This window comes from Brevundimonas sp. FV1ye4L, from assembly GCF_058681255.1.
The window spans coordinates 3246564-3303850 of the sequence record NZ_CM178734.1; the positions used below are offsets into that span (position 1 = coordinate 3246564).

Annotated in this window: 48 protein-coding genes, 1 tRNA gene and 1 other RNA gene (2 of these 50 cut by a window edge); 29 read left to right on the forward strand and 21 right to left on the reverse strand. The window is 67.0% G+C overall.

Features of this window, described 5'->3' with window-relative positions; genetic code table 11:
• The 4 genes from ACW17X_RS15745 to ACW17X_RS15760 form a co-directional block, all read left to right on the forward strand.
• Window positions 1-1334, forward strand: the 3' portion of a protein-coding gene (locus tag ACW17X_RS15745) for a glycoside hydrolase family 30 protein (protein ID WP_492098795.1). Its footprint begins 82 nt before the window's first position; the window shows 1334 of its 1416 coding nt (coding positions 83-1416); its start codon lies beyond the left edge, outside the window; it ends in the stop codon at window positions 1332-1334.
• Between the two features lie 121 nt (window positions 1335-1455).
• Window positions 1456-4347: a TonB-dependent receptor gene (locus ACW17X_RS15750; RefSeq protein ID WP_492098796.1), complete on the forward strand. Its 2892-nt coding sequence runs from the start codon at window positions 1456-1458 to the stop codon at window positions 4345-4347.
• Window positions 4348-4439: 92 nt separating this feature from the next.
• Window positions 4440-6395, forward strand: coding sequence for a glycoside hydrolase family 3 protein (locus tag ACW17X_RS15755; RefSeq protein WP_492098797.1), 1956 nt, complete (start codon window positions 4440-4442; stop codon window positions 6393-6395).
• A gap of 18 nt (window positions 6396-6413) precedes the next feature.
• On the forward strand, window positions 6414-7913 hold the full coding sequence (locus ACW17X_RS15760) for a tryptophan halogenase family protein (RefSeq protein ID WP_492098798.1): 1500 nt from the start codon (window positions 6414-6416) through the stop codon (window positions 7911-7913).
• Window positions 7914-8022: 109 nt separating this feature from the next.
• Here ACW17X_RS15760 and ACW17X_RS15765 read toward each other — a convergent pair whose 3' ends face one another.
• Together ACW17X_RS15765 and ACW17X_RS15770 are read right to left on the reverse strand one after the other, a co-directional pair.
• Window positions 8023-8409, reverse strand: a complete 387-nt coding sequence (locus ACW17X_RS15765) for a HipA domain-containing protein (RefSeq protein ID WP_492098799.1) — start codon at window positions 8407-8409, stop codon at window positions 8023-8025.
• A gap of 292 nt (window positions 8410-8701) precedes the next feature.
• Window positions 8702-9676, reverse strand: a complete 975-nt coding sequence (locus ACW17X_RS15770) for a sodium-dependent bicarbonate transport family permease (RefSeq protein WP_492098800.1) — start codon at window positions 9674-9676, stop codon at window positions 8702-8704.
• Here ACW17X_RS15770 and ACW17X_RS15775 point away from each other — a divergent pair.
• Entirely contained in the window at window positions 9675-10643 is a 969-nt protein-coding gene (locus tag ACW17X_RS15775; protein WP_492098801.1) for a LysR substrate-binding domain-containing protein, read from the forward strand. The genes ACW17X_RS15770 and ACW17X_RS15775 overlap by 2 nt on opposite strands.
• A 52-nt stretch (window positions 10644-10695) precedes the next feature.
• On the opposite strand, the gene ACW17X_RS15780 is transcribed toward ACW17X_RS15775, so the two are convergent.
• Window positions 10696-11754 (reverse strand): TerC family protein, encoded by a 1059-nt coding sequence (locus ACW17X_RS15780; RefSeq protein ID WP_492098802.1) that lies wholly within the window; start codon window positions 11752-11754, stop codon window positions 10696-10698.
• Window positions 11755-12165: 411 nt separating this feature from the next.
• Between ACW17X_RS15780 and ACW17X_RS15785 the strand changes: the two genes are divergently transcribed.
• A complete protein-coding gene (locus tag ACW17X_RS15785) occupies window positions 12166-12309 on the forward strand; it encodes a hypothetical protein (RefSeq protein WP_492098803.1) in 144 nt (47 codons plus the stop codon).
• Window positions 12310-12935: 626 nt separating this feature from the next.
• Here the strand turns inward: ACW17X_RS15785 and rnpB are convergent.
• An RNA gene (gene rnpB / locus ACW17X_RS15790) (RNase P RNA component class A) lies at window positions 12936-13315 on the reverse strand.
• Between the two features lie 120 nt (window positions 13316-13435).
• On the opposite strand from rnpB, the gene ACW17X_RS15795 reads away from it, so the two are divergent.
• Window positions 13436-14314, forward strand: a complete 879-nt coding sequence (locus tag ACW17X_RS15795) for a hypothetical protein (protein WP_492098804.1) — start codon at window positions 13436-13438, stop codon at window positions 14312-14314.
• On the opposite strand, the gene ACW17X_RS15800 is transcribed toward ACW17X_RS15795, so the two are convergent.
• From ACW17X_RS15800 to sppA, 3 genes are all read right to left on the reverse strand, one after another.
• Window positions 14283-15047 (reverse strand): peptidoglycan recognition protein family protein, encoded by a 765-nt coding sequence (locus tag ACW17X_RS15800; RefSeq protein WP_492098805.1) that lies wholly within the window; start codon window positions 15045-15047, stop codon window positions 14283-14285. The two genes, ACW17X_RS15795 and ACW17X_RS15800, sit on opposite strands and share 32 nt — an antisense overlap.
• Window positions 15048-15072: 25 nt before the next feature.
• Window positions 15073-15396 (reverse strand): hypothetical protein, encoded by a 324-nt coding sequence (locus tag ACW17X_RS15805; protein ID WP_492098806.1) that lies wholly within the window; start codon window positions 15394-15396, stop codon window positions 15073-15075.
• Between the two features lie 116 nt (window positions 15397-15512).
• Window positions 15513-17291: a signal peptide peptidase SppA gene (sppA, locus tag ACW17X_RS15810; RefSeq protein WP_492098807.1), complete on the reverse strand. Its 1779-nt coding sequence runs from the start codon at window positions 17289-17291 to the stop codon at window positions 15513-15515.
• 193 nt (window positions 17292-17484) lie between these two features.
• On the opposite strand from sppA, the gene panD reads away from it, so the two are divergent.
• Window positions 17485-17841 (forward strand): aspartate 1-decarboxylase, encoded by a 357-nt coding sequence (gene panD, locus ACW17X_RS15815; RefSeq protein ID WP_267515709.1) that lies wholly within the window; start codon window positions 17485-17487, stop codon window positions 17839-17841.
• 62 nt (window positions 17842-17903) lie between these two features.
• Window positions 17904-18659, forward strand: coding sequence for an SIMPL domain-containing protein (locus ACW17X_RS15820; RefSeq protein WP_492098808.1), 756 nt, complete (start codon window positions 17904-17906; stop codon window positions 18657-18659).
• Here ACW17X_RS15820 and ACW17X_RS15825 read toward each other — a convergent pair whose 3' ends face one another.
• Complete coding sequence (locus ACW17X_RS15825) at window positions 18660-19406, reverse strand: SIMPL domain-containing protein (RefSeq protein ID WP_492098809.1); 747 nt, start codon at window positions 19404-19406, stop codon at window positions 18660-18662.
• A 223-nt stretch (window positions 19407-19629) separates the two neighbouring features.
• Between ACW17X_RS15825 and ACW17X_RS15830 the strand changes: the two genes are divergently transcribed.
• Window positions 19630-19705, forward strand: a tRNA-Ile gene (locus ACW17X_RS15830).
• A 294-nt stretch (window positions 19706-19999) separates the two neighbouring features.
• On the opposite strand, the gene ACW17X_RS15835 is transcribed toward ACW17X_RS15830, so the two are convergent.
• The 3 genes from ACW17X_RS15835 to ACW17X_RS15845 form a co-directional block, all read right to left on the reverse strand.
• Window positions 20000-20380: a COG4315 family predicted lipoprotein gene (locus tag ACW17X_RS15835; protein ID WP_492098810.1), complete on the reverse strand. Its 381-nt coding sequence runs from the start codon at window positions 20378-20380 to the stop codon at window positions 20000-20002.
• Between the two features lie 135 nt (window positions 20381-20515).
• Window positions 20516-20662 (reverse strand): hypothetical protein, encoded by a 147-nt coding sequence (locus tag ACW17X_RS15840; protein ID WP_492098811.1) that lies wholly within the window; start codon window positions 20660-20662, stop codon window positions 20516-20518.
• A 55-nt stretch (window positions 20663-20717) separates the two neighbouring features.
• On the reverse strand, window positions 20718-21005 hold the full coding sequence (locus ACW17X_RS15845) for a hypothetical protein (protein WP_492098812.1): 288 nt from the start codon (window positions 21003-21005) through the stop codon (window positions 20718-20720).
• Between the two features lie 413 nt (window positions 21006-21418).
• Here ACW17X_RS15845 and ACW17X_RS15850 point away from each other — a divergent pair, with 413 nt between their 5' ends.
• From ACW17X_RS15850 to ACW17X_RS15900, 11 genes are all read left to right on the forward strand, one after another.
• Complete coding sequence (locus tag ACW17X_RS15850; protein WP_008263595.1) at window positions 21419-21895, forward strand: division/cell wall cluster transcriptional repressor MraZ; 477 nt, start codon at window positions 21419-21421, stop codon at window positions 21893-21895.
• Window positions 21892-22860: a 16S rRNA (cytosine(1402)-N(4))-methyltransferase RsmH gene (gene rsmH, locus ACW17X_RS15855; RefSeq protein WP_492098813.1), complete on the forward strand. Its 969-nt coding sequence runs from the start codon at window positions 21892-21894 to the stop codon at window positions 22858-22860. The genes ACW17X_RS15850 and rsmH overlap by 4 nt, the downstream gene beginning before the upstream one ends.
• Window positions 22857-23300 carry a cell division protein FtsL gene (ftsL, locus tag ACW17X_RS15860; protein WP_492098814.1) on the forward strand — a complete coding sequence of 148 codons (444 nt, stop codon included), beginning with the start codon at window positions 22857-22859 and terminating at the stop codon, window positions 23298-23300. Before rsmH ends, ftsL begins: the two co-directional genes overlap by 4 nt.
• Window positions 23301-23338: 38 nt before the next feature.
• On the forward strand, window positions 23339-25069 hold the full coding sequence (locus tag ACW17X_RS15865) for a peptidoglycan D,D-transpeptidase FtsI family protein (protein WP_492100483.1): 1731 nt from the start codon (window positions 23339-23341) through the stop codon (window positions 25067-25069).
• Entirely contained in the window at window positions 25066-26523 is a 1458-nt protein-coding gene (locus ACW17X_RS15870; RefSeq protein WP_492098815.1) for a UDP-N-acetylmuramoyl-L-alanyl-D-glutamate--2,6-diaminopimelate ligase, read from the forward strand. Before ACW17X_RS15865 ends, ACW17X_RS15870 begins: the two co-directional genes overlap by 4 nt.
• Window positions 26516-27946, forward strand: a complete 1431-nt coding sequence (locus ACW17X_RS15875) for a UDP-N-acetylmuramoyl-tripeptide--D-alanyl-D-alanine ligase (RefSeq protein WP_492098816.1) — start codon at window positions 26516-26518, stop codon at window positions 27944-27946. The genes ACW17X_RS15870 and ACW17X_RS15875 overlap by 8 nt, the downstream gene beginning before the upstream one ends.
• A gap of 11 nt (window positions 27947-27957) precedes the next feature.
• Complete coding sequence (gene mraY, locus ACW17X_RS15880; RefSeq protein ID WP_267515732.1) at window positions 27958-29067, forward strand: phospho-N-acetylmuramoyl-pentapeptide-transferase; 1110 nt, start codon at window positions 27958-27960, stop codon at window positions 29065-29067.
• A gap of 142 nt (window positions 29068-29209) precedes the next feature.
• On the forward strand, window positions 29210-30619 hold the full coding sequence (gene murD / locus ACW17X_RS15885; RefSeq protein ID WP_492098817.1) for a UDP-N-acetylmuramoyl-L-alanine--D-glutamate ligase: 1410 nt from the start codon (window positions 29210-29212) through the stop codon (window positions 30617-30619).
• A complete protein-coding gene (locus tag ACW17X_RS15890) occupies window positions 30616-31794 on the forward strand; it encodes an FtsW/RodA/SpoVE family cell cycle protein (RefSeq protein WP_492098818.1) in 1179 nt (392 codons plus the stop codon). The genes murD and ACW17X_RS15890 overlap by 4 nt, the downstream gene beginning before the upstream one ends.
• Window positions 31795-32200: 406 nt before the next feature.
• The gene (gene murG, locus ACW17X_RS15895; protein WP_492098819.1) at window positions 32201-33292 is read left to right on the forward strand and encodes an undecaprenyldiphospho-muramoylpentapeptide beta-N-acetylglucosaminyltransferase; all 1092 of its coding nucleotides are present in this window, start codon (window positions 32201-32203) and stop codon (window positions 33290-33292) included.
• A gap of 192 nt (window positions 33293-33484) precedes the next feature.
• Window positions 33485-34636 carry a mechanosensitive ion channel family protein gene (locus ACW17X_RS15900; protein ID WP_492098820.1) on the forward strand — a complete coding sequence of 384 codons (1152 nt, stop codon included), beginning with the start codon at window positions 33485-33487 and terminating at the stop codon, window positions 34634-34636.
• On the opposite strand, the gene ACW17X_RS15905 is transcribed toward ACW17X_RS15900, so the two are convergent.
• The 6 genes from ACW17X_RS15905 to ACW17X_RS15930 all read right to left on the reverse strand — a co-directional run bounded on the left by ACW17X_RS15905 (window position 34587) and on the right by ACW17X_RS15930 (window position 40673).
• Window positions 34587-35000, reverse strand: a complete 414-nt coding sequence (locus tag ACW17X_RS15905; RefSeq protein ID WP_492098821.1) for a surface-adhesin E family protein — start codon at window positions 34998-35000, stop codon at window positions 34587-34589. The genes ACW17X_RS15900 and ACW17X_RS15905 overlap by 50 nt on opposite strands.
• On the reverse strand, window positions 34997-38434 hold the full coding sequence (locus ACW17X_RS15910) for an AAA family ATPase (RefSeq protein WP_492098822.1): 3438 nt from the start codon (window positions 38432-38434) through the stop codon (window positions 34997-34999). The genes ACW17X_RS15905 and ACW17X_RS15910 overlap by 4 nt, the downstream gene beginning before the upstream one ends.
• Before the next feature lie 12 nt (window positions 38435-38446).
• Complete coding sequence (locus ACW17X_RS15915) at window positions 38447-39049, reverse strand: thioredoxin domain-containing protein (protein ID WP_492098823.1); 603 nt, start codon at window positions 39047-39049, stop codon at window positions 38447-38449.
• A 3-nt stretch (window positions 39050-39052) separates the two neighbouring features.
• Entirely contained in the window at window positions 39053-39697 is a 645-nt protein-coding gene (locus ACW17X_RS15920) for a DsbA family protein (RefSeq protein WP_492098824.1), read from the reverse strand.
• A gap of 131 nt (window positions 39698-39828) precedes the next feature.
• A complete protein-coding gene (locus ACW17X_RS15925; RefSeq protein WP_492072926.1) occupies window positions 39829-40071 on the reverse strand; it encodes a hypothetical protein in 243 nt (80 codons plus the stop codon).
• 50 nt (window positions 40072-40121) lie between these two features.
• On the reverse strand, window positions 40122-40673 hold the full coding sequence (locus tag ACW17X_RS15930) for a DUF721 domain-containing protein (RefSeq protein ID WP_492073965.1): 552 nt from the start codon (window positions 40671-40673) through the stop codon (window positions 40122-40124).
• A 21-nt stretch (window positions 40674-40694) separates the two neighbouring features.
• On the opposite strand from ACW17X_RS15930, the gene mutY reads away from it, so the two are divergent.
• On the forward strand, window positions 40695-41741 hold the full coding sequence (gene mutY / locus ACW17X_RS15935) for an A/G-specific adenine glycosylase (protein ID WP_492098825.1): 1047 nt from the start codon (window positions 40695-40697) through the stop codon (window positions 41739-41741).
• A gap of 9 nt (window positions 41742-41750) precedes the next feature.
• Here mutY and ACW17X_RS15940 read toward each other — a convergent pair whose 3' ends face one another.
• Window positions 41751-42845 carry a site-specific DNA-methyltransferase gene (locus tag ACW17X_RS15940; RefSeq protein WP_492098826.1) on the reverse strand — a complete coding sequence of 365 codons (1095 nt, stop codon included), beginning with the start codon at window positions 42843-42845 and terminating at the stop codon, window positions 41751-41753.
• Window positions 42846-43612: 767 nt separating this feature from the next.
• On the reverse strand, window positions 43613-46600 hold the full coding sequence (gene ileS, locus ACW17X_RS15945; RefSeq protein WP_492098827.1) for an isoleucine--tRNA ligase: 2988 nt from the start codon (window positions 46598-46600) through the stop codon (window positions 43613-43615).
• Window positions 46601-46936: 336 nt separating this feature from the next.
• Between ileS and ACW17X_RS15950 the strand changes: the two genes are divergently transcribed.
• A complete protein-coding gene (locus tag ACW17X_RS15950; RefSeq protein WP_492098828.1) occupies window positions 46937-47818 on the forward strand; it encodes a hypothetical protein in 882 nt (293 codons plus the stop codon).
• 139 nt (window positions 47819-47957) lie between these two features.
• Here ACW17X_RS15950 and ACW17X_RS15955 read toward each other — a convergent pair whose 3' ends face one another.
• Both ACW17X_RS15955 and ACW17X_RS15960 read right to left on the reverse strand, forming a co-directional pair.
• A complete protein-coding gene (locus ACW17X_RS15955; RefSeq protein ID WP_492098829.1) occupies window positions 47958-50837 on the reverse strand; it encodes a M16 family metallopeptidase in 2880 nt (959 codons plus the stop codon).
• Window positions 50838-51505: 668 nt separating this feature from the next.
• Window positions 51506-52471: a sterol desaturase family protein gene (locus ACW17X_RS15960; protein WP_492098830.1), complete on the reverse strand. Its 966-nt coding sequence runs from the start codon at window positions 52469-52471 to the stop codon at window positions 51506-51508.
• 147 nt (window positions 52472-52618) lie between these two features.
• Between ACW17X_RS15960 and ACW17X_RS15965 the strand changes: the two genes are divergently transcribed.
• The 6 genes from ACW17X_RS15965 to ACW17X_RS15990 all read left to right on the forward strand — a co-directional run.
• On the forward strand, window positions 52619-53344 hold the full coding sequence (locus ACW17X_RS15965) for a response regulator (RefSeq protein WP_492098831.1): 726 nt from the start codon (window positions 52619-52621) through the stop codon (window positions 53342-53344).
• Window positions 53344-54717 (forward strand): ATP-binding protein, encoded by a 1374-nt coding sequence (locus ACW17X_RS15970; RefSeq protein WP_492098832.1) that lies wholly within the window; start codon window positions 53344-53346, stop codon window positions 54715-54717. The genes ACW17X_RS15965 and ACW17X_RS15970 overlap by 1 nt, the downstream gene beginning before the upstream one ends.
• A gap of 113 nt (window positions 54718-54830) precedes the next feature.
• Window positions 54831-55244, forward strand: coding sequence for an EF-hand domain-containing protein (locus ACW17X_RS15975; RefSeq protein WP_492098833.1), 414 nt, complete (start codon window positions 54831-54833; stop codon window positions 55242-55244).
• 30 nt (window positions 55245-55274) lie between these two features.
• Entirely contained in the window at window positions 55275-55829 is a 555-nt protein-coding gene (locus ACW17X_RS15980) for a hypothetical protein (protein WP_492098834.1), read from the forward strand.
• A gap of 144 nt (window positions 55830-55973) precedes the next feature.
• Window positions 55974-56708 carry a hypothetical protein gene (locus tag ACW17X_RS15985; RefSeq protein ID WP_492098835.1) on the forward strand — a complete coding sequence of 245 codons (735 nt, stop codon included), beginning with the start codon at window positions 55974-55976 and terminating at the stop codon, window positions 56706-56708.
• Window positions 56656-57287, forward strand: a protein-coding gene (locus ACW17X_RS15990; protein WP_492098836.1) for an IS3 family transposase whose coding sequence is annotated in 2 segments (ribosomal slippage) — window positions 56656-56929 and window positions 56929-57287 — 1173 coding nt in all (it continues 540 nt past the right edge of the window). Because the reading frame shifts where the segments join, the coding sequence is not laid out codon by codon here. The genes ACW17X_RS15985 and ACW17X_RS15990 overlap by 53 nt, the downstream gene beginning before the upstream one ends.

Consider the following 57287-nt stretch of genomic DNA (forward strand, 5'->3'; position numbering starts at 1 on the left):
CGGACCGCGCCTGGGTGACGTCGGGCGACCAGTCGCGACTGCTTTCGCCGGAGCGGCTGGTGATGAAAGCCAAGGTCGCGGGCGCGGCTTCGCCGACGGTTCTGCTTGATCCGGATGCGCCGCTTCAAACCATGGTTGGATTCGGCGCCGCCGTGACGGATGCGACGGCGCATCTGATCCAGGCCCGGATGACGAGGCAGCAGCGCGACGGCCTGCTCCGCGATCTGTTCGGACGGGAGAACGGCGGCCTCGGCTTTGATTTCACGCGGGTGACGATCGGGGCGTCGGATTTCTCGTTGAGCCATTACAGTCTGGCGGACGCCGAAGATCCGTCGCTGGCCGGCTTTTCGGTTGAGCCCATGGCGGCCGAGGTCTTTCCGACGGTGCGCCAGGCGCTGGCGATCAATCCCGAGCTCAAGGTGATGGCCACGCCCTGGAGTGCGCCGGGCTGGATGAAGACCACGGGGTCGATGATCCAGGGCGAACTGAAGCCGGAACACTATTCCACCTACGCCGACTATCTGACCCGCTATATCTCGGCAGCCGCAGCCGAGGGCGTCCCCACCGACTATATCAGCATCCAGAACGAGCCGGACTTCGAGCCGGATTCCTATCCAGGTATGCGCTGGGGCGCCGAGGGCAGGGCGCGCTTTATCGGCCGCGACCTGGGACCCCGACTGCAGCAGCACGGTCTGGAAACGAAGATCCTCGACTGGGATCACAATTGGGACAAGCCGCAAGAGCCTCTGGGCGTGCTGAACGACGCCACTGCGCGGCCCTATGTGTCTGGCGTGGCCTGGCACTGCTACACCGGGGACGTGGCCGCCCAGTCCCAGGTGTTCAACGCCTATCCTGACAAGGGTGTCTTCTTCACCGAATGCTCGGGGGGCGACTGGGCGCCCGGCTTTAAGGACAGCTTCGTCTGGACGATGAAGACCCTGATCATCGGTTCGGTCGAGAACCATGCGCGCGGCGTGCTGATGTGGAACATCGCCCTGGACGAGAACCATGGCCCCCATGCCGGGGGATGCGGTGATTGCCGCGGCGTGGTGACGATCAACAGCCGCACGGGGGCGGTTCAAAAGAACCAGGAATACTACGCCTTCGGCCACGCTAGCCGGTTTGTGCGCCAAGGGGCGCGCCGCGTCGCGGTGGCCAAGTCTGCTGATCTGGAGGCGGTCGGGTTCGTCAATCCGGACGGCCGTCGGGTGCTTGTGGTCCTCAATCCATCCGACGCCGAAGCCCGGTTCGAGATTGGCGAAGACCGGTTGCGCGCTGAGGTCGTTTTGCCGCCCGCAAGCGCAGCGACCTATATCTGGAGCGGTCCTCGCTAAAGAGCGTGTTGCCAAAAACGAATATGGCGGTATTGTATTGGAAGCGCTTCCAATGTGGCGCCAAGAAGATGGACGCGCGGCTCAAAGGGCCCGCGCCAAGGGAAACGTGAGGGGAGATCACATGCGCAGCGCATTTGCTGGGTTTCATTCAATTCGTCCGCGCGCAGGCGCGCTTCACCTGACGGCGTCGGCCCTGGCGCTGGCCATGGCGCTGCCGGCGGTCGCCGTCGCCCAGACGGCGCCGCAGACCGAAGATGGCGCGGCGGAGGTCGAGGAGATCGTCGTCACGGGGCTGCGCCGCGGCCTGGCGGACTCCATCGCCACCAAGCGCCGGGAGACCTCCATCGTCGAGGCGGTCTCGGCCGAGGACATTGGCAAGCTGCCGGACGTGTCGATCGCAGAGTCCATCGCCCGCCTGCCGGGTCTGGCGGCGCAGCGCGTCAACGGTCGGGCCCAGGTCATCTCGATCCGCGGCTTGGCGCCGGACTTCACCACCACCTTGCTGAACGGCCGCCAGCAGGCCAGCTCGGGCGACAACCGGGCGGTGGAATTCGACCAGTATCCGTCGGAGCTGCTGTCCGGCGTGGTCATATACAAGACCCCCGACGCTGAAGTTTCCGGCATGGGTCTGTCGGGTACGGCCGACCTGCAGACGGTGCGGCCGCTGGCGTTCGGTCAGCGCGCCCTCGCCGTGAACATGCGCGGCGAGATGACCGAGGGCGACAAGCTGAACGACGACGTCCGCAACTACGGCGGCCGGTTCTCGATCAGCTATATCGATCAACTAGCCGACGGCACGCTGGGGGTGGCCCTAGGTTACGCCCACCTGGATTCGCCGTCTCAGAACAAGCACTACAAGGCCTACGGCTATGAGGCTTTCGGTGGCGCGTGCGAACCGAGCGCGCCCGGCGCGACCTGCACCGTGGACTCGGTCCAGCCTGACAGCGCCGACACCGCGCTTCTGCTCAACGGCCAGGAGGTGTTCGCCACGTCACGACTGAACCAGCGGGACGCCGTCATCGGCATCGTGGAATGGCGTCCGAATGATCGGCTGCACTCGACCCTCGATGTCTATTATTCCAAGTTCGAGCAGGAAGAGACGACGCGGGGCGCCCAGTGGTTCTCCAACCCCTATGCCGACGGCGCCTTCTTCACCGACGTCGTGACCGAGGAGCGGGGCGGTTCGCTGTTTGGCCGCAGCGGCACGATCAACAACGCCGTGCCGATCCTGCGCAACGACTACAATACCCGCGAGGACGAGATCTTCTCGATCGGTCTCAACACCGAATATGAGATCAACGACCGTACACGAGTCGTTGCCGATCTGTCCTATTCGAACAATCGTCGCCGTGAGACCATACTCGAGACCTACGCCGGATATGGCCGGGGCGTAGGCGGCGTGACGCCGGCGACACCGGATGTCGGGCGCACTTTGGACAGCATCGGCTTCACGGTGAATGACGACGGCTATCCCTCCTATTCGGAAGGGCTGGATTACGCCGATGCGTCTCAGGTGACGCTGGGTGATCGCGCGCCCTGGGGCGGCTGGGGTCATGACGGCGCCATCCGCTTCCCGGATGTGGAGGAGAGCATCACCTCGACGGATCTGAAGATCCAGCGCGACATGGACGGCTTCTTCAACACCTTCACCGCCGGCGTCAACTACGCCAAGCGCGAGAAGTCCAAGCGCGTCGACGACTATGATCTCTTCCTCAAGAACGGCCGCCAGCAGGTCTATGTCGACGCCCAATATCTGGAAACCCCGGTCTCCTTGGCTTGGGCAGGCTTTGGAGACGTCCTCGCGGTCGACATGAGCCGGGCGCTCGATGTCTATTACGACCGCGCCCCGATCCTCGACGCCAACTATTTCGACAAGAACTGGGACATCGAGGAAGAGGTCACCACGGCCTTCGTTAAACTCGACTTCGAGGGCGGAAACTGGCGCGGCAATGTGGGCATGCAGGCCGTGGTCCAGAACCAGGAATCGACCGGCGTCGTCATCAACGGCACGGAGCCCGGCGCACCCATCGATCCGATTTCGGTGACGAAGGGCGCCGAATATCTGGATATCCTGCCGAGCTTCAATCTGATCTACGACCTGGGCAGCGGCCATCGGCTTCGCTTCGCGGCGTCTCGCACCATGGCGCGGCCGCGGATGGACGAGATGCGCGCCAATGTGACGCCGGGCTTCAACTCGCTGGTCTGTTCGGGTCAGCCCTGTCCGCCGGGGTCGACCGTCAATCCGTGGTCGGCGTCGGGCGGCAATCCGGAACTCGAGCCGTGGCGCGCCAACGCCTTCGACCTTGCCTACGAATGGTACGTAGACTCGACGACCTATCTGTCGATCGCCGGATTTTACAAGGATCTGGAGACCTACATCTATGTCCAGAACGGCACGTTCGACTTCACCGGGATCCCACTGCCATCTACAGCGTCTTCGATCCCTTCCGACGTCATCGTCAGCCCCATCGGCCAGATCAGCCTGCCGGCGAATGGCGACGGCGGCACGGTGCAAGGGTTGGAGGTCAGCGGGGCCCTGAACTTCGGCACCGTCTGGGAGCCGCTGGACGGTCTGGGCGTGCTGGGCAGCATCTCCTTTACGGAATCGGATCTGAATCCGGCGCCCGACGGCCAGACTGTTCGCATCGCGGGCCTGTCGGGCACGGTCTATAATATGACCGCCTATTATGAGCGCGGCGGTTTCCAGGCGCGGATCAGCAAGCGGTTCCGCGAAGCCTTCAAGGGCGAGGTCGTGCAGTTGTTCGCCACGCGCGGCTACACCGAGATCCTAGACGACGAGCAGATCGACGCCCAGGTCGGCTACACCTTCGAACAGGGGCCGCTGGAAGGTCTGGGCGTGCTGTTCCAGGTCAACAATCTGACCAACTCGCCCTACCGGACCCGCCTGGGTCTGGACAGCGGCGGCACGACCACGGCGGACGGCGGTTCGCTGCCGGAAACCTATGAAGAGTACGGCCGGCAGTTCCTGTTCGGCGTCAACTACCGGTTCTAGGGCGTCCCTCTCCGAGCCCTTAGCCTCCGGGGCGAGGCGGCCATGCCGTCTCGCCCTCTTTTTTGATCGATATCTGTAACCGAGAGACGGCCATGACCTTCCGCAAGACCAAGCTTCTCCCGCTGCTGCTGCTGGCCGGATGCGCCCTGGCGCCGATGAGCGCCGCCGCTCAGCAGGAGCGGACGGATTGGCCGGCCCTGACTGCGGCCTATGCCCCAGACGCCGCGATGGAGGCGCGGATCGCCCGGATCGTCGCCGGCATGACCCTGGCGCAGAAGGTCGGCCAGATGACCCAGCCGGACGTCCGATACATCACGCCTGAAGAGGTGACGCAGTATTATATCGGCTCGGTCCTAAATGGCGGCGGCGCCTGGCCCGCCATGAACAAGCACGCGACGGTGGCCGAGTGGGCGGCTCTGTCCGACCGGTATCACGATGCAACCCTGCGGACCGACATGGCGGTGAAGATCCCGTTGATCTGGGGCACCGACGCTGTCCACGGCCACAACAACGTCTCCGGGGCCACGCTCTTTCCGCACAACATCGGTCTGGGCGCCGCCCATGATCCCCAACTGATCGAGCGGATCGGCCGGGCCACCGCGCGGCAGGTGCGGGCCACCGGCATCACCTGGGTCTTTGCCCCGACCCTGGCGGTGGGCGAAAACCGCCGCTGGGGCCGCACCTATGAGAGCTATTCCAGCGACCCGCAGCAGGTCGCTGAATACGGCGAGGCCCTGGTGCGCGGGCTGCAAGGCGACTTGACCGGCGACGGCGACGTGGTCGCCACGGCCAAACACTATATGGGCGACGGCGGCACCTTCAACGGTCAGGATCAGGGCGAGGCTCGTGCGACCCGCAGCGAAATGATCAACCGCCACGGCGCCGGCTATTACTCGACCATCGAGGCCGGCGTGCAGACGGTAATGGCCTCCTACAGCAGCTGGAACGACGTCGCCGCCGGCCACGACTACGGCAAGATGCACGGCAGCCGCGAGATGCTGACCGACGTGCTGAAGGACCGACTAGGCTTCGACGGTCTGGTCGTGTCCGATTGGAACGGGATCGAGCAGGTCCCCGGCTGCACCAAGGCCGAATGCGCCCAGGCGATCAACGCCGGCATCGACATGATCATGGTCCCCGAGGACTGGAAGGCCTTCATCGGCAATACCATCGCCGACGTCGAGGCCGGGCGCATCCCGATGTCCCGCATCGACGACGCCGTGACGCGGATTCTGCGGGTCAAGATGCGGTCGGGCCTGTTCGATCATGCGCCGTCGGAAAGCCGCTACAACGGGCAGGCCTCGGCCGTGGCCGCGACCGATCTGGCGCGCGAGGCGGTGCGCAAGTCGGTCGTCCTGCTGAAGAACAACGACCGCGCCCTGCCGCTGGTCCAGGGCGAGAAGATCCTGGTCGTGGGCGACAGCGCCGACAGCCTGTCCAATCAGACCGGCGGCTGGTCTCTGACCTGGCAGGGGACCGAGAACGTCAACGGCGACTTCGCCACCGGCGCCACCCTGTTGCAGGCCCTGACGGCGCAGTTCGGCGCTGACAACATCGTCTATTCCAGAGACGCCGTCGGCGTGGACGTGACCCAGTTCGCCAAGGTCGTGGTCGTCCTGGGCGAGGCCCCCTATGCTGAATATCATGGCGATGTCCGCTTCCCCGCCCCGGTCCAGTACAGCCATCGCCGCCCGAACGACCTGGCGCTTCTGCACGCGGTCTCGGGCAAGGGCGTGCCCGTGGTATCGGTGCTGTATTCGGGCCGTCCCGCCTACACCAACGACCTGATCAATCTGTCAGACGCCTTCGTCGCGGCCTTCCTGCCCGGCACCGAGGGCGCGGGTCTGGCCGATGTCCTGTCGGGTGGTCGCTATGACTTCACGGGTCGCCTGTCCTTCGCCTGGCCGGGGTCGGCCTGCAGCACCGGCGAACATGCGGGCGACGTGGTGCAGTTTGCACGGGGCTTCGGCCTCAGCTACGCGCGGCCCGCGACGACGGGTGAACTGCCCTTGCCGACCACCCCCGGCGCCTGCGACGCTATCGACTGACGGTTCTTGGGGGCGGATGTGCGGCAGCTGAAGACAATCCTGATCGTCGGCGGCGGATCCGCCGGCTGGATGGCCGCCGCCCTGTTCTCCAAACTGTTCAAGGGTCTGTACGAGATCACCCTGATCGAGTCCGAGGCCATCGGCACGATCGGGGTGGGGGAGGCGACGATCCCGGCGATCAAGACGTTCAACGACTTGATCGGTCTGGACGAAAACGACTTCATGCGCCGTACCCAGGCCAGCTTCAAACTGGGCATCCAGTTCGTCGACTGGGACCGGATCGGATCAAGCTATATCCATGGCTTCGGCGTGATCGGCCGGGATCTGGAATGGCTGCGCTGCCATCAGTACTGGCTGAAGATGCGGGCTGCGGGGAAGGCGTCCGACCTCGCCGCCTATTCGATCAATACGGCGGCGGCCCTGCAGAACCGCTTCATGCGCGCCGACCCGAAACGGCCGGGCTCGCCGCTGGGCCATATCGCCCACGCCTTCCATTTCGACGCCGGCCTCTACGCCAGATATCTGCGCGGCATGTCCGAGGCGGCGGGCGTGCGACGTCGCGAGGGCAAGGTCGTCTCGGTGCAGCTCAGGCCCGAGGACGGGTTTGTGGACTCCGTCACTCTGGAGGACGGAGAGGTCGTATCGGCCGATCTGTTCATCGACTGCTCGGGGTTTCGCGGTCTGATCATCGAACAGGCGATGAAGACCGGGTACGAGGACTGGTCCCATTGGCTGCCGTGCGACCGGGCCATGGCCGTGCCCTGCGCGCGGACCGAACCCTTTACACCCTACACCCGCTCAACGGCGCGCCCGGCAGGCTGGCAGTGGCGTATTCCGCTTCAGCACCGCACAGGCAACGGGCATGTCTATTCCAGTCGCCATATGGACGACGGGGAGGCTGAGGGGATCCTGCTGTCGAACCTGGACGGCGCGCAGATGGCCGAGCCGAACCGCATTCGCTTCCTCGCCGGCAAGCGTCGGCAGATCTGGAACCGCAACTGTGTTGCGGCGGGCCTGGCCTCCGGTTTTCTTGAACCGTTGGAATCGACCAGCCTGCACCTGATCCAGTCCGTGCTGATCCGGCTGGTGCGCATGATGCCGGACGCCGGTTTCGATCCCGCCACCATCGCCGAATACAACCGACAGACCGATTTCGAATACGAGCGGATCCGCGACTTCATCATCCTGCACTACAAGGCGACGGAACGCGAAGACACGCCGTTCTGGCGCTATTGCCGCGATATGGATGTCCCTGTGACGCTGGAGCGGAAGATCGACCTGTTCCGCGCCAACGGTCGGATTTTCCGCGAGGACGACGAACTGTTCGCTGAAGAAAGCTGGATCCAGGTGCTGCTGGGGCAGGGGATGATCCCGACCGGCTATGACCCGCTGGTCGATGTGACACCGGAGGCGGACATCGGGCGGTTCCTGACGGACGTGGAAACCGTCATCGGCAAGTGCGTCGCCGTGATGCCCTCTCATGCGGATTATGTCGCCAAGGTGTGTTCGGCGGCGTGAAGGGCTCGCTGTCGTTCGCCTCGTACTGGGAACTGCCTTGATCCCTTGAGAACAGGCTCGGCGCCACAGCAGGTGTGGCGCGAGCAGGGCGATCTACGAGTGAGTCGGGTTAGAGCATATCGAGAGCCGTCGCCAGCCTGGGCAGGCGCGATCGGATCGCACCACGGATCGACGCGTGGATAGGTTCGTGGAAATCGGCGGGCATTTGGGCGAGCGCCGCGCCCGTCGCTCTGTCGGCCAGCTCCAGGATTTCAGTCAGGGCCTGACGGACTAGCGTCGGTCCGAGATCCGCCGCTTCCGCCATTTCGATGAAATCCCGCCCCATAACGTCGAGGATCTTGTAGTGCGGCTGCGCTCCGGCCGACATGGCAAGGGTGTAGCTCTTGTGGGGGATGCGCTTGGCGTCGAAGGCTGGTTGGGCGCTCAGGACGTCATAAAGAGGTGTCATTTGGAAACGGCCGCCGGGGCGTAAGAACAGGCTGAAGTTCTTGGACACGCCTCTCATTGCGAGCGGACGGCCGACGAGGTCCTTCAGTCGGGCGAAGGCTGTCTGGCTGGTGCAGAGGATTCGCCGTTCATCGGGCTCCCATCTGGCGTGATCCAGGTAGCTTATCCGCCGCTGGCGTGTCCCATGCCGTCCATCTGGGCCCAGACGTGATGGGCCTCCAACATGGCCACCGGTCTGTCGCCTTACCTGTCCTGGTAGGGATCGAAGATCGCCACCCGCTATGATCGCCGGATCCTCGCTTTGCGCGGCGTCATCCGCCTCGGGCCGCTTCCGCGTGTTTTCACCGCCAGATCCAAACCGTCGCGGCGGTGTAGAGGGCGATGCCGATCGTGAGATTGAAGGGAAAGGTGATGGCCAGAGCGGCTGTGACGAACACCCCGTTGTCGGCCTCGGGCGCAGCCAGGCGCATGGCCGCGGGTACGGCGATGTAGGATGCCGAGCCGGCAAGGAGCGTCAGCAAGACGGCGTTGCCAACGTCTAGGCCGGCCAGCCGCGACAGGCCGAGGGCGAGAGCCGCCGAAACCAGAGGAAAGCCAATCGCGAAAGCAATCACGCCGGGGCTCATTCGCCGGCCGCCCTCCATTAGCCTGCGCGCCGCGATCAAGCCGATGTCCAGCAGGAAGAAACAGAGAGCGCCCTGGAACAGCGGGCCGACAAACATCTCCAGCCTGGCGAGTCCGGGCGACCCCGAGATCAGTCCGACAACGAAACTCCCGAGGAGCATGACCGTCGCAGCCCCCACGAAGACCTCCTTCAGAACCGCGCCACGTTGTCCCGGCTGGCCGCGCCCTGCGCCATTCAGCAGAAGCAGGGCCGTGAGGATCGCAGGCGTTTCCATGAGGGCTAGGACGGCCGCCATATAGCCGCCCGAAGGGATGCCGAGTGCTGCAAGATGCTGCTGTCCGGCGGCAAAAGTCACAACCGAGACCGATCCATAGGTCGCCGCCAGGGCGCAGGCCGTCGCACGGTCGAGCCTCTGGAACCGCTTCAGAATGACGAAGGCGAAAAGCGGCATCAGCGCGCTGAGCGCAATTCCGATCGCGCCCGCGGATAGAAAGTCGTCGTTGAAGCCGGCGATGCGCGCCTCTACCCCGCCCTTAAACCCGATGCAGAGCATCAGGTAGAGCGACAGAGCCTTGGCGATCGGTTCCGGGATCGACAAATCAGAGCGTGCGAAGGCTGCAGCCGCGCCCAGGAAGAAGAACAGGATTGCCGGGGAGGTGAGCAGGGCGAGGCTGGAGGAGGGGTCGGGCATGCGTTTCTGGCCTTTCGATGAGGCGCTCTCTCTGGCCTCGACCAATCCAGCACTCCAGTTTATAGAATTGATGAAACTCATAACGGAGTCGAATGCGGTGGCCTACCGTCTCGTTAATCTGGACCTCGACCTGCTGCGCGCATTTGTGACGGTCGTGGAAACGGGCAGCTTTACCCGGGCCGCCCTGCTTCTCGGCCGAACCCAGCCGGCCGTCAGTCTGCAGATCCGCAGACTGGAGGATCAGTTGAGATCTCCACTTCTGGATCGCGCCGGCAAGGGCGTCGCCTTGACGACGGAGGGCGCGGCCCTGCTGTCACGGGCGCGCCATCTGCTGAGGGTGAACGACGAGATCGTCGCAAACCTTGGTGACGGCGATCTGGAAGGGGAGGTCCGGTTTGGCGCTCCAGAGGATGTCGCCACCATGCATCTCCCTGGTATTCTGGGGGCTTTCGCGCGCAGTCATCCTCGCATCAAGCTGTCGGTGACGTGCGACTACACGGCAAACCTGCTCGACCAGATGTCGCGCGGGATGCTCGACCTCGCGCTCATCAAGCGCGAACCGGTCGGGCCGGAACTGGGCGTCAGGGTTTGGAGCGAACCCCTGGTCTGGGTTGCGCTCGATCCCTCGATCGTGGAACTGTCGCCGCTGCCCCTGATCATCGCCCCAGCCCCGGACATCTATCGCAAGCGCGCCTTGAACGCGCTCGAGGCGGCAGGCCTGCCGTTTCGCGCGTCCTTCACATCGCCCAGCCTCGCCGGCCAGATGGCCGCATTGCGCGCCGGTCTCGGGGTGGGCGTCCTTCCCGCCGCCATGGCCCCCCGCGACCTCACCGTCCTTCATCATCCCTTGCCGCCGCTCAGCGACAGCGAAATCGCTCTGGTGTCGACCCGCGGCGCAGGGGGACCGGCCGGACTTCTGGCGAAGGAGGTTCTTCGCGCGCTGGAACGCGGGCCCCTTCTGTCCTGACGGGCCGCGCGTCCTCCGACCGGTCGCCGCCGCGATGGCGCAACCGCTGTGCTCAGGCCTGAACTGTGCGCGTCCGCAGCCAAGAATACAGCATCGAGCCGCCGATCAAGGCCAAGGTCGCGATCAACGACCATTGCGGCTCCAGATAGGGCACCAGCGGCGCGCCCGTCACGTCCTGCCATCCTTTGTAGAGCCCGAAGTTCCAGATGATCTTGACCCCGATCAAGACCAGCACCAGCGACAGCCCATATTTGAGGTATTTGAACCGCGCCACGGCCTCCGCGAGCATGAAGTACATCGACCTGAGGCCCAGGATCGCGAAGATGTTGGACGTGTAGACGATGAACGGGTCTTTGGTGACCGCGAAGATCGCCGGCACGGAATCGACCGCGAAGATCACATCCACCACCTCGACCATCACCAGCGCCAGGAACAGAGGTGTCGCGAACAGGACCAGACGGCCCGAGCCTTGGGGGTCCGGCTTTTTGACGAAGAAGTTGTGATTGTCGATCGTGTCGGTGATCCGCATCCGCTTGCGAAGAAACTTCAGCACCGGGTTCTTGTTCAGATCCATTTCGTGGCTGCCGCCGAAGATCATCTTCCAGCCGGTGAAGATCAGGAAGGCCGCGAAGATGAACAGGACCCAGGTGAACTCGTTGACGATCGCCGCCCCGAGCGAAATGAAGATGGCCCGGAATACGATCGCCCCCATGATGCCCCAAAACAGCACCCTGTGCTGATATTGGCGTGGCACGGCGAAGAAGGTGAAGATCATGCCGATGACGAAGATGTTGTCGAACGCCAGCGCGGTCTCGAGCAGGTAGCCGGTGAAATACTGAAGGACGGCCTGCTGATTGAGGTTCTCGGCGCTCATATAATAGCGCGGGTTGGGCTCGTAGACGAAGTAGATATAGGCTCCGAAGGCGATGGCGATCGAGGCGAAGGACGCCCACATGCCTGCGGATTTCTTGGCGGAGACGACGCCGTCCTTGTTGTTCACGACCCCTAGGTCGAGCCACAGGAGCAGTCCGATAAAGGCTAGAAATGCGATCCAGAGCCAGACGGGCTGCCCGACATAGGTCAATGCAAGAAACGGAAGGGACTCAAGCATCCCGTACCTCCAAGTTTTGAAAGATGGCGCTGCGTTGCGCCGATCCAGGTGGGAATCCGACATCGCAGCCGACGCCTCGGCTGCCAGAGGGGCCCGGACCCTTGGAGTTTGTTATGGTGGCGAATGAATACGGGTCCGTCAATCAATCTCAGTGATTCTAGTCTGTCCTTAAGATCACCATGACTGTGGTCATGAGTCATAATCATTTTTCATGGGGCGAATGCTCTTTTCTTATTGGCGCTTTTGGGCGAGGCGGTGCAGCCTGTCTTTGCGGCCCGGGCCCCTCTGGCGATCATGGTGATCGTGATGTCGGACCGCATCGGGTGCGCTCGATGCCGGGGTCCGATTGTCTCGTCCCCACAAGCCTAAGGCGTCGACATCGAGCGTCCCGACCAAGAAGGGAGAGGCTCCGTGTCTATCGAAACAGCGCGTTTGATCGCTGAAGTCGATGGCGGCTTGGATACGAAAGGGCGCGCCGCGACCTTGCGCCCGTGCGAGATCCTCAACGTCGATCTGTCGGCTTATGGCCTGACCTGCGGTGACGGAGAAGGATGATGAGGGTCGGCGCATTCAATCCCGTCGCCCAGGCCTGGGCCAGCCAACTCGCTCAGACGACCGGCCGTGTGGCGTCGCACCAGAGCTCCCCCACGGACCGGCCCGTCGATCGCCCCCACGCCATTCAGGACGATACGAGCACCCGGCGGCCCAGCCGGCATACGTTTGACATTCGCGTCTGAGGACTGCGCTTGCGAGGAAGCCGATCCGCCTGCGGCGGGCCCGGACTACGGCGATCTAGCATGACAATCGCGAAGACCAGGTGTGATGTCAGCGCTTCTGACGACGCCCTCCCGCGGGCTCGAAGCTGTGCGGTGCGCCTTGAGATAGAGGTCGCGTTGATCATGACGGAGGGGCGTTCGCTCTCCCGTGTCTCGACGATGAAGGTCTCGCGATCGAGGCGGCGGCTGATTTGGGCGCCCCCGACGGAGCGGCTGGCAGGGAGGGGCCAATCCTTGCGGCTTTGCGTGTTGCGCCCAAACCCATTCGAACCGCGCCGGGACGCGCTTGGTTTGGCGGAGCATCGGCTCGGACGCCAAGATGCGCAGGACGTCGCCGTCCTGTCGGCGCTGGAGGAAGTCTGCCTCCGGCTCAATAATTGACCGGCTCATGAGGGGAGCCGAAAAAACGCCAGACGGCCTGTAAGCCGGGTTTTGTTCCGCTCCGAAGAGCGGCGACGATCATTCCTCTGGACCGTCCATTGCTGAACGGTTCTCGCGACCTACCCGGACATCTGAGGCGGTGAGCCCCGCGAGGCGAACCCCGCGCGATGTCCCTATTTGGTCTTGCTCCAGGCGGGGCTTGCCATGCCGTCCCTGTTGCCAGGCACGCGGTGGGCTCTTACCCCACCCTTTCACCCTTACCGGCCTCGCAAGGCCGGAGGTTTGCTTTCTGTGGCGCTATCCCTCGGGTCGCCCCGGGCGGAAGTTATCCGCCGCCTTTTCACCGTGGAGCCCGGACTTTCCTCGACGAGATCAAGTCCCGCCGCGACCGCCCAGCCGTCTGGCGGGGGCTAGATGCGCCGCCGCGTCGCGCAGGTCAACAACAAGCTGGACGACCGTCTGGCGCAGTCGATTGACCGGGGCGGGTCGCCGTGGCTGATGAGCAGGTGAGGGGAGTGGCGAACATGGCGAACGGATGGTCCAGGCGGGGCGCGCGACTGCTGCTCATCTTCGGCGCCGCCTCATTGGCGGCGGTCGGTTTGGGCGCCTTCATTTGCGCCGCCAGCGGCGTATCGACAGGATCCTGGGCGCGAAATCTGGCGGCTTGGCTGGTCGGCGCCCTGGCTGCGGCGGGCCTGTCGGCGGGAGTGCGGCCCGCCCTGTTGCCGCTCCTGCCGTGGCTCGCAGTCGCCGGGCTGGCCGCGACCTTCTTCAATCCCGCCCAGGATGGCGTACATCGCTGGATCGACGCCGGGCCGCTGCACGTCAATGTCGCCATGGTCGTGCTGCCGGCTACAGCCGTGGCCCTGGCGGTGATGGCGGATCGGTGGATAGTCTGGGTTCCGGTTTTCGCCGCTCTGATGTTGATTGTCGCCCAGCCGGACGCGTCTCAGGCAACCGCCCTGGCCGGGGTGGCGGCCCTAGTGGCTGCTGTGCGTCTGTCTCGCCGCTGGGTGAAGGTCCTTGCTCTGGCGGGCGCAGGCTTGCTGTTCGTCTTCGCCTGGACCCGGCCGGATCCGCTGCAGCCGGTTGCGGAGGTCGAGGAGATCGTCGGGATGGCCTTCCAACTGTCGCCCATCGTGGGCGGCCTGACGCTGATCGCTCTGACCGCCTTCGTCGCGGTTCCGGCGGTCCTGAGCTGGACGGACGCCAGACTCTGTCTGGCCGGTGGAGCGCTGAGCCTATGCCTGGCCTTGTGGGGGCTGACGCCGATGTTCGGCGCCTTCCCAGTGCCATTGGCGGGTGTGGGCATGAGCCCAATTTTGGGCGCTTGGCTGGGTGTGGGGCTGCTCGCCGGGCTGCAGCCTCCGTCTACCGGTCGCTCATCAGCCGTGACGCCTTGAAACAGGCAAGTTGGAGCAGACCGACCAAGCGGGCGCGGGTCTCGCCGTCGGCCACGCCATCGACGCGATCAGGCCGCCAGTGGCGCTGGAAAGCGCGGACCGTGGTTTCGGTCTCGGTGTCGTAATCCCCGCCCGGCGTCAGCCCATAGCCCAGTTTCTGCAGGCCGGAGCGCAGCACCACGACCCCGATGCCGTGATCCCCCTTCTGCAACAGGCCGCCCAAGGCCTTGATCCGCTCCGGAGCGGGCTCGACCCAAAGGCCGTGGCCGGCGTCGGCCAGTTGTTTCCAAGGGAACAGCTCGCCGGGGTCTGTCTTGCGGGCGGGGGCCAGGTCGGAATGGGCGATGATCCGGCTGTTCGGGATGACCCAACGATCACGGATGTCGGCGATCAAACCGGTGACGGCCGCGATCTGAGCATCGGGAAAGGGGCGGTAGCCGAACTCATGACCGGGATTGACGATCTCAATCCCGATCGAGGCAGCGTTGCAGTCAGTCTCTTCCTGCCAGACGCCGGCGCCCGCGTGCCAGGCCCGCCGTTCCTCGGGCACGAGTTGGAAAATGCGGCCGTCTTCCTCGATCAGATAATGGGCCGACACCTTGGCCTCGGGATCGCGCAGCCGCGCCAGGGCGGCCTCGCCCGTCTCCATGCCGGTGTAGTGCAGCACCAGCATGTTTGGGGGCGCAAGACGCGCGTCGAAGTTCGGCGAAGGCGCCGCAATCAGGTCTTTCATGACTTGTGGTCTCGAGCGCTCGGCCTCAACGGCCGTGGCGCTCCCAGCCGTAGGCGACCCAGGTGCCGTCCACCTTGTGCGCCTCAATCACGTCGGGATCCCCGGCGCGACGACGCGGCGCCAGGTTGCGGCGTGCCCGCATGGCCAGTCCGGCCAGGAAGACCAGGACCCCGGCGAACAGGGCGATGACCGCGACCGCTGCGGCGGTGAAGACGGCCAGGACCGCGCCGACGGCCAAGGCGGCGACGGCGGCGATCAGGCCGGCGATCCACATGATCGAGGCGACCAGGCCGTTGGGGCGGCGGCGGGCGGCGAAGCCCAGTGTGGCGAGACGTTCAGGCTGGAACATGGGTCATCCTTTCAGGCGCTCCGGAGAACGCCTATCCTTCAATGTCGGTCCATTGGGCCTTGCGGTCAATGGATCGCCCCCTCACGCCTGTGTGCGATGGATCGTCACGCCCATCCTCAGAACATCGGCTGGTCGGCCAGGACGACCGCCCCTTCGCTGCGCATCCGCTCGCCCTCGATGCGGCGCATGACCGCCTGGGCCTGCGGATCGGCCATGACGCCGCCCAGCATAACCAGGGCCTGGGCCGCCTCGCTCTGGACCCCGAACATCTCGGACAGGGCTTCCCAGGGCGACTTCTGCTTGGGGAAATGCTTGAAGCGCACGGACTCCCCGGCGGGGATCTTGGCCAGGGCCTTGGCCTTGGCCACCGCCTCGGTCAGACCGCCCAACTGGTCGACCAGGCCCAGCGGCAGGGCCTGGGCCCCGGTCCAGACCCGGCCCTTGGCGATCTCGCGCACCCGCGCCGGCTCCAGCTTGCGGCCCGTGGCCACGCGCGCGATGAAGTCGTCGTAGATCCGGTCCATCGAGCCGGCGAAGGCGGCGCGCTGCTGGGGCGTGAAGGACTGGGTGGGCGAGAAGGCGTCGGCGTATTGGCCGCCGACCGTCAGGTCGCGCAGGTCCACGCCGAACCGTCCGAGGGCGTCGGCGACCACGAACTTGCCGCCGAACACGCCGATCGAGCCGGTCAGGGTCGAGGGCTGGGCCACGATCCAGTCGGCTTCCGAACTGATCCAGTAGCCGCCCGACGCGGCGTACGACCCCATGGAGATCACCACCGGCTTGCCGGCCGCCTTGGCCGCGCGCACGGCGGCCAGGATCTGTTCCGAGGCTTCCGGCGATCCGCCCGGCGACGAGACGCGGAAGACGATGGCCTTCACGCTCTTGTCCTTGATCGCGTCATAGATGGCCTCGGCCGTGTCGTCCGAATGGATCGAGGAGCCGCCGCCGAAGCTGCCGCCGCTGCTGCGGCCGGTCACGATGGCGCCCTCTCCGCCGACGATGGCGATGGCGTTGCGGCCCGACCCGGTCCGCTCGCCCTTGTCGGAGACATATTGGGAGAATTCGACGATCTCGGCGCCCTTGCCGGCGCGACGCTTGATCTCGGCCTCGGCCTCCTCGACCTGGCCGACCTTGTCGATCAGCTTGTTCGACAAGGCCTGTTCGGCCGAATAGGGACCGGCCTCGATCACCGTCTTCAGTGCCGCTGATGTCGTCTTGCGGTCCTGGGCCGCATTGGCCAGGGCGCTCTCATAGAGGGAGGTCATCCAGGCGGTCATGGCCTCGCGGTGCGCGGGGGTATAATCGCTTTGGGTGTATTCGTTGACGGCGTTCTTGTACTCGTAACGCTGCTCAAAATCGGCGCGGACGCCGTATTTGTCGAAGGCCCGTCCCAGGAACAGGCTCTCGGCCGAGAAGCCCGTCGCCTGGAATCCGGCCGTGTTCTGCATCCACAGTTCCGAGGCCGAGGCGCCGACCATATAGGTCGACATCACCGCCCCTACCGGCGCGAATCCCTGGCTGTGGGCGATCACCGGCTTGCCGGACGCGCGGAAGCGGCGGATCGCCTGGCGCAGCTCGTCGGCCGTCGCCGGGGTCATGCCCATTTCCGGCAGACGGATCAGCACGGCCTTGACGCTGGCGTCTTCCCCGGCCTGGGCCAGACCATCCACCACCTGGGTCACCGACAGGTCCGAGCCGCCGAAGGCGGCGAACGGATTGCTCGACGGCTGGTCGCTGATCCCGTCGCGCAGGTCCAGTTCCAGCACCATGGTCGCGGGCGTCGTGGGCTTGGAGGCGCCGGCGATGGCCACGGTCAGCAGCACGACCGGAATGACGACGACGAACAGGATCAGTCCGGTGAAGACACCCAGGACCGTCAGGAAGAATTGCTTCATGGGAGAAGGCGCGCTCGCAAGGGCCGAAATGGCTCGGCTTCACCATAGAGCCGGAACGGTCACCGTCAAATGAACGTCCCGCAACGTAGGCGCGTCCGTTCGGCGCTGCGATTGATGCGGGCTGCGGAAATCCCTATATGAGCCGCCAACGAGCGGGGCCTGTCGCCCTGCGCCATAGACCGGAGACCGCCCCATGCTGGTCACCCTGATGAAGTCCAAGCTGCACCGCGCCACGGTGACCCAAGCCGACCTCGACTACGAGGGTTCGATCGCCATCGACATGGATCTGCTGGACGCGGCGGGCATATTCCCGCACGAGCAGGTCGATGTGCTGAACATCACCAACGGCGCCCGTTTCACCACCTACGCCATCGAGGCCCCGCGCGGCTCCAAGGTCATCGGCGTCAACGGCGCCGCCGCCCGCCTGGTCCAGAAGAACGACAAGGTGATCGTCGTCACCTATGGCCAACTCCCCCAGGAAGAAGCCCGCCAGTGGACGCCCAACGTCGTGCTGCTGGACGACAATAACGAGATCAAGCGCGCGGCCTGATATCCGCTTGACGCAACCTTGGCGGCGTTCTTTCCTCATCGAAACGGGGAAGGATGCCGACTGTGATCCAATATCGCGTAGCCGCCATTGCGGCTTTTGCGCTAGCCGCGTCAGCACCTGCGCTGGCGCAGGAGCGTTCGGTGCAGGCGTCGATTACGGTAATCGGTCGGGGCCATACGGAGACCCCGCCCGACCGGTTCACGGTTTCGGCCGAGATCGAGGGGCGCGGCGCATCCCAGGTCATTGCTCTGCGGGCCTTGGCCGACGCCCAATCAAAGGTCTCGGAGGTTGCAAAGCTTGAAGGGTTGGACGAAGTGTCCTTCGCGACCGGCTCGCCCGCGCTCAGGCCTATCTTCAGCCCGTCCTGCGGCGGGTCCGGATATGATCGTGACACCGACGATTGCCCCATAGTCGGCTATGTGGCGTCCATGTCGCTGACGTTGGAAGCGTCTCCGATCGCACGGGCGGGCGACGCCTTGTCCCTCGCTTCGGAAAGAGGGGCTCGGAATGCGAGTGTCCAGGCCTTCACCCTTGCCGATGTTTCGCAGCAGGAAATTCTCGCTCAGCGCGCCGCCTTCGAGGACGCCCGGCGTCAGGCTCAGGCGCTCGCTACGGCTTCCGATCAGAGGATTGTGCGGCTCGTCCGGCTCCAGGACCCTTCCGCAGAGCAATACCCGCCCGCAGAGCTTCGAGCCATGCACAGGGTGGACGAGGTCGTGGTCACCGGCGCGCGTGTCCGTCCGACCGTGTCTCTAGACGTCGCGCCCCCGCCCGTGCGGACGGAGGCGCGTGTTCTCGCCACTTTCGAGATCGAGTGATCAGCGGGCGATGTCGTAGACACCGGTGATGTCGATCCGGATCGTCAGCTCGCCGGCGGCGACCGGGGTGTTGGCGTCTTCGCGCATCGCCATGGCGCGCACGGCGAACTGGGGCTGGGGCTCGGGCGAATAGCCGCCGCCTTCGCTCAGGTTACGGATGCCGGACAGCTGGACGTTCAGCGCCTGGGCGTACAGCTGGGCCTTGGCCTGCAAGGCCCGCACCGCCATCTGGCGCGCCTGGTTCTCGGCTGCGGTCGGATCCTTCAGGCCGAAGCTGATGCCGTCGATCTGGTTGACCCCGGCGGCGACCACGGCGTCGGCGGTGGTCCCGACCTTGGTCAAGTCGTTGATGATCACCGTCACCCGGTTCACGGCCTGATAGCCGCGCAGCTTGGGCGGTTCGTTCTGCACATAGTCATATTGCGCCGACAGGTTCAGGCCTGAGGTCTGAATGTCGCGCTCGGCGATGCCTGCGCGGCGCAGGGCGGCCATGACCTGCGTCATGCGCGTGGCGTTGTCCCGCATGGCTTCCTGGGCGGTCGTCGCCTCGGTCTGGACGCCGAAGCTGATGGTGGCCATGTCCGGCGCGGCCTTGACCTCGCCATAGGCCGATAGGTTCAGCGACGGCGCGGGCTGCATCATCTGCACCGGCTGGACGGTCTGGGCCATCGCCGGCGCCGTCGCGCTCAGGGCGACCGCCGCCGTCAGGGCGCTGCCCAGCATCAGGGATTTGAAAGCGCTTTTCATGCAGAAGTCTCCGTAGGACGATCCTGACCGACGGGTTCGTCGATCCATGGCCGCAACCTTGGCCTTTTATGCCTGAACCAACGCCCGCGCTTCCATGTCGGTTTCCGTTCATCTTCGTGAAATCGCGGAAACATGCCGCATGCGGACGTGGCTCTTGGCAAGCCGCATCCGCGCCTGCTAGGCGGTTCCTCCCGCCGCGCCGCGCCTTGGTCGCACGTCCTGGGGGCCTGTAGCTCAATGGTTAGAGCCGACCGCTCATAACGGTCTGGTTGGGGGTTCGAGTCCCTCCGGGCCTACCACCCCCATCATTTTTACAGGGAAAACAACACCCTTAAGAGGTTGGGCGCTCAGGGTTTGACACGGGGTGTTCTCTTTTCGGCCTTTTGCGGCTTGGCGACAGCCGTGTCGGCGAGGCGCGTCTGGTCGGTCGAGCGGGTGTAGGTCTCGACCTCACGCAGGCTGGTGTGGCCAGGACGGCGGCGATTTCCTCCTGGTCGACCACCGGCCTGATGAATCGGTTCAGCGTGGCCGTGTATGAAGGCTCGTAGAAGCTGAGACTGACATCCGCCTCATCGGAGATCTAGGCGTGCCGCCTAGGGCTGCGCTATGCGCCAAGCGCCGTTGAGGAAGCCGTCGCCGGTGATGTCGCCTGGCTTGGCGTCCTTGGTCCAAGTATAGAGGGGGCGGCCATTGTAGGCCCATTGACGGGAGCCGTCGTCCCGAATGACGACGCTATAGCTTCCGCTCGCTTGCGCGTCCGCAGCGGCGGTGAAGGGCGGCCAGTTTGCGGCGCAGGGTCCATTGCAGACCGATTTGCCGCCGCCATCTTTGTCGAATGTGTAGAGGGTCATTCCCTGCTCGTTCGTGAGCGTGGGACCTTTCGCGGTTTCCCCCGTTCTGGCCGGCTCAGCCGCCAGCGCGGCAGTGGATAGGGACAGCGCGAGCAGGGTCGCGATGGTTGCGCGGATTATCACAGGTCAACTCCTTCTGTAGGCTGGACCTCCTATAGACAGCCGACGTGCGGCGATTATTCCCGACCGCCTGATTAAATCTCGCGCCTTACTGATCGGCAGAAATCTGAGGGCTTGGCGGGCCTTTCGCCGGTCCGCCTACATGCCCTTCGACGGATCGTCGCCGGGCGTGTCCGGATCGATCTGTCGATCCCGTTTGGCGGATCTCAGGTAGCCCCGCACGATCAGGGCGAATAGGATAATGGGGCCGCCGATGATCACGAAGGCCCAGGGGAAGGTCTCCATCATCGGGCTCCGCGTTTCAGTTTGGACGTGTGAGGTCTATCGGTCATGTCTGCTCCTATCCTTGGTCCTGATCGTCGATGTCCTGATCCTTGGCGGTGGTGGGCACAGGGGTTCGCGGATCTCCGCTGATCGGGCCTTGAGGCAGATCGCCCTCCGGCTCGCGGCTGGACGACTGGCCTTCCTGAAGCCGTCGCGTATTGGGATCGGGGCCGATTTGACCGCCGGGCCCTATGCCGCCGGCGCGGAGTTGCAGTGCCTCCGCCGGGGTGTTCAGCGAACGGCCCCGCGCCACGCCCTGCGGCAGGGCGTCTTCGGCCTGTTGTTCGCGGTTTCGGTCCGTCATCGGTTTCTCCCTGTTTTAAGGACATAAAGCCTCCCAACGGGGTGATGTTCCGCTCCGGATCAGGGCCGCGGGCCAGGAAGCCGCCATGGCTCGGTCTCAGCTTGGTTCGTCCAAAGCTTTTACCCAGGTTTCATCCGTCCAAGCCGGCGCGCGTCCGTTAATCCGTTGTGAATGCGAGACAAGGCAAGGTTCTTCACAGCGTGTGAACAGTTTGTCTGTTCTGTGTATGTTCTTGTGTAAGGGCTGTGCTTAGGCCGTCACACGTCAAGACATGGTTAAGTATCGTTACCCATCCCATTGAGACCCATTTCATCCCATGCTATCCCATTCCCATGATTTGGGGCTGAGAGGCGGGCGCGTCGGGCGTTCGTCAGGGCATCTAGGGGCGGGCCGAAGGGCTCGATGGACAGGGCGTGTTTCTCTCGACCTACGAGAAACAGTTGGACGGCAAGCGCCGTCTCCTGATCCCAAACGATTTCCGCACGACCGAAAACGGCGCCGCCGGCGGCGTCTTCATCTTTCCCTCCATCGAGGCCGACTGTCTGGAAGCGGGCGGCGACCGCCTGTTCGCCGTCTATGCCGAGATGATCGAGTCCCTGCCGTTCGGTTCCGAAGAGCGTTCGGCGCTGGAGTGGCAGGTGATGGGCGAACAGGTGCGCCTGGCCTATGATTCCGGCGGCCGTATCACCCTGCCGGAAGGCCTGTGCGCTGAGGCGGGGCTGGAGGACACGGTCGTCATCGTCGGCCTGAACGACCGGTTCCAGATCTGGTCGCGCGAGAAATGGGCGGCCCGCCGCGCCGAACAGCGCGCCCTGGCCAAGGCCGGCATGGCCCAGATCGGCGCCCTGAAACTGGCGGCCCAGATGAAGCTGGCGGGAGGCGGATCGTGAGCGACGCGCCCCACGCCCCCGTTCTGTTGGCCGAGGTGATCGAGGCGTTGCAGCCTGGTCCCGGCGACGTGGTGATCGACGCCACCTTCGGCGCCGGCGGCTACACCCGCGCCATCCTCGCGACCGGCGCCGAGGTGATCGGCCTGGATCGCGATCCGACGGTTCAGCCGCATGCCGATGCTGTCGCCAAGGACTTCCCCGGTCAGTTCCAGTTGATCCGCACGCCCTTCTCGGGTCTGGCCCAGGCTTTCGCCGACAGCGGCAAGGCGAAGCTGGACGGCGCCGTCTTCGATATCGGCGTCTCGTCGATGCAACTGGATCAGGCCGAGCGCGGCTTTTCCTTCATGCGCGACGGGCCGCTGGACATGCGGATGTCTGATGAAGGCGACACAGCCGCCGACATCGTCAACACCTGGGACCACGGTCCCCTGGCCCATATCTTCAAACTGTATGGCGAAGAGCGTCAGTCGGGCCGGGTGGCGACCGCCATCCTGCGCCGCCGCGTCGAGCGGCCCTTCACTCGCACCCTGGATCTGGCCGAGGTGGTCGAAAAGGCCTTGGGCGGGCGTCGCGGCGCCCCGATCCATCCGGCCACGCGCGTGTTTCAGGCGCTGCGTATCGCGGTGAACGATGAGCTGGGCGAGCTGGAGCGCGGGCTCGAGGCGGCCGAGGCGAGCCTGGCGCCCGGCGGCCGTCTGGCCGTCGTCACCTTCCATTCCCTGGAAGACCGGATCGTCAAGGCCTTCCTGACCGAGCGGACCGGCAACACACCCGCTGGATCGCGCCACGCCCCCATCGCGATCGATCCGCGCAAGCCCAGTTTCACGCTTCAGTTCAAGGGCGCGCGCGAGGCGGGCGACGAGGAACGTGCGGTCAATCCGCGCGCCCGTTCGGCCAAGCTGCGCGCAGCGATCCGCACCGAGGCGCCGGCCTGGGCCTCGACGTCGGGGAGGGCTGCGGCATGACCACGGCGCCCTTCTTCGACTATTCGCGCAACGCCCTGCAGCGGCTCTTCGACTGGAAGGTCCGCGGCGTGCGCTGGATCGAGATAATCGGCGTGGCCCTGGTCGCGGTGATGATCGTCTCGGTCTACGCGGCCAAGGCGGCGGCGGCGCGCGAAAGCAGCCGTATCGCCCAGCTGGAACAGGACATCCGCGAAAACGGCCAGCGGGTCCGCCTGCTGCGCGCCGAGGTCGCCCGGCTGGAGCAGCCGGCGCGGCTGGAAACCCTGTCGCGTCAGATCGGTCTGGTCCCGGTCGAGGTCCACCGTCAGGCCAAGGAAGCCCAGCTTCCCCAGTTGAAGGCTGCGCCCCAATCGACGTCCCCGTCGACCGCCCAGGCTGCGCCTGCCGCCGCAGTCGCCCCGGACGAAATCGCCGTCGCTGCCCCGGAGGCGGTGCAATGAGCGTTCAGGATCATCGCTATCACCGGCCCGCGCCGGGCATGGACCTTCAGGGCCGGCTGTCGCCGTTCTGGCGCGGCCTGTCGGAACTGATCTGGCGGCTGGAGCACGGGTTCGAGCGCGCCCGCGCCGACGCCCGACCGGAAGAAGACACCCGCGTTCGAATCTTCCTGATCCTGATCGTCTTCTCGTGCGTCTTCGCCGGTCTGGCCATCGGCGCCTCGTACAAGGTCCTGTTCGGCGAAGCGGGCGGGCGCTGGGCCGGCGCCAATCCGAACGCCCTGGTGCGCGGCGACCTGACTGATCGCAACGGCGAGCTGCTGGCGACCAATATCGTCCACTATGGCCTCTATCTGGATCCGGCCGAGATCTGGGATCGCGACCTGGCCTTCCGCCAGCTGCGCCGCGCCCTGCCGCGCCTGCCGGCCGCCCGGCTGCACAAGGTGCTGAACGGGGATCGGCGCCTGATCGCGCTGACCGGACTGACGCCTCAGGAAAAGGCGGCGGTTCACGACCTGGCTCTGGGCGGGGTGACCTTCGAGCCTGAGGATCGCCGCGCCTATCCGCTGGGAACCTCGGCCGTGCACCTGATCGGCGACGCCGATACGGGCGGGCAGGGGATCGCGGGCGCCGAGCTGGCCTTCAACGACGAAATCCGCGCGGCCGGCCAGCGGGGCGAAAACTTCCCCCTGTCCATAGATCTGCGGATCCAGGGCGTGGTCGAGAACGAACTGGCCGCTGCGGCGATCCAGCACCAGGCCAAGGGCGCGGTCGCCATCGTCACCGACGTCCAGACCGGCGAGGTTCTGGGCATGGCCAGCTGGCCGAACTTCACCCAGTCTGACCGCAAGGCTGCGCCGGACGGCGCGACCCTGAACCGCGCCGTCTCGGGCCACTATGAGATGGGGTCGGTGTTCAAGACCTTCACCGTCGCCGCCGGGCTCGATACCGGGCGGGCCGACATGAGCACCCTGTTCGACGCTTCAGAAGCCTTCCAGATCGGCGATCGCAAGATCAAGGACTTCCACGCCCAGAACCGGATCATGACGCTGGAGGAGGTCTATCTCCATTCGTCCAACATCGGCACCTCGCAGTTGGCGGTGCAGATGGGGCCGGACACGATGCGCGACTATTTCCGCCGTCTGGGCCTGCTGGACGCCGCCGGGATCGAGCTGAAGGAATCCGCCCGCCCGGTCCTGCCGCGTCGCTGGGACAACTCGACCCTGGCCTCCCTGTCCTTCGGCTATGGCATCATGATCACCCCGGCCCAGATGGTTCAGGCCATGGGCGCCCTGACGAACGGCGGGCGGATGGTGCCCCTGTCGCTGCGGCGCGGCGGCGCGCGGGGCGTCCAGCCGCAGCAGATCGTCACCGAGGAAACCTCGCGCGCCATCCTTGAGCTGATGCGCGCCAATGTGGTGCGGGGTTCGGGCGGGTTCGCCGATGCGCCTGGTTTGCGTGTCGGCGGCAAGACCGGTTCGGCCAACAAGCTGGTCAACGGCCGTTACGATCCCAGCCACGCCCTGGGCTCCTTCGCCGCCGTCTTCCCGGTGGACGGGCCGCTGAACGGCAAACGCTACGCCGTCTTCGTGCTGATGGACGAGCCGGGGACCTATCCCAAGACCGGCGCCTATGTGGCCGCGCCCGCCGTGCGCAACATCGCCGACCGGATCGCCGGCTTCCTGGGCGTCGAGCGCCGCGCCGACCGCTGGCGCACGGCCACCGGCGAGAAGATCCCGGAATATCAGGACGTGCAGGGGGACGGCCTGTGAGCGCGCTTCACCTGTCCGACCTGCTGCGCCGCGACCTGGCGTCCGACCCCATCATCACCGGCGTGACCGCCGACAGCCGCAAGGTCGCGCCCGGCGCCCTGTTCGTCGCCCTGCCGGGCACGGCGGCGGACGGCCGCGCCTTCATTCCCCAGGCCCTGGCCCAGGGGGCGGCCGCCGTGCTGGCGCCGACCGACACGCCGGACAGCGCCGCGCCGGTGCTGGTGACCTCGGGCGACGTCCGCCGGACCTACGCCATCGCCGCTCGCGGCTTCTACGGCGCCCAGCCGAAGACCTGCGTGGCGGTGACGGGCACCAACGGCAAGACCTCGGTCGCCGCCTTCTGCCGCCAGATCTGGGCCGGCCTGGGCCACAAGTCGGCCAGCATGGGCACCCTGGGCGTCGTCGGCCAGAAGGGCGACAAGACCTACGCCCTGACCGGCCCCGGCCTGACCAGCCCCGACGCCGCCGAGGCCGCCCGCCTGATGGCCGAGCTGGCCGCCAAGGACGTGACTCATGTGGCGGTCGAGGCCTCGTCCCACGGCATCGACCAGCGGCGTCTGGACGGAGTGGCGCTGAAGGCGGCGGCCTTCACCAACCTGACCCAGGATCATCTCGATTATCACGGCACGATGGAGGACTATCGCGCCGCCAAGCTGCGTCTTTTCGAGGCCCTGCTGCCGCGCGGACGGACGGCGGTGCTGAACGCCGATTCCGACGCCTATTCCGCCTTCGCCGCCGCCTCGATCATGGCCGGGCTGGGCGTGATGGGCGTGGGCGAGCGCGGGCGCGACCTGGCCCTGATCGGCCGCCAGGCGACGCCGGAGGGCCAGCGCCTGACCCTGGATGTGCGCGGCGATGTTCGCGACATCCTGCTGCCCCTGGCCGGCGCCTTCCAGGCCTCGAACGCCCTGGTGGCGGCGGGCCTGTGCATCGCGGCCGGCGACCGGCCCGACGAGGTGATCAGCGCCCTGGAAGGCCTGACCGGTGCGCAAGGTCGCCTGCAACGGATCGGCGCCGAGACGGGACGCGGCGAAGTCTATGTCGACTACGCCCATACGCCGGACGGGTTGGAGACGGTGCTGACCGCCTTGAGGCCCCACGCGACCGGCCGTCTGATCGTGGTCTTCGGCGCCGGCGGCGACCGGGATCGCGGCAAGCGGCCCCTGATGGGCGAGATCGCGGGTCGTCTGGCCGACGTCGCCATCGTCACCGACGACAATCCCCGTAGCGAAGATCCCGCCTCGATCCGCGCCCAGGTCCGCGCGGGCTGCCCTGACGCGCTGGAGATCGGCGACCGCCGCGCGGCCATCGAGGCGGCCGTTGAAATGATGCGCGACGGGGATGTGGTGGTCATCGCCGGAAAAGGGCATGAACAGGGCCAGATCGTCGGCGGCGTCACCCACCCGTTCGACGACGCCACCGTCGCGTCCGAGGCCCTGTCGCTGAATGCCTGAATCCACCGCCCGCCCGCTCTGGACGGCCGCCGAAGTCGCCGCCGCCACGGGCGGCGTGCTGCACGGCGACGACCGCCCGATCACGGGCCTGACCTACAACAGCCGCGAGATCGTCCCCGGCGACCTGTTCCTGGCCCTGAAGGGCGCGCGCGACGGGCATGAGTTCGCCGTCTCCGCCTTCGCCGCCGGCGCCGCGACCGCCCTGGTCGAACACGCCGTCGAGGGCGGGGCCTATGTGGTCGTGCCGGACACCCTGCGCGGGCTGGAGGCCCTCGGCGTCGCCGCCCGCGAGCGCGCGCCCCACGTTAAGCGCGGCGCCGTCACCGGCAGCGTCGGCAAGACCAGCGTGACCCAGGCGATCAAGGCCGGGCTGGACCTCGCCGGACCCGCCCACGCCTCGATCAAGAGCTACAACAACCATATCGGCGTGCCCCTGACCCTGGCGCGCATGCCGGTCGAGACCCGGCGCGCCGTGTTCGAGATCGGCATGAACGCCCCCGGCGAGATCGCGCCCCTGTCGCGCTTCGTGGCGCCCCACGCCGCCTGCGTCACCACCGTCGGTCCGGTCCATATCGAAGCCTTCGCCGACGGCGAGGCGGGGGTGGCGCGCGAAAAGGCCGCCATCTTCCAGGGCCTGGTTCCCGGCGGCACGGCGGTCGCGAATGGCGACGTGGCCTTCTCCGGCCTGCTGTGCGATGCGGCCAGGGCGGTCGGGGCGCGGCTGGTCACCTTCGGGACCGATCCGGGCCATGACGCCCGCTTACTGGACTTCCGCCCGGACGCTGAGGGGGCGACCGTCTTCGCCGAACTGTTCGGCAAGCCGCTGGAGTATCGCCTGGCCCAGTCCGGCGCCCACTGGGGCTTGAACAGCCTGTGCGTCCTCCTGATGCTGGACGCCCTCGACGTCGAACTGGAGACGGGCCTTCAGGCTCTGGCCAGCTTCCAGCCTCTCGCGGGCCGGGGCCAGACCCGCATCGTCGCTGTTCCCGGCGGCGCCTTCACCCTGATCGACGAGAGCTACAACGCCAATCCCCTGTCGATGACGGCGGGCTTCAAGAGCCTGGGCGCCCGCGCCGCGACCGGCCGCCGCATCGTGGTCCTGACCGACATGCTGGAGCTAGGCGACCAGAGCCGCGCCCTGCACGAGGGCCTGGCCCAGCCCATCGAGGCCGCCGGCCTGGATCTGGTCCATGCGGCCGGCTCTGAGATGCGTCATCTGTACGACGCCCTGCCGACCTCCCGACGCGGCCTGTGGCGTGAAACCGCGGCCGAACTCGCCGCCGAGGCGTCCATGCTGGCGTCGGCCGGCGATATCGTCATGGTCAAGGGATCGAACGGATCCAAGGCGTCCCTGGTCGCCAAGGCCCTGGCCGATCTGCAAACCGCCCCTTCAAGCCCTGACACGCCGTCCGCGACCCGATAGAGACCCCCCGCATGTTCTATCTTCTGTATCTGTATTACGCCGACGTCGCGCATCAGTACCCGCTGCTGAACCTGATCCAGTATCAGACCGTCCGCGCGGCCCTGGCCCTGGCCACGGCGGCCATCGTGGCGGCGGCCATGGGCAGTCGCTTTATCAACTGGATCCGCACCAAACAGGGCAAGGGCCAGCCGATCCGCGACGACGGTCCGGTCTCCCACCTGTCCAAGGTCGGCACCCCCACCATGGGCGGGCTGATGATCCTGGCCGGCATCGGCGTGGCGGTCTTCCTGTGGGGCGACCTGACCAATCCCTATATCTGGATCGTCTCGGGCGTGACGGCGGCCTTCGGCGTGCTGGGCTTCATCGACGACTACGCCAAGGTGACGAAACAGACCTCGGCCGGGCTGACGTCGAAACAGAAACTGGCGGCCCAGACGGTGGTGGCCGTGATCGCAGGGGTTCTGACCGTGCTGTGGATGAAGGCCTCGCCGACCTCGCCGGGGCTTGAGACTTCGATCGCCTTCCCCTTCTTCAAGGCGGTTCTGCTGAACATCGGCTGGTTCTATGTGGCCTTTGCGGCCTTCACCATCGTCGGCTTCTCCAACGCCGTGAACCTGACCGATGGTCTGGACGGGCTGGCGACCGTGCCGGTGATGATGGCGGCCGGCGCCTTTGGCCTGATCGCCTACCTCGCCGGCAACTTCGTCTTCGCCCAGTATCTTCAGGTCCACCATGTGCCGGGCGCCGGCGAACTGGCCATCTTCTGCGCCGCCATGATCGGCGGGGGCGCGGGCTTCCTCTGGTACAACGCCCCTCCCGCCAAGATCTTCATGGGCGACACCGGGTCGCTGGCCCTGGGCGGGGCCCTGGGCGCCATCGCCGTCACGACCAAGCACGAGCTGGTGCTGGGCATCGTCGGCGGCCTGTTCGTGATGGAGGCCGCCTCGGTCATGATCCAGGTCGGCTATTACAAACTGACCAAGAAGCGCATCTTCCTGATGGCCCCGATCCACCACCATTTCGAGAAGATGGGCTGGCCGGAATCGACCGTGGTCATCCGCTTCTGGATCATCGCCGGGGCGCTGGCTCTGCTCGGCCTGTCGACGCTGAAGCTGAGATGAGCGCCGCCTTTTTTCTTCCGTCATCCCAGGGCTTGTCCCTGGGATCCATACTCCCGGTGTCGACCGCTGGCGCGCTCTGCGGAAACACCGGGCGTATGGATCCTCGCCACAAGGGCGAGGATGACGGTGTGAGAGATCCGAGATGATCCCCGTTCCCGGCTATGAGGGCAGGCGGGTCGCGGTCTTCGGCCTGGGACGGTCGGGGATCACGGCGGCGCGCGCGCTGAAGGCCGGGGGCGCGACCCCAATCCTGTGGGACGACGGCGTGTCCGGCCGGCTTCAGGCCCAGGCCGAGGGCTTCGTTGTCGAGGATCTGACGACCGCCGACTGGTCCGGCTTCGCCGCCCTGGTCCTGTCGCCCGGCGCCCCCCTGACCCATCCCAAGCCGCACTGGACCGTGGACAAGGCGCGCGAGGCCGGCGTGCCGGTCGTCGGCGACATCGAGCTCTTCGCCCGCGCCATCGCTGTCCTGCCTCAGGGGCAGCGGCCGAAGGTCGTGGCCATCACCGGCACCAACGGCAAGTCCACGACGACCGCCCTGATCGGCTGGGTGCTGCAACAGGCGGGCCTGACCGTCTATGTCGGCGGCAATATCGGCATCGGCGTCCTGGCCCTGCCCGTGCCGACGCCGGGCGCCGTCTATGTGATCGAGGTCTCCAGCTATCAGCTGGACCTGACGACCCGCTTCGCGCCGGACGTGGCGATCCTGACCAATGTCTCGCCGGACCATCTGGACCGTCATGGCGGGATGGAGGGCTATGTCGCCGCCAAGCGGCGGATATTCGCCGCCCAGGGACCGGATGCCGTGGCCCTGGTCGGGGTGGACGAGGACTGGGGGCAGGGGATCGTCCAGACCCTCTCCGACAGCGGCCGCGCCATCACCCGCATCTCCACCCTTCCTTCTCCCGCAAGGGGAGAAGGCTATGTGGCGCGAGCCGGGCAGATCTTCCGTGACGGTCATCTGATCGCCGACCTCTCCGCCGCCCGCTCGCTCCCCGGCCGCCACAACGCCCAGAACGCCGCCTTCGCCTATGCCGCCGCCCGCGCCCTGGGCGTATCGCATGACGCCGCCGTCAAAGGCCTGCTGACCTTCCCCGGCCTGGCCCACCGGATGGAGGCCGTCGGCCATATCGGCCCGGTGCGCTTCATCAATGACTCCAAGGCCACCAACGCCGACGCCGCGCGTCAGGCCCTGGCCTCCTACCCCTCCGTCTTCTGGATCGCGGGCGGCAAGCCCAAGGACGGCGGCATCGACGACCTGACCGACCTCTTCCCGCGGGTGGCCAAGGCCTATCTGATCGGCGAGGCGGCCGAAGCCTTCGCCGCCACCCTTTGCGCGAACGGGGGCGACACCCCCCACGTCATCTCAAAGACCATGGACGCCGCCGTCGCCGCCGCCGCCGCCGACGCCCAGGCTGCGGGCGGCGATCAGATCGTGCTACTGTCGCCCGCCTGCGCCAGTTTCGACCAGTACCCCGACTTCGAGGTGCGGGGCGAGGCGTTCCGCGCCGCCGTGCTGGCCCTCGGCGCAACCCCGGAGACAGCCCGATGAGCGCCTCCTACACCCCCGCCTTCTCCCGCAACGACCAGAGCCCGGTCGCCCAATGGTTCTGGACCGTGGATCGCGGCCTGCTGAGCGCGGCCCTGGCGTTGATGGCGCTCGGCGTGGCGCTCAGTTTCGCCTCCAGCCCGGCCGCCATCCTGGCCGATGAATCGATCACCGACCCCTTCCACTATTCCTGGCGGATGATGGTCTTCTCGGGCCTGGGCCTGACCATCATGCTGACCAGCTCCCTGCTGTCGCCGCGCGGGGTCCGCCGCATCGCCGTCCTGGCCCTGTTCGGCGCCATACTGGTGATGATGGCCCTGCCGTTCATCGGCGATACGGTGAAGGGCGCCGCCCGCTGGGTCAATTTCGGCCCCTTCAGCCTGCAACCGTCCGAGTTCGCCAAGCCCGGCCTGATCGTCTTCGCCGCCTGGATGTTCGCCGAGGCGCAGAAGGGGCAGGGGGTGCCCGGCGTCACCATCGCCTTCGGCTTCTACGCCCTGACCGTCTGTCTGCTGCTGATTCAGCCGGACATCGGCCAGACCCTGCTGATCACCACCACCTTCATGGCGGTCTTCTTCATGGCCGGGGTGCCGTTCAAATGGATGGCGGTCCTGGCCAGCGCGGGCATGGCCGGCCTGGTCTCCCTCTATTTCGTCTTCGGCCATATGCGCGACCGCCTCAGCCGCTTCTTCTCGCCCGAGACCACCGACACCCATCAGATCGACGCCGCCTCGGAGGCCATTCGCGCCGGCGGCCTGGTCGGACGCGGCGTGGGCGAAGGGGTGATGAAGCGCCACGTCCCCGACCTGCACACCGACTTCATCTATTCGGTCGGCGCCGAGGAGTTCGGCCTGGTCCTCAGCCTGATCATGATCGGCCTGTACGCCTTCATCGTGGTGCGCGGCCTGCGCCGGGCGATGAAGCTGACCGACCCGTTCGAGCAAACCGGGGCCGCGGGCCTGTTCATGCTGATCGGGCTTCAGGCCTGTATCAATGTGGCGGTGAACCTGAACCTGATCCCGACCAAGGGCATGACCCTGCCCTTCATCAGCTACGGTGGTTCTTCCATGCTGGCCATGTGCCTGACCATGGGCTTCGCCCTGGCCCTGACCCGTCGCCGGCCCGGCGCCTATGAGCCGGGCGCCAGCCTGACCCGACCGGGGCGGCGGCTGCTGTAACGCGTCCCCTTTGTGGTCCGTCATCCTAGGCCTTGTGCCTAGGATCCATAGACTCGAGCGGCGCCGCTTGAACTCCGATGTCGGACACCGGGCGTATGGATCCTAGGCACAAGGCCTAGGATGACGATGAGAGATTGTCGGGGCTGCGCGCACAATGCGGGCCGCAAATCTCTACCTTATCAAGGCGCTGACCCCACCCAACCGCCTTCTCCTCACCACCCTCCAAAACCATGCCATCCTGTCGCCTTCGAAGGTGGAGGACCAAGGGCGTGGTTTCAGACTATTCAAACGGCACGTGGCGCTTTGGCGCTTTTGGCGCTTTGTCACCCTGTTTTCGTGCCACGCCCCCCGTGTCCCGGCGGCCAATTGAGACTATGCAGACCCAGCCCTTCGGAGACCGTTCCTGATGTCCAAACTCTGCGTCGTCGCCGCCGGCGGAACCGGCGGCCACATGTTCCCGGCCGAGGCCCTGGCGCGGGAAATGGCCGCGCGCGGCTGGCGTGTGGTGCTGGCGACCGATCATCGCGGCGAGCAATACGCCCACGCCTTCCCGGCCGAGGAACGGCTGGACCTGGACGCGGCGACCGGCTCCGGGCCGCTGGGCCTGATCAAGGCGGGGGTTCAGATCTTCAAGGGGGTGATGCAGGCGCGCGGGGCCTTCGACCGGCTGGGGGCGGATGTGGTGGTCGGCTTCGGCGGCTATCCGTCGGCCCCGGCCCTGGTGGCGGCGGTGACGTCGCAACGCCCGACCGTCATCCATGAGCAGAACGCCGTCCTGGGCCGCACCAACCGCATCCTGGCCCCCTATGTGAACCAGGTGGCCTCGTCCTTCCCCACGCTGGAACGGGCGCCGGCCAAGGTGCAGGGGCGCTCGCACGTCGTCGGTTCGCCGGTCCGGGCCGAGATCCGCACCCTGATCGACCGCCCCTATGCCGCTCCGGTCGAGGGCGGGCCCATCCATGTCCTGGTGACCGGCGGCAGCCAGGGCGCCCGCATCCTGTCCGAGACCACGCCCCGCGCCCTGGCGGCCCTGCCCGAGGCCCTGCGTCGCCGCCTGAAGGTGCAGCAGCAGTCTCGGCCCGAGACCCTGGAAACCGCCCGCCAGATCTATCTGGAAGCCGGGATCGAGGCCGAGGTCGCCCCCTTCTTCCGCGACATGGCCCAGCGTCTGTCCAAGGCCCATCTGATCGTCGGCCGTTCCGGCGCCTCGACCTGCGCCGAACTGGCGGTCGCGGCCCTGCCGTCGGTGCTGATCCCGCTGAAGATCGCCATGGACGACCACCAGCGCCTGAACGCCAAGGCCCTGGTCGACGCCGGGGCGGCGGAGATGGTGCTGGAAGACGACCTAACGGTTCAGGGCCTGACCGCGACCCTGGACGCCCTGCTGTCCGACCCCGCCCGCCTGTCGTCCATGTCGGCGGCGGCCCGCTCGGTCGCCATCCCCGATGCCGCCGAACGCCTGGCCGATCTGGTGGAGGCGACGGCGGGGCGCTCATAATGTCTCCTCCCCACAACGTGGGGAGGGGGACCGCGCGAAGCGTGGTGGAGGGGTTCTGGACGCCCCACAGACGTCTGCGATGCGTTGAAGAACCCCTCCGTCACGGCGCGAAGACGCGCCGCGCCACCTCCCCATCGCTTCGCGTTGGGGAGGAGACCTCAACCCTTGCGGATCTGATGCGTTAGGACGCTCATGCCTCCCGAAATCATCGCCGTCACCCGCCAGATTCGCGCCCTGTGGCATCAGTTCGACTGGCTGCCCGAATGGGCGGTTATCGGGCTGGTCCTGCTGGTTTTCGTCGGCGGCGGCTGGCTGACGCACAAGATCGTCTTCGTCATCCTGAGACGCGTGGTGAAAAAGCGTGACGTCTTCTGGCGCGGCGTGGTCGAGCGGGCGCGGATGAAGCTGCGCGTGATGATGATCCTGATCGGCATCGGCATCGGCGTGACCGTGTCGCCGATGGACCCGGCCCCCTCTGCCGACATCCGCGAGGTGCTGCGCTTCCTGTTCGTCCTGACGGTCGGCTGGCTGGCCTCGGGCGTGCTCGACATGTGGTCGGTCATGTACCTGAAGCGCTACAATATCGCCGTCGAGGACAATCTGCTCGCCCGCAAACACCTGACCCAGACCCGCATCCTGCAACGGGTGGCGAAGGTCGTGCTGTTCATCGTCACCGTGGGTCTGGCCCTGATGACCATCGCCGGCTTCCGCCAGTGGGGGGTCAGCCTGCTGGCCTCGGCCGGGGTGGTGGGCATCATCGCCGGTCTGGCCCTCCAGCCGATCCTGACCAATATGGTCGCGGGCATCCAGATCGCCCTGACCCAGCCGATCCGCATCGATGACGCCGTCATCGTCGAAGGCGAGTGGGGCAATGTCGAGGAAATCACCGCCACCTATGTGGTGGTCAAGATCTGGGACTGGCGGCGGATGGTCCTGCCCCTGTCCTATTTCATCTCGACGCCCTTCCAGAACTGGACGCGAGAGAACGCCCGGTTGATCGGTTCGGCCTTCTTCTACGTCGATTACGAAGCCCCGATCGACCGCTTGCGCACGGCCTTCGAAGGTATCGTTAAATCGTCCAAGCTGTGGGACGGCGATGTCCAGGTGATGCAGGTGACCGACATCACCGAACGGGTGATCCAGGTCCGCTGCCTGGCCAGCGCCCGCTCCGCCGGCGTCGCCTTCGACCTGCGCTGCGAGATCCGCGAGAAGCTGATGGCCTTCATGCGCGACGAATGCCGCGAAGCCCTGCCGCGCGACCGCCTGGAGTGGCCGCAAGGATCGGACAGACCGGTCAGTCCTTCAGCGCCGTCTGGCCCCGACGGATTGCTTCTTCCAGCGTGATCGGCTCGCGATCCAACACGGCCCCGCACGCTACGGCCAGCAGCTCCGCCGCGTCGCCGCCCGCCGCCGCCGCATAGGCCGGGGCCGCATCGGGCGTCGCCGGCCCCTCGGTTCCGTCTTCGCGCAGGGACGCGAAGTCGAGCCGGTCCGCCGTGTGCGCGCGGCAGTCGAAGGCCCAGCGGGACCAGCCGCCGACATAGGTCACATCCCCGACCTTGAAGCCTGCCTCGGTCACCTGAAGCTCGCGCATCCGGGCCATATCGCCGTCCCGTTCGATGGAGGCGACATCGGCGTAGATGGCGAACCGGCCGACGCCGGTCTCGACCAGTCGGGGGTCGGCAAAGGCGAGCAGCAGGGCGATCACGCGACCAGTTTCTCCGCCTGGTGCAGATCCACGCTGACCAGCTGGCTCATGCCCCGCTCGGGCATGGTGACGCCGTACAGGCGGTCCATCCGGCTCATGGTGACGGGGTTGTGGGTGATGACGATGAAGCGGGTGTCCGTGCGGGACCGCATCTCGTGCAGCATCTTGCAGAACCGGTCCACGTTCGCGTCGTCGAGCGGGGCGTCCACCTCGTCCAGCACGCAGACGGGGGCGGGGTTGGCCAGGAAGACGCCGAAGATCAGGGCCGCCGCCGTCAGCGCCTGTTCGCCGCCGCTCATCAGGCTCATGACCGATAGCCGTTTGCCGGGCGGGCAGGCGTATATCTCCAGCCCGGCTTCCAGTGGATCGTCGCTTTCGACCAGTTTCAGCTCGGCCTGGCCGCCGTCGAACAGGGCTTCGAACAGGGCCTTGAAGTTGGCGTTGATCACGTCGAAGGCGGCGATCAGCCGTTCCCGGCCTTCGGCGTTCAGTTCGTCGATGCCGTCGCGCAGCTTGGCGATGGCCTGGGTCAGGTCGATCCGCTCGGACCTCATGCTGTTCAACCGCTCGCCGTATTCGGCCGCCTCGTCCTCGGCGCGCAGGTTGACGGCGCCCAGGGCTTCGCGTTCGCGCTCCAGCCCGTATAGCAGGCTCTCGGCGCCGGCGGCGTCGGGCGGCCGGGCCACGGCCTCATCGGTCAGCTTGCGGGCCAGGTCTTCGGGCGACATCTGGGCGGTCTCACGCAAGGTCGCCTCGGCCTCGGTCAGTTTCTCGGCTGCGGCCTCGGCGCGAGCGGCCAGACCGGCGCGAGCCTCTCGGGCCTGGGACGCGGCGGCGTCGGCGGCGCGGGCGGCGCGATCAGCCTCCGTCGCGGCGGTCTCGGCTGTGGCCATGGCGTCGGACGAGGCCTGTTTGCGCTGTTCGGCGGCGGTCAGCGCATCCAGCAGCTTGCTGCGCTGTTCCGCAAAGCCCTGGGGCGCGACCTCGGCCTGTTTCAGCAGGGCGGCGGTCCGCTCGGCGTCCTTGGCCAGGGCGGAGAAGCGGGCGGAGCTGTCCTTGGATCGGGCGATCCAGCCTTCGCGGGCGCGGGTCAGGCTGCCCAGGCGTTGTTCGCGGCCCTGGCGGTCGCGGGCCTCGGCGTCGCGGTCTGATCGGGCGGTCTGGGCGGCGATGCGAGCCGCGTCGGCGGCGGCGCGGGCTGCGGTCAAGTCTTCGCGCAGGCCAGTCACGGTTTCGGACGGGGCGTCCACGGTTTGTGCGGCGGCCAGGGCGGCTTCGGCTTCGGCCACTTCGGTTGCCAGCCGTGCCAGGGCCTCGTCCAGCGCCTGGGCGCGGGCCTCGCGGCGGGTCTGGTCGCGCATCAGGCTTTCGACGCGGTCGCGGGCGGCGGTCACGGCCTTGTCGAGGGCGAAGGGTTTCAGACGGGCGGTCTTTACCGTCTCCTCGGCCGCGCGGAAGGCTTCGGCCGCCGCCTTCTGCTGGGCCTGGGCCTGCTCAAGCGCCGGCTTGCCCTTGTCGATCTCGGCTTCCAGCTCGGCCAGCCGGGTCCGTTGCGCCAGACGTACGGCGGCGGGGCGGGGCGCTTCCGCCCGGCTGACGAAGCCGTCCCAGCGGAACAGGTCGCCCTCGGGCGTCGCCAGCCGGGCGCCGACGGGCAGGGAGCGGGCCAGTTCGGCCGCCTGGGCGGGGGGGGCGACGCCGCACAGGGCCAGGCGGGCGGCCAGTTGCTCAGGCGCCTGGACATGATCGGACAGAGGCTCGACGCCTGCAGGCCATACCGGCGGGCGGGGCTCGGCGCCGCCCCAGTAGGCGGCGGCGCGGGCGTCCAGCGCGGCGTCCAGGTCCTCGCCCAGAGCGGCGGCGAGGGCGGCTTCATAGCCCCGGTCGGCGCGGACCTTGTCGAGCGCCGGCGGATGGTCGCGCTTGCCGCCAACCAGAAGCTGGGCCAAGCCGCGCGCCTCGGTCTGCAACCGGCCCAGCCGGTCCTCGGCGGCGCGGGCGGCGGTGCGGGCCTCCTGTTCGGCGCGGGCCAGGTGGCCGCGGTTGGCCTCGGCCGCTTCGACGGCCTCGCGGGCGGCGGTCAGTTCGGCCTGGGCGGTCTCCAGCGCCTGACGGGCGGCCTCCAGCTCGGGCGTCTCCAGCGGGCCAAGGGCCTCGCGTTCGCGCTTCGCCTGCTCCAGCTGCGCGGTGACGCGGGACAGGCGGGTTTCTGCGTCGCGGCGGCGGGCGGCTTCCGCGTTGGCGCGGGCCTCGACGGCGGCGAGGGTTCCGGCCAGGCGTTCGACCTCGGCGTCGGCGGCCTTGCGGGCCTCCTCGGCGGCGGCCAGGGCCTTGTCCAGTTCGGGGCCGCGTTCGGGGGCGGCGGCGATCTCGGCCTGGAGCCGGGTCAGTTCGTTATCCAGCCGGTCCAGTTCGCGCCGGGCGTCGGCGGCCATATTGGTCTCGCGCTCAGTATCGGCGGCGATGCGGGCGGCCTCTGCCTTCAAGCGGTCCACCTCGGCGCGGGCGGCCTGTTCGGCCATGTCGAGGCGGTCGCGCTCCAGGCTGGCCCGGTGCAGCAGGGCGGAGGCGACGGCGTCTTCTTCCCGCGCCGGCTTCAGCGCCTCCTGGGCGGCGAGGGCGGCGGTCTGGGCGGTCGCAGCAGCGGTGGTGGTCTCGGCCACCGCGCGGTCGGCGGCGCGCAGTTCCTCGGCGCCGGTTTCGGCCGCCATTTTGGCGTCGTTCCAGCGGGCGTAGAGCAGGGCGGCCTGAAGGGCGCGGATCTCGGCGGAGATCTTCTTGTATTTCTCGGCCTGGCGGGCCTCGCGCCTCAGCCGGTTCAAGGCCGTTTCCAGTTCGCGACCGATGTCGTCGAGGCGGTCTAGATTGGTCTCGGCCGCCTTCAGCCGCAGTTCGGCCTCGTGACGGCGGGTGTGCAGACCGGCGACGCCGCCCGCTTCTTCCAGGATACGACGGCGGTTCTGGGGCTTGGCGGCGATCAGTTCCGAGATCTGGCCCTGGCGGACCAGGGCGGGGGAGTTGGCGCCGGTCGAGGCGTCGGCGAACAGCAGTTGGACGTCGCGGGCGCGGACCTCTTTGCCGTTGATCCGGTAGGTCGAGCCCTGGCCCCGGTCGATGCGGCGCGAGACCTCAAGCACCGGGCTGTCGGTGAAGGGTTGGGGCGCGCGGCGCTGGGCGTTGTCGATGGTCAGCTGGACTTCGGCATGGCTGCGCGGGGGACGGCCCGAGGCGCCGGCGAAGATGACATCGTCCATGCCCTGGCCGCGCATGGCCTTGGCCGAGTTGGCGCCCATGACCCAGCGCAGGCTTTCAAGGACGTTGGACTTGCCGCAGCCGTTGGGGCCGACGACGCCGGTCAGGCCGGATTCGATGTGCACTTCCGCCGGATCGACGAACGACTTGAAGCCGACGAGCCGGAGGCGCTGGAATTGCATCGGTCCTGGCGTTTACCGGCGCAGCAGCGGGTCGATGGCGGCCGAGAGGGCCTCCAGCGAGTGTTCGGCGACGGGCTTGCCGTTGACGAAGAAGGCGGGCGTGCCCGCCACGCCGGCTTCCTGCGCCCCTTCGATCTGGGCCTGAAGCGCGGCGCCGGTGGCGGGGTCGCTGAGGCAGGTCTCGATCTGTTCGCGCGTCTTGCCGCTGGCGGCGAGGCCAGCATCGAACCAGGGCTTGGCGCCGGTGGTGCGCAGATTGGCCTGGTCGCGCATGAAGACTTCGGCGACGTCGAAATAGCGGCCGGGCGCGGCGCAGATGGCCACCGCCGCTGCGGCGGCGGCGACATTGGCCGGGGCGGTCGGCAGGTTGCGATGGACCAGCCGGACCTTGCCCGTGTCGATATAGCGGGCCTTGAAGGCGGGCAGGACGTCGTTGTGGAAGTCGGCGCAGTGCGAGCAGGTGAAGCTGGCGTATTCGATCACCGTCACCTGCGCGTCGGCCCGACCCAGCACATGGTCCTGGGCCGTCACGGGCGGCGGGGGCTCGGCGGCGAAGGCCGGCCCCGCCAACGCGGCGGTCAGGAGGGCGAAGGTGAGGACGGCGCGCCGGATCATGGCTTATTTCGCCAGTTCGGCGTCGATGGCCGTGGACAGGTCGGCCAGGCTGGCGCCTTCGCCGCCGGGGGTGATGACCTGGGTGTCGTTGACGTAGAAGGCCGGGGTGCCGGTCACGCCCTGGGCCTGGGCGGCCTGGACGCGCTTCTCCATGGCGGCGACGGCGTCCTTGTCGGTGACGCAATCGTTGAACTGCTGCTCGGACAGGCCGGCGGCCTGGGCGGTGCGCAGCAGCCAGTCGCGCGGCGAGGATGTCAGCATCTCCTGCTGGGTGGCCATCAGCTGGTGGACGACGTCGAAATACTTGTCCGGGCCGGCGCAGCGGGCGACCAGGAAGCCGGCGGTGGCGGCGTCGACCGGCGGGGTCGGCAGTTCGCGGAAGACGTAGCGGACCTTGTTGGTGTCGACGTATTTGGCCTTGAACGCCGGCCAGGTGTTCTTCTGCCACAGGGCGCAGTGGGGGCAGGTGACCGAGGCGTATTCGACCACGGTGACCTTGGCGCCTTCCGGCGCGCCCAGGCCCATGTCGCCCTCGGCCGCGCCCTTGGATCCGCCGCCGCAGGCGGCCAGAGCCATGGTCGCCATGGCGGCTCCGGTGATGGCCGCACGGCGGCTCATGCGGGCGAAGCGGGTTTCGAAGTTGGCCATGGGACTTCCTTGGTCGGAGCGTTGCCGGATGATCGCGCGATTCTCTCGGAACCACGGAACCCTAGATTAGTCGAGACTGGGTGCGGCTTTTTCCGGGCCGCGACTGTCTGATAACGCGAAGTTCGCGGGGATCAAAGATCGTTGGTCGTACGTCGCTCTGGTCGTTTCCTGTCACGACTGAGCGTCAGCTCGATAAGGGTCGATCCGATCGAGACGATGAGGGCGAAGATGACGCCTGCGGGCGCCTTGTCCATCAAGGTCGTATCAAGCGGGATCAGGATCGCTGCGATGGTGAAGCCAATTCCGGCGCCCAGGAATGAGCCGACAAAAACCCTGAACCAATAGGCCTTTCGATTCTTGCCACGCCGATCCATCAGCCCATTTCCTTCGCCTGGGCCCAGAAGGTTTCCGGAGCGAAGATTTGTCAATCGCGGTCGTTTGAACGCGACAGGGTGGCGCGGCCGAGGCGAGCCAGGGCGGCGCGGAGTTCGTCGGGGACGTCGGCGATGGAGGCGGTCAGATCGGCCTCGGCTTCGGCGGCCAGGGGCGGGGGGTTGACGGCGCGTTTGGGCCGGGCGGCGGCTTCTGTCAGGGGTTTGATCGGGCCCTGGGCGATGCGGAGGCGGTCCACCGAACCGGCGCCGAGGAAGAGGTTCACGCGGGCCAGGATATCTTCGGACTGGTGCTGGACCAGCAGGGCGGCGGCGCCGGCGACGCGCAGCTCCAGCACGCCGGGCTGGCCGGCCTTGCCCTTGGTGAGCTTCTGGGGGCGGGTGACGCGGGCCAGGCGGTCGCCGACGATCTCGCGCCAGCGGGGCTCCAGCGCACCGGCGCCTCGACCGAACTTCTCGTCCAGTTTCTTGATCAGCGGCGTCAGGGCCTGGCCGGCGCGCGGGGCCGGGCGCGGCGCCGGGCGGGTGCGGCGGCGCGACAGGATCTCGCGGACCTCGGCGTCTGTGGGCAGCGGGCGGCGCATGGGGCTATATAGCGTCATCTCATGACCCCCGTCTCTCCCAACGTCTCTCTGATCCGTTCCGAATTGCTGGCCTGGTACGACGGCCATGCGCGCAGTCTGGCGTGGCGCGCGCCGCCGGGGGCGGAGAGGCGGACCGAGCCCTATCGGGTCTGGCTGTCGGAGGTGATGCTGCAGCAGACCACGACGCCGCACGCGACGCCTTATTTCCAGAGCTTCACCGCCCGCTGGCCGACGGTGTCGGATTTGGCGGCGGCCGAGGACGGGGAGGTCATGGCCGCCTGGGCGGGGCTGGGATATTACGCCCGGGCCCGCAATCTGCTGGCCTGCGCCAGGGCTGTGGCGGGCGAGCATGGCGGGGTTTTCCCGGATACGGAGGCGGGCTTGCTGGCCCTGCCGGGGGTGGGCGCCTATACGGCCGCGGCGGTGGCCGCCATCGCCTTTGATCGTGCGGCCAATGTGGTCGACGGCAATGTCGAGCGGGTCATGGCGCGGCTGTTCGCGGTCGAGACGCCGGTTCCGGCGGCGCGGCCCGAATTGAGGCGGCTGGCGGGTCTGTTCGTCACCGATGAGCGGCCGGGGGATTGGGCTCAGGCCTTGATGGATTTGGGGGCGACGGTGTGTCGGCCCAAGTCGCCGCTGTGCGGCCAGTGCCCGGCGGCGGATCAGTGTCTGGGCCTAGCGAGCGGGGCGCCGGAGCGGTTCCCGGTAAAACTGAAGAAGGCTGAGCGTCCGCATCGCCAGGGCGTGGCCTTCGTCATGATCGATCCCGACGGACAGGTGGCGCTGGAGCGGCGGCCGGACAAGGGGTTGCTGGGCGGGATGCTCGGCTTGCCGACGTCGGACTGGGGCGCCGCGCCCGATCCGACGCCGCCGGTCGCGGCCGACTGGCGCGAGGCGGGGGCGGTCGAGCATGTCTTCACCCATTTTAGCCTGACCCTTACGGTGCGGACAGCGCGGGTCGAGGCGGGTGGGGATTATCAATGGCTGGGGCTCGAGGCGGCGCGGGCCGCCTTGCCGACCGTCTTCGCCAAGGCGCTGGATCGGGCCGGCGAACCGGCCCTGATCTGAACCCGTCTCCTATTGCATCCCGGCGCGGACCTCGGCGCGGAGGGCGTCGATGGACTTCAGGCCCTGGTCGGTCTTGAAGCGCCAGTAGGTCCAGCCGTTGCAGGCGGGGGCGTTCTCGAACAGGGCGCCCAGCTTGTGGATCGAGCCGGTCATCGAGCCGGACACCAGGGAGCCGTCGGCGCGGACGCGGGCCTCGCGCTCGCCCTTGGGGCAATACAGGCGGTCGCCGGGGTGCAACAGGCCGGCCTCGACCAGGGCGCCGAAGGGCACCTTGGGCTCGGCGCGCTTGGAGCCCATGACCATCAGGTCTTCGGGATTGGCGGGAATGACCGAGGCGATGCGGGTCTCGGCGACCTCGGCATAGGTCTCGTCACGCTCGATGCCGATATAGTGGCGGCCCAGGCGTTTGGCGGCGGCGCCTGTGGTGCCGGTGCCGAAGAAGGGGTCCAGCACCACGTCGCCGGGGCGGGTGGCCGACAGCAGCACCCGGTGCAGCAGGGCCTCGGGCTTCTGGGTCGGATGGGCCTTCTTGCCGTCGGCGTCCTTGATCCGCTCTTCGCCGGTGCACAGGGCGAAGGTCCAGTCCGAACGCATCTGGGTGTCTTCGTTGAAGGCCTTCAGGGCGTCGTAGTTGAAGGTGTAGCGCTTCTGGTCGCGCGAGCGGGCGGCCCAGATCAGGGTCTCGTGGGCGTTGGTGAACCGGGTGCCCTTGAAGTTCGGCATCGGGTTGGACTTGCGCCAGATGATGTCGTTCAGCACCCAGAAGCCCAGATCCTGGATCGCCGCGCCCAGGCGAAAGACGTTGTGATAGGAGCCGATCACCCAGATCGAACCCTCGGGCTTGAGCACCCGGCGGCATTCGGTCAGCCAGGCGCGGGTGAAGGCGTCGTATTCGGCGAAACTGTCGAACTTGTCCCAGTCGTCATCGACGGCGTCGACCTTGGAATTGTCCGGACGCAGCAGGTCGCCGCCCAGCTGGAGATTATAGGGCGGGTCGGCGAAGACCATGTCGACCGAGGCGTCAGGCAGGCTTTTCAGCACGGCGATACAGTCGCCGCGGTGAATGACGTCCTTGGCGAGGACGGGGGTGTTGAGCTCGGACATGGAACGCGGCCTCGAAACAGTGAGACGGTCATGGTGAATCCTTACGGTTAAGGCAGTGTTGATTCCGGGGGTTTCTTTGCGTGCCGTGATGCGGGCGAGCGGAGGCGCCGACGCGCTTTCGCTGCGAAGTGCGGAGGGCTGGACGGAGCGCCGGGCCTCGCCCGGAGTGAATAGTTTTTACCGTTTCGACGAAGACAGACGCTCCGCGCGCAGGGTGTTTCTGCCGGCCGGGGATATTGAAGCGGCAGTTGTGATGCCTCTTCCCCATGGCCTGCGTCAGGTCGGCGATCCCTGCGAAGGACCGTCCCGAGTACGACCGGGTTCCTAACCCCGAGTCCTCCGCCGACGTTTCTGCGCGGGATGAGCCCACCGATGCACCGTCATGCGGCGCGGGGGAATCCCACCCCCGCCCCTGATCCCTACGCTCCCGCCGCCGCAAGGTCGCAGGCCTTACGAGCCCTCCTAGCGACGAGACCGGGGGGTATTATGCGGGGGTTTTGAGGGGTGGTGAGAAGAGGGGGGGTGAGATTTTGGTAAGGGGTTGGAATCGTTGAAGGTGAGGCAGCGTCATTGTGCGCGCTGACTCACCTCCCTGCGCGCGAAGGCGCGCGGGGAGGACAGGTCGCGCTTGCGACCAGGCGGGGGCGACTCCGACGGTGGGGATGACCACGCCAGCGTCTGACACCGAGTCGCCCCCACCTGGCGTTCGCTGACGCTCCCGCCTGTCCTCCCCGTCGGCCTTCGCCGACGGGGAGGTGAGTGCGGCGTCAGCCCCGCGTCTGGTCCCAATATCGCACCGCGTCGGCGTCGCGGGCCGAGAGGTCGGGGTAGTCGGGGTCGGAACCGACGTCCGGCACCCTGCGCCAGGAGCGGGCGCATTTCGGATGGTCCGTTATCGGCTTTGCTGATGCTGTCATTCCGCCGAAATCAGGTTCTGGAGCAATACTTAGAAGGGCGGCGCCAGACGTTGCGTCGACATTGATCAGTCCGACTTCTGCGGTACTTGTACGGAATACCTCTGCTGCGTCTAAGTCGTGGAATGCGGCGATGTCGGGCATATCGTTTAGGCCGACGCTGACATGGGCATCGAGAGCCGAGCCGATAAGTTTGTCCTTTCTCAATAGCTCCAACATGCCGGTCACAGCTGCAGTGACACGTTGAACCTTCGCCCACCGCTCCGCCTCGGCCGCATTCTCCCACTCCGCCGGCGTCTCCGGGATCACCCGCGCGCAGTTCGTCCCCGCATCGGGGAACCGCGTCGTCCACGCCTCTTCCATCGTGAAGGGCGTCAACGGCGACAGCCAGGCGGTCAGGCGCAGGAAGACCGCATCCATCACCGTGCGGGCCGCGCGGCGGCGCAGGGCGTCGGGGCGGTCGCAGTAGAGGCTGTCCTTGCGGATGTCGAAATACAGGGCCGACAGGTCGTTGGAGCAGAACTCCAGCACCGGGCGGACCACGTCCTGGAACCGGTATTCGGCATAGGCCTGGCGCACATGGGCGTCCAACTCCCACAGCCGGTGCAGGATGAACTTCTCCAGCGGCGGGAACTGGTCGTAGTCGGTCAGACGCTCGGCCTCGTCGAAGTCGGCCAGGGCGCCCAGCAGATAGCGGACCGTGTTCCTCAGCTTGCGATAGGCGTCGACCGTGGTTTGCAGGATCTGTTTGCCGATCCGCTGGTCTTCCGAATAGTCGACCAGCGACACCCACAGACGCAGGATGTCGGCGCCGCTCTCCTTGATGATGGTCAGGGGGTCGGTCGTATTGCCCTTGGACTTGGACATCTTCTCCCCCTTCTCGTCGAGGGTGAAGCCGTGGGTCAGGACCGCCTTGAACGGGGCGCGGCCACGGGTGCCGCAACCTTCCAGCAGCGACGACTGGAACCAGCCGCGGTGCTGGTCCGACCCTTCCAGATACAGGTCGGCGGGCCAGTGCGCCGGGCGGTCGCCCGTATAGCCGTGTTCGGGCAGGCGCGGGTCCAGGGTGAAGGCGTGGGTCGAACCGGAGTCGAACCAGACGTCCAGGATGTCCTCGACTTTTTCGTAGCGGGCCGGGTCGTGAGCGCCCAGGAAGTCGCTGTCCGGCGCGGTGAACCAGATGTCGGCGCCGTGTTCGGCCACGGCCTTGACGATCCGGGCGTCCACCTCGGGGTCGTGCAGGGGCTGGCCGGTCTGTTTGTCGATGAACATGGCCAGGGGGGTGCCCCAGGCGCGCTGGCGGCTGACCAGCCAGTCGGGACGGCCCTCGACCATCGAGCGGATGCGGTTGCGGCCGGCGGCGGGGTGGAATTCGGTGTCGTCGATGGCGGTCAGGGCCGTTTCGCGCAGGGTGTCGCCCGACTTCAGGGGCTGATCCATGCGGATGAACCACTGCGGCGTGTTCCTGAAGATGATCGGGGCCTTGGAGCGCCACGAGTGCGGGTAGGAGTGTTCCAGCCGGCCGCGCGCCAGCAGATTGCCGGCCTCGATCAGCTTTTCCATCACCGCGCCGTTGGCGGGACCGAACTTGCCGGTCTTCTTGCCCTCGGTCTCCAGCACCTTCAGCCCGGCGAACAGGGGGACGGTGGGGTAATAGGCGCCGTCGGGATCGACCGTGTCCGGCACCTCGTGATGACCATGGGCCTTCCACACCTCGAAGTCGTCGGCGCCGTGGCCCGGCGCAGTGTGGACGAAGCCGGTACCGGCGTCGTCGGTGACATGGTCGCCGGCCAGCAGCGGCACCGAGAAGCCATAGCCGTTGTCCAGCGCCGCCAACGGGTGGGCGCATTCCAGGCCCGACGGATTGATGTCGTAGATGCGGGTCCAGGCGGCGATCTTGGCGGCCTTGAACACGTCTTCCGCCAGCTTGTCGGCGACGATCAGCCGGTCGCCCGGCTTGGCCCAGGGCGCGAACTCCAGACCCTCTTCCATGGCCGTGACCTCATACAGGCCATAGGCGATCTCGGGGCCGTAGCTGATCGCGCGGTTGGCCGGGATGGTCCAGGGCGTGGTGGTCCAGATGACGATGGAGGGGGTGCTGGTGCGGAAGGCCAGCAGGTCGTCGGGATGGTCGTCCGACGCGCCCGTGACCGGGAATTTGACCCAGATCGTGGGGCTGACGTGGTCGTGGTATTCGATCTCGGCGTCGGCCAGGGCGGTGCGCTCGACCGGCGACCACATGACGGGCTTGGACCCGCGATACAGCTGGCCCGAGTTCTTGAACTTGTGGAACTCGGCGACGATGGCCGCCTCGGACGTGAAGTCCATGGTGGCGTAGCGGTTGGCGAAGTCGCCGGTGATGCCCAGGCGTTTGAACTGGTCGCGTTGCAGGTCGATGTATTTGCCGGCGTAGTCGCGGCAGGCGGCGCGGAACTCGTCCTTGGAGACCTCGTCCTTGCGGCGGCCCTTGGCGCGGAACTGTTCCTCGATCTTCCACTCGATCGGCAGGCCATGGCAGTCCCAGCCGGGGACATAGTCGACGTCATAGCCCAGCAGGAACCGGCTGCGGACCACGAAATCCTTCAGCGTCTTGTTCAGCGCATGGCCGATGTGGATGTCGCCGTTGGCGTAGGGCGGGCCGTCGTGCAGCACATAGAGGGGGGCGTTTTCGGATTGCCGCTGCGCCCGCAGGCGCCCGTACAGGTCGCCCCACTGCTCCAGGATCAGCGGCTCCTTCTGCGGCAGGCCGCCGCGCATGGGGAAGGGCGTCTCGGGCAGGAAGACGGTGTCGCGATAGTCGCGGCCCGCGGGGGTGTCGGTGGTGTCTGTGGCGTCGGCCATGGGTCGTCTCGGCGTCGTGGGGTGAGCGTTCGCATCTTTGTTCGCCCTATCGCGCTTCGCGCTACGTGAGGGCGGCTTCTGTCGCCCTGATGGGCGGTCGTCCCGACGTGCGCTGGGAAAGACCCAGAAGCGCTACGCCGGGCGGCTAATCGAAATCAGGCGAATGTGGACGCGGACGGTCATTGTGCGGGCGGTCTAGCAGACGGATGCGGCATTGCGCCATCCCGAACACCGCCTCGTCTCAACGGAAACGAAAGGCTTTTGCCGTCTTGGTTAAGGCTGGATCGTCCGGAAGTCTGTCCAGACGACGTGAGAATTCGTTCGGGAGTCCCGCCGATGCGGCAGCGGATCAGGAATTGGATGCTGGGTCTGGCGGCCGGCGTGGCCGTGTTCGGCGTCGCCGGCGCGGCGACGGCGCAGAGCTGCGGTCAGCCGACGTGCGAGCCTCCGCCCTGCACCACCTGCGAGCCTCCTCCTCCGCCAACGCCTCCGTCCTGCGGCGGCGGCGGATCGTGCGGCGGCGGTGGGAACGGCGGCTGGAACTCGAACACCAACGTCAATGTGAACGTCAACCTCAATGCGGGCGCCAGCGCCACGGCCAACGCCGGCGCGCGGGCCTATATCAATGCGCGGGCGGGCGGGTTTTCGGGCAGTTACGGCGGGGGCGGCGGCGCAGCCTATGTCACCGTGGACCAGCCCTATCCCACCACCATCCAGGGCCTGGCCGTCGAAGGCCTGACCCAGACCGTTCGCGCCCCCTTCACCGCCTATCGCCGCAGCATGAAGCGGGTCGTGATCCAGGCCGTCTGCATGGACGACCGCCAGACGCCGCACCCGGCGTCCCAGGTGAAGCCGGATCGCGAGATCGCCGACGGCTATGAGGGCGAAATCTATCGCTGCCTGGCCGGAACCTGGCTCCAGGCGACGATCGCCGACTATGAGGGCGACATCAAATTCGACCATGGCACGACCCTGACCTGCAAGAAGCACGAGGCCCTGTGGTTCGGCGGCGAGGGCCGGCTGGAATGCCGCCCCGAAAAGCCCGAGCGCGACTGCAACGAACGCTCGCTGCTGCGCCGCTACGGGGCCGGGGTGAAGATCCTGACACTGTACCGCGAAGAGGAATACACCGAATACCGCGAGGAACAGGTCCAGAGCGCGACCGTCATCACCGGCGCCATCACCCTGGACGGCGGCGTCGGCGGCCGGGTGTTCTGAACCGGAGCTGACACGCTTCGTTCAGGCGCGGCTCAGGCTGGGTAACGCAAGATAAGACCGTCGGCTCTCCGTCGACGATCCTGAAGACTGGCCCCAAAAAGGCTTGGCCCCGGCTCTCACGAACCGGGGCCATTTTTTCTTACTGGGCCGGCTTGTCCGAGACGACCTCGGCGCGCCAGGCGGTGTCGGGCTTCAGATACTGCTGCGCCAGCCGTTGCAGGTCGGCGGCGGTGACGGCCTCCAGCACCGCGATATTGTTGCGGGTCTGGTCCAGCGAGGCCGGATTCGACTGAGCTTCGGACAACTGCCCCAGCCAGTAGCCGTTGTCGGCCATGCTGCGCCGCAGCCGCTCCACCGCCGGGCGGCGGGCGCGGTTCAGCTCGTCGTCGCTCACCGGATTGTCGCGCAGGTCGGCGGCGATCAGGTCCACCGCCTCGAACAGTTTCGTCAGCGACTCCGGCGGCGTCTCGGCCGCCACGGCCATATAGCCATAGCCCTTGAAGGTGTCGGAGGTGGTTCCGCTGGCGTTCGGCGAATAGGCGATGGCCTGTTTCTCGCGGATCTCCTCGTTCAGGCGGAGTTGCAGCACGGCCTGCAGCACGCCCAGCTGGCGCGCCGTCGTGCGGTCGCCGATCTGGTCGGTGGTGGGCCAGGCCACCACGCCCAGGGCCTGGGTCGCCTGGCCGGCGTGGGTCAGGCGGATCGGGGTCGCGGTCGGGGCGGGGAAGCGACGCTGGGCCGAGGCCGGCGCCGGGGTCGGGGCCGGACCGCGCGGGGGCAGGGCGGCGAAGGTCGAACCGACGGCGGCGATCACCGCGTCCACATCGACGTCGCCGACGACGGTGATCTCGATCGGGCCCTGGGCCAGGGCCGCCTTGATCTGTTCGCGCAGGGACTCGATCTCGACCGACTGGAACTCGTCATTGGTCGGGGTCGCCGCCCGCTGATCGCCGCCGGCCAGCAGCACGCCCGCCTTCAGGCCGAAAGCCCCGCCCGGCGTCGAGGCCCGCTGTTCCAGCGACTGCGGATAAGAGGCCTTGGCCCGTTGCAACGGCGCCGCTCGCAGACCGGGATCGGTCAGGAAGGCGGTCAGGATCTGCATCGTCAGCGCCAGATCCTCCGGCCGCGTCGTCCCGCCCAGATTATAGGAGTCCAGCCCCTGGCTGATGCTGGTGGTGAAGATATGACCCGCCAAGACGCGGTTCATCTCGTCCACCGTCAGCTTGCCCACCCCGCCCGAGTTCAGCACGGCGTTGGTCGCGAACAGGGGCGAGAACCGATCGGTCGGCATGCCCAGGCTGCCGATGCCGGTCGAGGCGCTGATCAGCACCTGATCGTCGCGGAAGTCGGTCTTCTTGATGTTCAGCAGGGTCCCATTGGGGAAGCGGACCAGGGTCGCGCCCAGGTCGGCCACCTCGACGCGCGCCTCCGGAGCCGCCGCCGGGCCGAAGTCCGTGTACGGCCATTCCAGCGCCGCCTGCTCGGCCGGCGCCGCCACCGGAACCTGACGCGAGGCCTCCAGCGCGGCGGTCACGGCGGCTTCGCCCCCTTCGACCGGGACCGGGCTGGTGAACAGGACCAGCGGCCCCTGGCCCTCGAACACCGGGCGGACGGCGGCGTTGACCTGTTCGGCCGTCAGGTCGGCGACCACGGCCTCGAACCGGGCCAGATTGTCCTGCGGGGTCGAGAAGACCGAATCCCCGTTGACGGCGTTCAGCAGGCCGCCGGCCAGGGCCGGGGTCGAGCGGGTCGCGGCCGTCGCCACGGCGTTCTGCAATCCGGTGCGGTATTCGGTGATCTCGCGATCCAGTTCGGCCTGGGTCACCCCGTACTGGGTCAGGCGGCGCGCCTCCTGTTCGGTGGTCTCCAGCGCCCGCTTCCATTCGCCAGGGGTGAAGGCGACCGCCAGAACCCCGGCGTCCAGACTGTCGAACAGACCCTGATAGCCGGCGTTGGCCCCCAGGAAGGGCGGATTATCGGCCCGCGCCATCTCGCCCAGCCGGCGGTTCAGCACCGCCAGGCCCAGGCTGCGGCGGGTATCCTCGGCCCGCTCGGCCGCCGTGTCGGGATCCAGGTCGGGCGCCTTGATCCAGTTGATCTGGATCGTCGACTGCACGCCGGGCACGACGATGATGCTGGTCTGGGGCTCGCGCTGCGGCACGACGCCCAGGTCGGGCTCGGGCCCGTCGGCCGCCTTGGGCGTCCAGTCGCCGAAGACCCCGCGGATCTTGGCCTCCATCGCGTCCACGTCGAAGTCGCCCACGGCGATGAAGGTCGCCCGCGACGGGCGGTAGTAGGCATCATAGAAGTCCACGAACCGGTCGCGCGGGGCGGTGCGGATCACCTCCAGGTCGCCGATGGGCAGGCGTTGCGACAGGCGCTGGCCCGGCGCCAGCAGACCCAGCTGGGTCTTCAGCACCCGGAACTGCGGCGTGTCGCGCGTCCGTTCCTCGCCCACGATCACCCCGCGCTCGGCGTCGATGGCCTCGGACGCCATCAGGGCGTCGCCCATCATCTGGCGCATCACGTACAGCGACGTATCGACCGTCTCGTCCTGGGTGTTGGGCAGTTCCAGCATATAGGCGGTCTGGTCGAAGCTGGTGAAGGCGTTGGTGTCGGCCCCGAAGGCCAGACCCAGCCGCTCCAGGATCCGCAGCATCTCGTTCTCGGGAATCTCCTTGGTCCCGTTGAAGGCCATGTGCTCCATGAAGTGGGCCAGCCCCTGCTGGTCGTCCCGCTCCATCAGCGAGCCTGCGTCGATCCGCAGCCGGAACGAGGCCTGACCGGGCGGGGTGGCGTTCTTCAGCAGGGCGTAGCGCATGCCGTTCGGCAACAGGCCGTACCGCACGGCGGGATCGGCGGGGATGTCGCTGGCCGCCTGGGCCCAGGGATCGGACGGCGGGACCTGGGTCTCAGCCTGAACGGCGGGCGCCCAGGCCAGGGTAGGAACGCTGAACGCCCCCACCGACAGAGCCAACCCTGAGGCCGCGACCAGCAGCAGACGACGCGCAGAACGCATGAGATTACTCCAAAACGCCGCAACCCTCGATGGAGCGGCCGATCTCTGGAGTAGGCGAGGGCGGGCGGCAGGGCAAGGCGACGTTTGACCTCTTGCCAATCCTCCCCTCGGGGGCGGGCGTGCAGGTGGTGCGCTCGGCGAGTTGGCCGCTACTGACTCGTTACTGACCTTCCGAAGGTCCGCTCCCGGGATAGCGCTGGAACCCAAATCCCGTGCGTTAACCTCCGACTTACGCCTGACGGCATCAGAGACCGACTAGGGCTAGGCATGCCGCCAACGTTGATCTCCAAGCGAGCGCGCTCGCTTCCAATGGGCCGAGCCGACGAGCCATGGGGACAAGAGCGGCTGCGTCGATGTTACGCCCGCTACACCTCCGTGCGACTGACGCGCGTGTCTCTGTCGAGGTCCATGCTGGTGAGGAACAGTCCCACGGGCATGGCGATCCGGGATCCGTTCAGGTCCTGCAGCGTCCTCATCGAACCATTGGATGCCAACCGGGGCGCCGGCAGCTCAGGCTGACTGGCGCACGCCGTCAGCGTGAGAGCCGCCAGAAGCGGAAAAGCTTACGAGTCACGTTTCTCCTAAGCCGATCAAACGGCCGGACTGCTGTGAGTGGGGTCGGGAGGGCGCCCGCGCGGCCGGGGACGTCCGCGCGGGCGCCACGGGCCTCAGGCGACTGAGGTGGTCGGGGCGACCTCGCCTGCGCCTCCCTCGTCAACCGTCGCCCCCGGGGGAAGGGCGTCGATCGAGCGTTTCATGCCGTGGGATGCGGCACCCGGGCGGCCGAACAGGGCGCGCGCCACGCCGCTGATGGAACCGGCTCTTCGGACGTCGCCGATCAGGTTGCCCCATTCATGAAGGGCGATGACGAAGGGGTTGTTCGACGTCAGCGGCTGGGTCAAGCCATAGATGACGGGTGTATCGGCGCGTTGACCCTGGAAGGTGCCGAAGAGCCGGTCGAAAACTATCAGGACGCCGCCGAAGTTCTTGTCGAGGTACTCCGGATTTGAGCCGTGGTGCACGCGGTGATGGGCCGGCGTATTGAGGATCCATTCGAGCGGTCCCAGCCGCCCGACAGCCTCCGTATGTATGAAGTACTGGTATTGCAGGTTCGCCGTCAGCAGCGTGGCCACCAGAAGCGGGTGGAAGCCGAGCAGCGTCATCGGCAGGAAGAACACCCAAAGGCCAGAGAGCCCGCTCGTCCAGCTCAACCGGGCTGCGGCCGGGAGCGTCAGCTCGTTGGCGGAATGATGCACCGCGTGTGAGGCCCAGAACCAACGGATGGTGTGGCTGAAGCGGTGCTGCCAATAGTAGAAGAACTCCAGTACGAAGAAGCCGACAAGCCAGGTCCGCCAGTCGTAAAGCGGCCATTGCACCGGTGCGAGTGCGAACACGCCCAACATGGCGATGCCGATGACGCCGTTCATTAGCCCCTTGAACAGGAACTGGCCGATCATCGTCCCGACCGTGCCGCCAAGTGCGCCAAAGTCGTAGCCACGGCCGGTGCGAACGCGCCAAAAATACTCGACCGCAGACAGGGCGACGACGGCGACTAGAAATATGGTCGAGCGCTGTGGGTCGTACATGTCAGCGTCCTTGGAGATCAGCCGGGAACGACTGTCGATGAAAGTCACTGGACGATGTCTAAGCAACGGCCATGGCCGTGATTTGCTGAAGACGACCCCGGATATTGCGAAATGTCACCGAGGCGTCCGGGACAGCAACGAAAGGAGACAAAATCGCCGTGGCGAGACCAAGTCCCTCCGGCTAGGCTGCGAGCCATGAGCGCCGCGTTTCGCATTCTGGTCGTTGATGACGACGCCGACATCCTGGCGCTGCTGGAAGGCGTGCTCGGCCGCAACGGCATGTCCGCCACGACCGCCCGGAATGCGGCAGAGGCCGACGCGGTCCTTGAGCGTTTCCCGGCCGATTTGATCGTGCTCGATCTGATGATGGAGGGCGAGGACGGCCTGTCATTCTGTCGTCGGCTGCGAATGCGCTCGAACGTGCCGATCATCATGCTGACTGCGCTCGCCGAAGATGTTGATCGGATCATCGGGCTCGAGATTGGCGCCGACGACTATTTGCCAAAGCCGTTCAATCCGCGCGAACTTGTCGCGCGCATCAAGACCGTCCTGCGCCGGGCGCGAGAAGCCAAACCCGGGGAAGGAACGGGCGATAGGTCCGTCTTCGCCTTCGGTCCATTCCGTCTTTCTCCAGAGCAGATGTCGCTCGACCGTGACGATGGTCGTCCCGTCCACCTGACATCGGGAGAATTCGCGCTGTTGCTCGCGCTGGTCGAGCGCGCGCCTCGAGTCCTCTCGCGGGACCAGTTGCTGGACCTTTCCCGCGGGGCCGTGGCCAATCCCTTCGACCGCAGCATCGACAGCCAGATCAGCCGTATTCGCAACAAGATCGAGACCGACCCCCGCTACCCCGACTATATCAAGACGGTTCGCAATCTGGGTTATGCCTTCGCGGCGAAGGTGGCGAGGATGCCGGCCTGATGATCTGGCTCCAGCGGGCCGTATCGTCTCTGGTCGTTAGGATCACCGCCCTGACCGTCGCCGCGCTCATGGCGATGTTCGCCGTCGTGATCCTCATGATGCAGACCCCTCTCGCGGCTGAGGCGCTCTATCCCCGGGCCTTGACCGACAATGCCGAGAGCATCGCTGAACTGGTGTGGCTCGTGGAGACCTCACCACAAGAGATCCAGCCCTTCATCCTCTCAGCCTATGGGGGAGGCTATCGCACCGCCGCCATCAGCGAGGACTTCGCTGAAGGGCTTGAGCCACGCGCAGTAATGCGAGCGAGGCTCGCGAACAGCGAGAGCGACGTGGCCGAACTGCTGAAGGACCGGGAGATACGCTTTCAGGCGCTCGGCGTGCTGGGCCTGCAGTCCAGGCTCAGGCGGGAAGGGACCGGTCCTTTGGTCGGAACCGCCGCGCTGCAGGTCGCGATCCAACTCCGAGACGGCCGGATTGTGAATGTCTGGCTTGTCCCCGCTCTGAGGCTCAGTCGGCCATCTGCAGCGCTCGTGACGTCGGGTCTCGTCCTCGTGCTGTTCTCGTTCGCGCTCGGCCTTGCGATCGCCGCGGTCACATTGCGGCCGATCCGCCGGCTAGAGCATGATGCCGCGCAGGTGGAGTTGGGCGATGCCGGTTCCGGTATCTCGGAGACGGGGCCTGCGGAGCTTCGGCGGGTGTCCGCGGCGCTCAATCGGATGCGCGAGCGCCTGACAGGACTCATTCGGGAGCGTGAACAGATGGTCGCGGCGATCGCCCATGATGTCAGGACCGGGATCACCCGGATCCGCCTGCGCATGGACGAGCGTGGGGCGGTGTCTGCCCATGAGATCGAGGGAGATATCGCCCAGATGGAAGCCCTCATCACTGACATGCTCGCCTATGCGCGCGCGCAGAGTCCGTCGGGACCCCAGGAGCTGATCCGCCTCGACAGCTTCGTCAGTGACATGTCGAACGCTGCGCCCTATCCGATCAGGCTCGTAGCCCCCTCGGACGAGGATTTTGTCATCGTGGGCGATCCGGTCGGGCTTCATCGGCTGTTCGAAAATCTGATGGAGAACGCCCGGCGCTACGGCGGAACGAAGATCACCGTTCGGGTCATCGCGACCGAAGGCGGTCGTGAGGTTTGCATCGAGGACGACGGCCCCGGCTTGCCTGAGGATCAACTCGAGACGCTTTTCCAGCCTTTTCAGCGCGGGGAAAACTCGCGCAATCGCGCCACAGGTGGAACCGGTCTCGGCCTGGGCATCGCTCGCGCCATCGCCAAGGCGCATGGCGCGAGCCTGCATCTGGAGAACCGCCCCGAAGGCGGTCTTGCGGCCATCGTTCGCTTTCCACGGGACCTTCTGACCTAGCCGTACGGGTGGTCGGCAACATCCCGCGACAAACGGTTTCAGCCGCGCCAAACCGCTGCACGACGCCGCGCCTAGCCTGTCTCCATCACCAACGGATTTGAAGGAGACCGAACATGATCAAGAAGATTGAATGGCAGCCGAGCCTGTGCGCGCTGCTCGCAGGCGTCATGGCCCTGGCCTTTTCAGACACCGCCTCGGCCCAGTCGCTGGAGCAACTGCGAGAGGCGGACGCCAATGGGGACGGAAGCGTCACATGGCAAGAAATGATGGACATGCGCGCCAGCATCTTTGCCCGGCTTGATCGCAACGGAAATGGGGCGGTCGAAAGCAGCGACAGCCCGGCATTCGGTCCCGGAAGAAGCCGCTTCGAGCAAGCCTTCAACAGCCTGAGGGCGGCCGACGCCAACCGCGATGGACGGATCACGCGGAGCGAAATGCTCAACGCCCCCGCGCCGCTTTTCGAGAACGGCGACACCGATCAAAACCGAGTGCTCAGCGCGAGCGAACTGGCTGCTCTGCGCCGGTAGGCGCGCCAGCCCGTCAAGAGGCATCATCCCATGAGCCCCCGCAAACACACCGCCCTCGCCACGATCGCAACGATCGCAACGATCGCGTCGTGCGGCGCGCTCGGTGCGTGCGCCGTGCCCGTCACCATGCACGCCGGCGACGCCGGATCCGTCGCCGCCGTTTCCGACGAAACCACAGGCGCAGGTCTCTACTATCCCCCGGCCTCAAGCGTGGAGACGCCAGACATCCTGTTCCAGCAGTTGCCTGGTGTTGGTCCACAACAACGACAGTCTTTCGTCGATCAGGTGAACCTCGCCGTCGGCATACCCGGGCGATCGGTTCCCATCGTCGCGCAAGCTGTCGGCGCAAACCGTGAAACACTGGTTCTCCTCTACGTCGGTGGCGAGGGTGCGATGACGCCCTATCTCGCGCGCGGCGTTCTCGCGCGCCTGACCGCCGTCACTCGCTCTGCTCCGGCCATCCAGGAGATGGGGCTCAGCAGCGAGTTCGATGCCTACAACATGGCCGCGGTGCTCGGCTTCGGGCGGATCGTCGTCACCGATGGGCGCGCCTTCGCCCATCAGGCCAATCTCCGTCAGAACTGAGCACGAGGCGACATTCCGCAACAAAGCGTCGCCTGCTCGGCAAGTGCCGGCAACGGGCGCCGCCTGGAAGCGAGGCCTGGATGTGTCGAGCAAGGGCATGCCGCGCCTTGCCATCAAACCTTCAGAAAAGTCAGGAACCGACCCATGAAAACGCAATCCCACGTCTCAGCGCTGTTCGCGAGCATGAGCGCTCTCACCATCCTGGTGGGCGCCGCTCCCGTCGACGCCCAGGCGCAGGACAGACGCGAGGAGCGCCGCGAGGCGCGGCGCGGCGCCGATCCCGTGACCCGATCGGATCAGGTGACCACGGGTCGCGGCGAATTCTCGCGCAGGATCGAGGCGGATATCAACGCTGAGGGCGAGCGAGCCTACCGCTCGCGGATCGTGACGGGCCCCGAGGGCCAGACGGCGGGCATCCTGGGTGAGTTCAGACGCACCGAGGATGGGGCCGTGACGTCCCGGACGTTCACTGACCGCGACGGGGACACGGCCGGGCGATCCCTTACGCGTTCCATCGATGAAGACTCGGCCAGTCGGGAACGCGAGGCCTACACCCGTTCTGGCGAAACCGCCTCCGGGAGCGACACGGTCGCCCGCACCGACACGGGGGCGACGCGAAGCCGACAGTTCGACACGAGCACCGGGCGTGGTGGTGCTGTTGACTCCGAGGTGGCGCGTACGGACTACGGAGGCAGCTTCAACCGCGCGGTGAAGGATGCCGACGGCAACACGCTTGCGACCCGAGATACTGTGGTGACCAACGATGATCCTCCCTCGTTTTGGTGGACACCCATGCTAGCTTTTCGGAGCTGGAGAGGAGTGTCTGATGAGTGTTCAACGCCGGAACTTCCCGGATTCTTTCAAGCGCGAGGCGGTTGACCGCGTCGCCAACGGCGGCCTGAGCGTCGGGGCGGTGGCCCGTGAGCTGGGTCTCCACGAGACGGTGCTGCGTCGATGGATGACGCAGTTCGGGGTGCAGGCGACGGGGACGTCGCGGCGCCCCACAACGCAGGCGTCGTCCCCGTCGCCGTCGGACATGGCGGCGGAGTTGGCCCGGTTGCGACGGGAGAACGGTCAGCTTCGGATGGAGCGGGACATTCTAAAAAAAGCCGCGCTCATCTTCGGAGCGGCCTCCCGATGAAGTTCGGGTTCGTCGATGAGCATCGTCAGGTTTGGCCGGTCCGCGTGATGTGTGCGGTCCTGGGGCTTTCGGCCAGCGGTTACTATGCCTGGCGCGGTCGCCCCGAGAGCCCGAGGTCCGTGGCCAATCGCGAGCTGACCGAGGACATCCGGCTGATCCATGCCGAGAGCAGCGGCTGCTACGGCTCGCCACGCATCCACGCCACCTTGCGTCGGCATGGACGTCGGATTGGTCGATCCCGCGTGGAGCGGCTGATGCGCCGTGCCGGCCTGCGAGGGCTGGCCGCCCTGCCGCGTCGCGCCCGGACGACGAACAGC

Excerpts from the sequence above, each read along its gene's own strand:
- ACW17X_RS15770 (WP_492098800.1), bottom strand. The coding sequence starts at position 9,676 with ATGCCCGACCCCTCCTCCAGCCTCGCCCTGCTCACCTCCCCGGCAATC.
- ACW17X_RS15900 (WP_492098820.1), top strand. The coding sequence starts at position 33,485 with ATGCCTCCCGAAATCATCGCCGTCACCCGCCAGATTCGCGCCCTGTGG.
- ileS (WP_492098827.1), bottom strand. The coding sequence starts at position 46,600 with ATGGCCGACGCCACAGACACCACCGACACCCCCGCGGGCCGCGACTAT.
- panD (WP_267515709.1), top strand. The coding sequence starts at position 17,485 with ATGCTGGTCACCCTGATGAAGTCCAAGCTGCACCGCGCCACGGTGACC.
- ACW17X_RS15910 (WP_492098822.1), bottom strand. The coding sequence starts at position 38,434 with ATGCAATTCCAGCGCCTCCGGCTCGTCGGCTTCAAGTCGTTCGTCGAT.
- sppA (WP_492098807.1), bottom strand. The coding sequence starts at position 17,291 with ATGAAGCAATTCTTCCTGACGGTCCTGGGTGTCTTCACCGGACTGATC.
- ftsL (WP_492098814.1), top strand. The coding sequence starts at position 22,857 with ATGACCACGGCGCCCTTCTTCGACTATTCGCGCAACGCCCTGCAGCGG.
- ACW17X_RS15920 (WP_492098824.1), bottom strand. The coding sequence starts at position 39,697 with ATGGCCAACTTCGAAACCCGCTTCGCCCGCATGAGCCGCCGTGCGGCC.
- ACW17X_RS15980 (WP_492098834.1), top strand. The coding sequence starts at position 55,275 with ATGAGCCCCCGCAAACACACCGCCCTCGCCACGATCGCAACGATCGCA.
- ACW17X_RS15930 (WP_492073965.1), bottom strand. The coding sequence starts at position 40,673 with ATGCGCCGCCCGCTGCCCACAGACGCCGAGGTCCGCGAGATCCTGTCG.
- ACW17X_RS15865 (WP_492100483.1), top strand. The coding sequence starts at position 23,339 with ATGGACCTTCAGGGCCGGCTGTCGCCGTTCTGGCGCGGCCTGTCGGAA.
- ACW17X_RS15755 (WP_492098797.1), top strand. The coding sequence starts at position 4,440 with ATGACCTTCCGCAAGACCAAGCTTCTCCCGCTGCTGCTGCTGGCCGGA.
- ACW17X_RS15985 (WP_492098835.1), top strand. The coding sequence starts at position 55,974 with ATGAAAACGCAATCCCACGTCTCAGCGCTGTTCGCGAGCATGAGCGCT.
- ACW17X_RS15925 (WP_492072926.1), bottom strand. The coding sequence starts at position 40,071 with ATGGATCGGCGTGGCAAGAATCGAAAGGCCTATTGGTTCAGGGTTTTT.
- ACW17X_RS15915 (WP_492098823.1), bottom strand. The coding sequence starts at position 39,049 with ATGATCCGGCGCGCCGTCCTCACCTTCGCCCTCCTGACCGCCGCGTTG.
- murD (WP_492098817.1), top strand. The coding sequence starts at position 29,210 with ATGATCCCCGTTCCCGGCTATGAGGGCAGGCGGGTCGCGGTCTTCGGC.
- ACW17X_RS15970 (WP_492098832.1), top strand. The coding sequence starts at position 53,344 with ATGATCTGGCTCCAGCGGGCCGTATCGTCTCTGGTCGTTAGGATCACC.
- ACW17X_RS15800 (WP_492098805.1), bottom strand. The coding sequence starts at position 15,047 with ATGAAAGACCTGATTGCGGCGCCTTCGCCGAACTTCGACGCGCGTCTT.
- ACW17X_RS15975 (WP_492098833.1), top strand. The coding sequence starts at position 54,831 with ATGATCAAGAAGATTGAATGGCAGCCGAGCCTGTGCGCGCTGCTCGCA.
- mraY (WP_267515732.1), top strand. The coding sequence starts at position 27,958 with ATGTTCTATCTTCTGTATCTGTATTACGCCGACGTCGCGCATCAGTAC.
- ACW17X_RS15845 (WP_492098812.1), bottom strand. The coding sequence starts at position 21,005 with ATGACGGACCGAAACCGCGAACAACAGGCCGAAGACGCCCTGCCGCAG.
- ACW17X_RS15840 (WP_492098811.1), bottom strand. The coding sequence starts at position 20,662 with ATGGAGACCTTCCCCTGGGCCTTCGTGATCATCGGCGGCCCCATTATC.
- ACW17X_RS15795 (WP_492098804.1), top strand. The coding sequence starts at position 13,436 with ATGGCGAACGGATGGTCCAGGCGGGGCGCGCGACTGCTGCTCATCTTC.
- ACW17X_RS15775 (WP_492098801.1), top strand. The coding sequence starts at position 9,675 with ATGCGTTTCTGGCCTTTCGATGAGGCGCTCTCTCTGGCCTCGACCAAT.
- ACW17X_RS15780 (WP_492098802.1), bottom strand. The coding sequence starts at position 11,754 with ATGCTTGAGTCCCTTCCGTTTCTTGCATTGACCTATGTCGGGCAGCCC.
- ACW17X_RS15965 (WP_492098831.1), top strand. The coding sequence starts at position 52,619 with ATGAGCGCCGCGTTTCGCATTCTGGTCGTTGATGACGACGCCGACATC.
- mutY (WP_492098825.1), top strand. The coding sequence starts at position 40,695 with ATGACCCCCGTCTCTCCCAACGTCTCTCTGATCCGTTCCGAATTGCTG.
- ACW17X_RS15805 (WP_492098806.1), bottom strand. The coding sequence starts at position 15,396 with ATGTTCCAGCCTGAACGTCTCGCCACACTGGGCTTCGCCGCCCGCCGC.
- ACW17X_RS15950 (WP_492098828.1), top strand. The coding sequence starts at position 46,937 with ATGCGGCAGCGGATCAGGAATTGGATGCTGGGTCTGGCGGCCGGCGTG.
- ACW17X_RS15955 (WP_492098829.1), bottom strand. The coding sequence starts at position 50,837 with ATGCGTTCTGCGCGTCGTCTGCTGCTGGTCGCGGCCTCAGGGTTGGCT.
- ACW17X_RS15890 (WP_492098818.1), top strand. The coding sequence starts at position 30,616 with ATGAGCGCCTCCTACACCCCCGCCTTCTCCCGCAACGACCAGAGCCCG.
- murG (WP_492098819.1), top strand. The coding sequence starts at position 32,201 with ATGTCCAAACTCTGCGTCGTCGCCGCCGGCGGAACCGGCGGCCACATG.
- ACW17X_RS15940 (WP_492098826.1), bottom strand. The coding sequence starts at position 42,845 with ATGTCCGAGCTCAACACCCCCGTCCTCGCCAAGGACGTCATTCACCGC.
- ACW17X_RS15825 (WP_492098809.1), bottom strand. The coding sequence starts at position 19,406 with ATGAAAAGCGCTTTCAAATCCCTGATGCTGGGCAGCGCCCTGACGGCG.
- ACW17X_RS15875 (WP_492098816.1), top strand. The coding sequence starts at position 26,516 with ATGCCTGAATCCACCGCCCGCCCGCTCTGGACGGCCGCCGAAGTCGCC.
- ACW17X_RS15750 (WP_492098796.1), top strand. The coding sequence starts at position 1,456 with ATGCGCAGCGCATTTGCTGGGTTTCATTCAATTCGTCCGCGCGCAGGC.